The 55,419-nt window shown below is 66.8% G+C and carries 52 protein-coding genes (2 of these 52 running past the window's edge); 34 read left to right on the top strand and 18 right to left on the bottom strand.

The window, feature by feature from the left end:
• The 3 genes in view from AC5P68_RS04250 to AC5P68_RS04240 are tightly spaced (at most 43 nt apart) and all read left to right on the top strand, a layout consistent with a single transcriptional unit that may run on beyond the window.
• A protein-coding gene (locus AC5P68_RS04250; RefSeq protein ID WP_495216792.1) for a DUF1629 domain-containing protein crosses the window boundary here: on the top strand, positions 1 to 346 show its 3' portion. It extends 287 nt beyond the left edge of the window; the window shows 346 of its 633 coding nt (coding positions 288-633); its start codon lies beyond the left edge, outside the window; its stop codon occupies positions 344 to 346.
• A gap of 31 nt (positions 347 to 377) precedes the next feature.
• The gene (locus AC5P68_RS04245) at positions 378 to 3,725 is read left to right on the top strand and encodes an XVIPCD domain-containing protein (RefSeq protein WP_495216791.1); all 3,348 of its coding nucleotides are present in this window, start codon (positions 378 to 380) and stop codon (positions 3,723 to 3,725) included.
• Between the two features lie 43 nt (positions 3,726 to 3,768).
• The gene (locus AC5P68_RS04240) at positions 3,769 to 4,407 is read left to right on the top strand and encodes a hypothetical protein (protein WP_184013722.1); all 639 of its coding nucleotides are present in this window, start codon (positions 3,769 to 3,771) and stop codon (positions 4,405 to 4,407) included.
• Positions 4,408 to 4,486: 79 nt separating this feature from the next.
• On the opposite strand, the gene AC5P68_RS04235 is transcribed toward AC5P68_RS04240, so the two are convergent.
• Entirely contained in the window at positions 4,487 to 5,308 is an 822-nt protein-coding gene (locus AC5P68_RS04235; RefSeq protein WP_184013723.1) for a hypothetical protein, read from the bottom strand.
• Entirely contained in the window at positions 5,274 to 6,032 is a 759-nt protein-coding gene (locus AC5P68_RS04230) for a hypothetical protein (RefSeq protein WP_260290061.1), read from the bottom strand. Before AC5P68_RS04230 ends, AC5P68_RS04235 begins: the two co-directional genes overlap by 35 nt.
• Before the next feature lie 326 nt (positions 6,033 to 6,358).
• On the opposite strand from AC5P68_RS04230, the gene AC5P68_RS04225 reads away from it, so the two are divergent.
• Together AC5P68_RS04225 and AC5P68_RS04220 are read left to right on the top strand one after the other, a co-directional pair.
• Positions 6,359 to 7,285 (top strand): XVIPCD domain-containing protein, encoded by a 927-nt coding sequence (locus AC5P68_RS04225; protein WP_184013725.1) that lies wholly within the window; start codon positions 6,359 to 6,361, stop codon positions 7,283 to 7,285.
• 166 nt (positions 7,286 to 7,451) lie between these two features.
• Positions 7,452 to 8,597, top strand: a complete 1,146-nt coding sequence (locus AC5P68_RS04220) for a YncE family protein (protein ID WP_184013726.1) — start codon at positions 7,452 to 7,454, stop codon at positions 8,595 to 8,597.
• 68 nt (positions 8,598 to 8,665) lie between these two features.
• Here the strand turns inward: AC5P68_RS04220 and AC5P68_RS04215 are convergent, their stop codons facing one another.
• Entirely contained in the window at positions 8,666 to 9,058 is a 393-nt protein-coding gene (locus AC5P68_RS04215) for an XVIPCD domain-containing protein (RefSeq protein WP_184013727.1), read from the bottom strand.
• Positions 9,059 to 9,121: 63 nt separating this feature from the next.
• Complete coding sequence (locus AC5P68_RS04210; protein ID WP_184013728.1) at positions 9,122 to 9,601, bottom strand: YybH family protein; 480 nt, start codon at positions 9,599 to 9,601, stop codon at positions 9,122 to 9,124.
• Positions 9,602 to 9,828: 227 nt separating this feature from the next.
• On the opposite strand from AC5P68_RS04210, the gene AC5P68_RS04205 reads away from it, so the two are divergent.
• Together AC5P68_RS04205 and AC5P68_RS04200 are read left to right on the top strand one after the other, a co-directional pair.
• Complete coding sequence (locus AC5P68_RS04205) at positions 9,829 to 10,641, top strand: alpha/beta fold hydrolase (RefSeq protein ID WP_414498056.1); 813 nt, start codon at positions 9,829 to 9,831, stop codon at positions 10,639 to 10,641.
• Positions 10,642 to 10,650: 9 nt separating this feature from the next.
• Positions 10,651 to 10,824, top strand: coding sequence for a hypothetical protein (locus AC5P68_RS04200; protein ID WP_005412082.1), 174 nt, complete (start codon positions 10,651 to 10,653; stop codon positions 10,822 to 10,824).
• A 91-nt stretch (positions 10,825 to 10,915) separates the two neighbouring features.
• Here AC5P68_RS04200 and AC5P68_RS04195 read toward each other — a convergent pair whose 3' ends face one another.
• Positions 10,916 to 11,596, bottom strand: coding sequence for a hypothetical protein (locus AC5P68_RS04195; RefSeq protein WP_414498057.1), 681 nt, complete (start codon positions 11,594 to 11,596; stop codon positions 10,916 to 10,918).
• A 133-nt stretch (positions 11,597 to 11,729) separates the two neighbouring features.
• Here AC5P68_RS04195 and AC5P68_RS04190 point away from each other — a divergent pair, with 133 nt between their 5' ends.
• Together AC5P68_RS04190 and AC5P68_RS04185 are read left to right on the top strand one after the other, a co-directional pair.
• Positions 11,730 to 12,389, top strand: a complete 660-nt coding sequence (locus AC5P68_RS04190) for a hypothetical protein (RefSeq protein WP_414498058.1) — start codon at positions 11,730 to 11,732, stop codon at positions 12,387 to 12,389.
• 70 nt (positions 12,390 to 12,459) lie between these two features.
• Positions 12,460 to 13,428: a polysaccharide deacetylase family protein gene (locus AC5P68_RS04185; protein WP_043033955.1), complete on the top strand. Its 969-nt coding sequence runs from the start codon at positions 12,460 to 12,462 to the stop codon at positions 13,426 to 13,428.
• Positions 13,429 to 13,431: 3 nt separating this feature from the next.
• Here the strand turns inward: AC5P68_RS04185 and AC5P68_RS04180 are convergent, their stop codons facing one another.
• From AC5P68_RS04180 to AC5P68_RS04170, 3 genes are all read right to left on the bottom strand, one after another.
• The gene (locus AC5P68_RS04180; RefSeq protein WP_414498059.1) at positions 13,432 to 14,352 is read right to left on the bottom strand and encodes a class I SAM-dependent methyltransferase; all 921 of its coding nucleotides are present in this window, start codon (positions 14,350 to 14,352) and stop codon (positions 13,432 to 13,434) included.
• Positions 14,353 to 14,460: 108 nt separating this feature from the next.
• Positions 14,461 to 15,135 (bottom strand): hypothetical protein, encoded by a 675-nt coding sequence (locus tag AC5P68_RS04175; protein WP_134731146.1) that lies wholly within the window; start codon positions 15,133 to 15,135, stop codon positions 14,461 to 14,463.
• A 127-nt stretch (positions 15,136 to 15,262) separates the two neighbouring features.
• Positions 15,263 to 15,679, bottom strand: a complete 417-nt coding sequence (locus AC5P68_RS04170; RefSeq protein ID WP_021204446.1) for a hypothetical protein — start codon at positions 15,677 to 15,679, stop codon at positions 15,263 to 15,265.
• Positions 15,680 to 15,769: 90 nt separating this feature from the next.
• Here AC5P68_RS04170 and AC5P68_RS04165 point away from each other — a divergent pair, with 90 nt between their 5' ends.
• On the top strand, positions 15,770 to 16,054 hold the full coding sequence (locus AC5P68_RS04165; protein ID WP_021204445.1) for a hypothetical protein: 285 nt from the start codon (positions 15,770 to 15,772) through the stop codon (positions 16,052 to 16,054).
• An 88-nt stretch (positions 16,055 to 16,142) separates the two neighbouring features.
• Here the strand turns inward: AC5P68_RS04165 and dmeF are convergent, their stop codons facing one another.
• Positions 16,143 to 17,117: a CDF family Co(II)/Ni(II) efflux transporter DmeF gene (dmeF, locus tag AC5P68_RS04160; protein ID WP_227844383.1), complete on the bottom strand. Its 975-nt coding sequence runs from the start codon at positions 17,115 to 17,117 to the stop codon at positions 16,143 to 16,145.
• A 48-nt stretch (positions 17,118 to 17,165) separates the two neighbouring features.
• Here dmeF and AC5P68_RS04155 point away from each other — a divergent pair, with 48 nt between their 5' ends.
• A complete protein-coding gene (locus tag AC5P68_RS04155; RefSeq protein WP_231522536.1) occupies positions 17,166 to 17,450 on the top strand; it encodes a metal/formaldehyde-sensitive transcriptional repressor in 285 nt (94 codons plus the stop codon).
• Positions 17,451 to 17,527: 77 nt separating this feature from the next.
• On the opposite strand, the gene AC5P68_RS04150 is transcribed toward AC5P68_RS04155, so the two are convergent.
• Positions 17,528 to 17,899 carry a MerC domain-containing protein gene (locus tag AC5P68_RS04150; protein ID WP_049433468.1) on the bottom strand — a complete coding sequence of 124 codons (372 nt, stop codon included), beginning with the start codon at positions 17,897 to 17,899 and terminating at the stop codon, positions 17,528 to 17,530.
• A gap of 69 nt (positions 17,900 to 17,968) precedes the next feature.
• On the opposite strand from AC5P68_RS04150, the gene AC5P68_RS04145 reads away from it, so the two are divergent.
• Positions 17,969 to 19,294, top strand: coding sequence for a GTP-binding protein (locus tag AC5P68_RS04145; RefSeq protein WP_049433469.1), 1,326 nt, complete (start codon positions 17,969 to 17,971; stop codon positions 19,292 to 19,294).
• Positions 19,295 to 19,372: 78 nt separating this feature from the next.
• On the opposite strand, the gene AC5P68_RS04140 is transcribed toward AC5P68_RS04145, so the two are convergent.
• Together AC5P68_RS04140 and AC5P68_RS04135 are read right to left on the bottom strand one after the other, a co-directional pair.
• Complete coding sequence (locus AC5P68_RS04140; protein WP_049433470.1) at positions 19,373 to 20,980, bottom strand: ATP-binding cassette domain-containing protein; 1,608 nt, start codon at positions 20,978 to 20,980, stop codon at positions 19,373 to 19,375.
• A 225-nt stretch (positions 20,981 to 21,205) separates the two neighbouring features.
• Positions 21,206 to 22,105: a LysR family transcriptional regulator gene (locus tag AC5P68_RS04135; RefSeq protein WP_005407877.1), complete on the bottom strand. Its 900-nt coding sequence runs from the start codon at positions 22,103 to 22,105 to the stop codon at positions 21,206 to 21,208.
• 228 nt (positions 22,106 to 22,333) lie between these two features.
• Here AC5P68_RS04135 and AC5P68_RS04130 point away from each other — a divergent pair, with 228 nt between their 5' ends.
• Positions 22,334 to 23,512 carry a serine hydrolase domain-containing protein gene (locus AC5P68_RS04130; RefSeq protein WP_049433471.1) on the top strand — a complete coding sequence of 393 codons (1,179 nt, stop codon included), beginning with the start codon at positions 22,334 to 22,336 and terminating at the stop codon, positions 23,510 to 23,512.
• On the top strand, positions 23,509 to 24,693 hold the full coding sequence (locus tag AC5P68_RS04125) for an MFS transporter (RefSeq protein WP_288417396.1): 1,185 nt from the start codon (positions 23,509 to 23,511) through the stop codon (positions 24,691 to 24,693). The genes AC5P68_RS04130 and AC5P68_RS04125 overlap by 4 nt, the downstream gene beginning before the upstream one ends.
• A 321-nt stretch (positions 24,694 to 25,014) precedes the next feature.
• Here AC5P68_RS04125 and AC5P68_RS04120 read toward each other — a convergent pair whose 3' ends face one another.
• The gene (locus tag AC5P68_RS04120) at positions 25,015 to 26,631 is read right to left on the bottom strand and encodes an EAL domain-containing protein (RefSeq protein ID WP_005412097.1); all 1,617 of its coding nucleotides are present in this window, start codon (positions 26,629 to 26,631) and stop codon (positions 25,015 to 25,017) included.
• A 230-nt stretch (positions 26,632 to 26,861) separates the two neighbouring features.
• Here AC5P68_RS04120 and cycA point away from each other — a divergent pair, with 230 nt between their 5' ends.
• The gene (cycA, locus tag AC5P68_RS04115) at positions 26,862 to 28,235 is read left to right on the top strand and encodes a D-serine/D-alanine/glycine transporter (protein ID WP_049433473.1); all 1,374 of its coding nucleotides are present in this window, start codon (positions 26,862 to 26,864) and stop codon (positions 28,233 to 28,235) included.
• Between the two features lie 225 nt (positions 28,236 to 28,460).
• Complete coding sequence (locus AC5P68_RS04110; RefSeq protein WP_049433474.1) at positions 28,461 to 29,237, top strand: lytic transglycosylase domain-containing protein; 777 nt, start codon at positions 28,461 to 28,463, stop codon at positions 29,235 to 29,237.
• A 48-nt stretch (positions 29,238 to 29,285) separates the two neighbouring features.
• On the opposite strand, the gene AC5P68_RS04105 is transcribed toward AC5P68_RS04110, so the two are convergent.
• Positions 29,286 to 30,806, bottom strand: a complete 1,521-nt coding sequence (locus AC5P68_RS04105; RefSeq protein ID WP_414498177.1) for a tetratricopeptide repeat protein — start codon at positions 30,804 to 30,806, stop codon at positions 29,286 to 29,288.
• A gap of 165 nt (positions 30,807 to 30,971) precedes the next feature.
• On the opposite strand from AC5P68_RS04105, the gene AC5P68_RS04100 reads away from it, so the two are divergent.
• Positions 30,972 to 33,053, top strand: a complete 2,082-nt coding sequence (locus AC5P68_RS04100; protein WP_414498178.1) for an NHL repeat-containing protein — start codon at positions 30,972 to 30,974, stop codon at positions 33,051 to 33,053.
• Here AC5P68_RS04100 and AC5P68_RS04095 read toward each other — a convergent pair.
• Complete coding sequence (locus AC5P68_RS04095) at positions 33,031 to 33,444, bottom strand: YciI family protein (protein WP_049403440.1); 414 nt, start codon at positions 33,442 to 33,444, stop codon at positions 33,031 to 33,033. The genes AC5P68_RS04100 and AC5P68_RS04095 overlap by 23 nt on opposite strands.
• Before the next feature lie 726 nt (positions 33,445 to 34,170).
• Between AC5P68_RS04095 and AC5P68_RS04090 the strand changes: the two genes are divergently transcribed.
• The 13 genes from AC5P68_RS04090 to AC5P68_RS04030 all read left to right on the top strand — a co-directional run bounded on the left by AC5P68_RS04090 (position 34,171) and on the right by AC5P68_RS04030 (position 46,643).
• Complete coding sequence (locus tag AC5P68_RS04090) at positions 34,171 to 34,584, top strand: YciI family protein (RefSeq protein ID WP_414498067.1); 414 nt, start codon at positions 34,171 to 34,173, stop codon at positions 34,582 to 34,584.
• A 67-nt stretch (positions 34,585 to 34,651) separates the two neighbouring features.
• On the top strand, positions 34,652 to 35,074 hold the full coding sequence (locus tag AC5P68_RS04085; RefSeq protein ID WP_065184047.1) for a VOC family protein: 423 nt from the start codon (positions 34,652 to 34,654) through the stop codon (positions 35,072 to 35,074).
• A 34-nt stretch (positions 35,075 to 35,108) separates the two neighbouring features.
• On the top strand, positions 35,109 to 35,519 hold the full coding sequence (locus AC5P68_RS04080) for a VOC family protein (protein ID WP_049395630.1): 411 nt from the start codon (positions 35,109 to 35,111) through the stop codon (positions 35,517 to 35,519).
• A gap of 24 nt (positions 35,520 to 35,543) precedes the next feature.
• A complete protein-coding gene (locus tag AC5P68_RS04075) occupies positions 35,544 to 35,900 on the top strand; it encodes a DUF1428 domain-containing protein (RefSeq protein WP_005407889.1) in 357 nt (118 codons plus the stop codon).
• Between the two features lie 45 nt (positions 35,901 to 35,945).
• A complete protein-coding gene (locus AC5P68_RS04070) occupies positions 35,946 to 37,208 on the top strand; it encodes an RNA polymerase sigma factor (protein WP_414498068.1) in 1,263 nt (420 codons plus the stop codon).
• A gap of 107 nt (positions 37,209 to 37,315) precedes the next feature.
• Entirely contained in the window at positions 37,316 to 38,512 is a 1,197-nt protein-coding gene (locus tag AC5P68_RS04065; protein WP_033833696.1) for a hypothetical protein, read from the top strand.
• Positions 38,503 to 39,603: a hypothetical protein gene (locus AC5P68_RS04060; protein WP_005407892.1), complete on the top strand. Its 1,101-nt coding sequence runs from the start codon at positions 38,503 to 38,505 to the stop codon at positions 39,601 to 39,603. Before AC5P68_RS04065 ends, AC5P68_RS04060 begins: the two co-directional genes overlap by 10 nt.
• A gap of 97 nt (positions 39,604 to 39,700) precedes the next feature.
• Complete coding sequence (locus tag AC5P68_RS04055) at positions 39,701 to 40,378, top strand: hypothetical protein (protein WP_005407893.1); 678 nt, start codon at positions 39,701 to 39,703, stop codon at positions 40,376 to 40,378.
• 16 nt (positions 40,379 to 40,394) lie between these two features.
• Positions 40,395 to 42,041 (top strand): CsgG/HfaB family protein, encoded by a 1,647-nt coding sequence (locus AC5P68_RS04050; RefSeq protein ID WP_033833697.1) that lies wholly within the window; start codon positions 40,395 to 40,397, stop codon positions 42,039 to 42,041.
• 341 nt (positions 42,042 to 42,382) lie between these two features.
• Positions 42,383 to 44,032: a M28 family metallopeptidase gene (locus AC5P68_RS04045; protein WP_033833698.1), complete on the top strand. Its 1,650-nt coding sequence runs from the start codon at positions 42,383 to 42,385 to the stop codon at positions 44,030 to 44,032.
• Positions 44,033 to 44,244: 212 nt separating this feature from the next.
• Entirely contained in the window at positions 44,245 to 45,504 is a 1,260-nt protein-coding gene (locus AC5P68_RS04040; RefSeq protein WP_049402667.1) for a sensor histidine kinase, read from the top strand.
• Complete coding sequence (locus AC5P68_RS04035) at positions 45,494 to 46,264, top strand: LytR/AlgR family response regulator transcription factor (protein WP_005407897.1); 771 nt, start codon at positions 45,494 to 45,496, stop codon at positions 46,262 to 46,264. Before AC5P68_RS04040 ends, AC5P68_RS04035 begins: the two co-directional genes overlap by 11 nt.
• A gap of 34 nt (positions 46,265 to 46,298) precedes the next feature.
• Positions 46,299 to 46,643, top strand: a complete 345-nt coding sequence (locus AC5P68_RS04030) for a hypothetical protein (protein ID WP_049402668.1) — start codon at positions 46,299 to 46,301, stop codon at positions 46,641 to 46,643.
• Positions 46,644 to 46,682: 39 nt separating this feature from the next.
• Here the strand turns inward: AC5P68_RS04030 and AC5P68_RS04025 are convergent, their stop codons facing one another.
• Positions 46,683 to 47,297 (bottom strand): hypothetical protein, encoded by a 615-nt coding sequence (locus AC5P68_RS04025; RefSeq protein ID WP_005407899.1) that lies wholly within the window; start codon positions 47,295 to 47,297, stop codon positions 46,683 to 46,685.
• A 309-nt stretch (positions 47,298 to 47,606) separates the two neighbouring features.
• Here AC5P68_RS04025 and AC5P68_RS04020 point away from each other — a divergent pair, with 309 nt between their 5' ends.
• Complete coding sequence (locus AC5P68_RS04020) at positions 47,607 to 48,536, top strand: oxygenase MpaB family protein (protein ID WP_495216786.1); 930 nt, start codon at positions 47,607 to 47,609, stop codon at positions 48,534 to 48,536.
• Positions 48,537 to 48,799: 263 nt separating this feature from the next.
• On the opposite strand, the gene AC5P68_RS04015 is transcribed toward AC5P68_RS04020, so the two are convergent.
• Positions 48,800 to 49,387 (bottom strand): TetR/AcrR family transcriptional regulator, encoded by a 588-nt coding sequence (locus AC5P68_RS04015; protein ID WP_033833700.1) that lies wholly within the window; start codon positions 49,385 to 49,387, stop codon positions 48,800 to 48,802.
• A gap of 133 nt (positions 49,388 to 49,520) precedes the next feature.
• Here AC5P68_RS04015 and AC5P68_RS04010 point away from each other — a divergent pair, with 133 nt between their 5' ends.
• Complete coding sequence (locus AC5P68_RS04010) at positions 49,521 to 50,732, top strand: MFS transporter (protein ID WP_049402671.1); 1,212 nt, start codon at positions 49,521 to 49,523, stop codon at positions 50,730 to 50,732.
• Positions 50,729 to 51,901, top strand: a complete 1,173-nt coding sequence (locus AC5P68_RS04005; RefSeq protein WP_049402672.1) for an MFS transporter — start codon at positions 50,729 to 50,731, stop codon at positions 51,899 to 51,901. The genes AC5P68_RS04010 and AC5P68_RS04005 overlap by 4 nt, the downstream gene beginning before the upstream one ends.
• Before the next feature lie 150 nt (positions 51,902 to 52,051).
• On the opposite strand, the gene AC5P68_RS04000 is transcribed toward AC5P68_RS04005, so the two are convergent.
• Positions 52,052 to 54,163: a M13 family metallopeptidase gene (locus tag AC5P68_RS04000; protein ID WP_033833703.1), complete on the bottom strand. Its 2,112-nt coding sequence runs from the start codon at positions 54,161 to 54,163 to the stop codon at positions 52,052 to 52,054.
• 176 nt (positions 54,164 to 54,339) lie between these two features.
• On the opposite strand from AC5P68_RS04000, the gene AC5P68_RS03995 reads away from it, so the two are divergent.
• A protein-coding gene (locus AC5P68_RS03995; RefSeq protein WP_414498069.1) for a bifunctional diguanylate cyclase/phosphodiesterase crosses the window boundary here: on the top strand, positions 54,340 to 55,419 show its start. The gene runs 1,983 nt beyond the window's last position; 1,080 of the gene's 3,063 nt are visible here — the first part of the coding sequence; it begins with the start codon at positions 54,340 to 54,342; its stop codon lies beyond the right edge, outside the window.

Genomic DNA, 55,419 nt, shown 5'->3' with positions numbered 1-55,419 from the left:
AGCTTTTGCGTTCAGGGAGACTGACTATCGACTCGCTGATGGAGCAATGGGTGGCCCTTATTTCCTTTGCGATGTCATCAGAACCATTGATGCCTTGGATGAGGCAGCATCCCAGCTGAAGATCATCGTGAGTGACGACTATGAAGAGGGGAAATACTACGATCTGACTGGCGACGTCCGCTTGGCGTTCAAGCGGGAGGTCATCGGCGATGCTCACGTATTCCGGCTCCCTTACTACGAAGGTGTCTTCTGCGACCGCACTTTCAAGGAGGCGGTCGAAGCCGCGGGACTGATCGCCAGCGGTACGTCCAACGGTCTGTGGTTCTATGACGCGGTGAACTGCTGAGACCAGGCGATGCTTGAGTCTAGGAGGATTTGTGGCTGGACATTCCACTCATTTGCAGGACCATCACGCGATTGAGCAGCAGACGCTGAGGCACAGCCCGTTGCTCGCAAAGCTGCAGGAGGCCGGGCGATTCAATATTCACGCACAAGAGAACCGGCTGTTCCTCCCCGCAAACCCTGCCTATGCAGATGCGATGGCCATTACGCCGCACAGTGGCGGACCGTTGGGTGAATACCAGAACGGAATGATTCGGCGCTTGAACGAGATTCAGAGAACGCGGGACGGTAAGGCCGCGCTACTGAATGACTCTGACGCCCTCGATAGAGTGATGGCACGTGTAGAAGCATTGCGAGACACGGTCAAGGTCGGGTTGATCAACGGCGATCTCAACACGAATACTCCGCTGGGAAGCACGCCTGCGATCACGAACAAACGAATCCGGGATTTTTTTGACGGCGTTCCTGAGTACCACCAAACGCATATCGCTCAGATCCAAGCCTTGAGAGGTTTCACCGGGGTCGACCTTGGCTGGGTGGCTGTCACTCATTCCGAAAGTGGTATCGTGACTACGCTCAATAGAATCGAGTATGACGCCAAGCCACTGACTCGCGGTGGAAACATTGAGTTGCAGCGAAGCGGCCTGTCGCTTGCCATTTCCAATGCCCACCACGGTGGCCGAGTTGTTCTGACAGAGCCGGGTATCCAGACGGTCGAGCGCGTGCTCGGCGAGGAAGCCGGGCATCGCATTCGCAGCCCGCGCTCGCAGCAAGGCGGTGCAACATTGGACCACCTAATCGGCGAAGCCTCCACCAGCCAACTTATCCGCTCCGGCGGCCTGCTCGCCTCCGGCGCCGACGCTGTCATTACCGCCCGCCGTACTTCGCAGCTGCTGGAGGAAGGCAACGGCACCGCCGCTCAGTCCGAGCTCACCCACGCCCTGGCGCGCAACGGCGGTGGCTGGGTCGGTGGCATGGCCACGGCATCGGTGATCGGCACCTCCAGTTTCGTCCCAGCCGCCATCGTCGCAGGCGATGCGCTGCTGATGAGCAAGGCGTTCGACAAGGGCGCCGATCTGCTCGACAACCGCGCCATCTACCAGCAGACCGACAAGGCCGATGTCACATGGCAGTTCGATGGCCGCAACTGGCAGCGTCAGGCGGTCATGGACAGCGCGGGCGACGGCCTGGGCAATCCGGCTGAGCGTAGTGTGGGCGCCAGTTACGAGAAGGCCCGCGAGCTGGGCGCATATGCCCATGTAAAAGCGGTAGAGCTGGCGCTGGGCAAGGCGCCGCCGCCGCAGGATCCATTCAGCATCCCGGCGAAGGACGGCGAGGGCCGTCTGGACAATCCCAACTGGCACCGCAATGCGCAGACCGAACAGTGGACGCGGCAGGTCAAGATCGGCGTGTCCGGTGCCAACGACCGGGGTGTGTATGAGACGCAGACCGCCAGCCCCGAACGCGCCAACGAGTTGAATCGTGAGGCGGTGCAACGCATCGAGAACAACATCGCCAACGGCAAGGCCGCGATTGCCGCCAGTTACCTGGAGACCTACGCCGCTACCCGCGCCAGCGACTTCGTGCCGCTGGTGCCGGAAGCAGTGGAGCAGGCCCGTGCCAAGCCCGACGCCGTCCAGGGCTCGGACAACCAGCTCTACCAGCGCGATGAAGCAGGGCAATGGCATCATGCTGGCCAGATCGCGCAGGGGAACATGGCGCTGGAGCTGGAACTGACCCGCACCATCCAGCAGCCGTCGCTCGATCAGTTCAACCAGACCATTGCCGCATTGGACGCGCGGCCATTGCCGTCTGCGGCGGAAGTGAACCAGAACGAGCTGCGCCACAGCTACTACGCTGCGGGCGTTGCGCTGACCCCAGCGTGGGAGCAGGCCATTGCCCTGGCCACGGCGCGCACGCGCGAGCAGTACGGCATTACGGGTCCCACGCTGCAGGAACTGGGGCCTGTAGCCGAGGGCAACGCGGGCGCGTCCCGGCCCATCACCCATTACCAGGTGGGTCAGGATGGCGTGGCGCGCGCCGTCGCGACCACCAGCACGCCGGAGCTGCAGGCCGCATGGAATGAGGTGCGCGCGCGTGCCAATGAGCAGGCGCCGTTGCCCGACTCGCCCGAGCTACGCATTGCAGCGCTGTCGGCGGGTGAGCAGGAGGTGTACCGGCAGGCACTGCAGGAGGCAAATCGGCTCGGTGCTGCGCAGGTAGATGCAGGACAGGTTGCACGAGCAGCCGCGCAGCTGGCACATGGCGACAAGCCATCCGAGCAGGATGGGAACATGGAAGTGCGGCCTGAAGAGCCGGCGACTGCGCAACCCATCGCGCCTGCGACGGTTGCGGCAGCGCCGCCAGCGGTAGCGGTCACGTCACCGCCTACGCCCGCGCCGCAGGATAAGCCCGAGCCACAGCGGTACGCCGAGCAGCGCGATCCGCCGCGGCGTGAGGCGGAGCCCCAACCCCAGCCCCATCCAAACAGCGAGGCGCCCACCGAAAACCGTACCGCCTCACAGACGCCGGAGCCCGCTGGGCCGATGCAGGCGCACCCGGTCGAATCCGAGCGTGCGACGCCACACGCTGCCGCGCCTCTGGCAGCGGCAACGCAGACGGTGCCCACGCAGCGCACAGAGCAGGCAGCGGAACCGGAGAAGATGGCCCCGATGCCTGCGGTTGCGCCCACTCCAAAGCAGGACATGGCAGGGCAGGAGGTCGAGCCGGTGCCGTTCAAGGAGCCGCTGCCTGCTGAGCCTGCGCGCGATCCATGGCCTTTGGAGCAGGAAGCGGCACAACACGTGCCAGAGCCCGAACCGGCTCCATCGGATGACTTCCGGCCCGTCACTGCGGCTGTCACGGTTCCTGCCGCGCCCACGATAGTGCCAAGCCCCGAGCCAGCCGCGCCCGCACCGGATGAGGCATCGGGCTCGAACCGGGCGCTCCAGGACCCCACGCAGCCCGGCCACCCCGATCACGCGCTGTATCAGCAGATCCGCGAGGGCGTGGAAGCGCTGGACGCCAAGCACGGCCGCAGCTTCGACGAAGTCAGCGAACGCATGACGGCCAGCCTTCTGGTACTGGCCAAGGACAACGACCTGGAACGGGTGGACCATGTGCTGGTGAGCAACGCTACGAGTGAACATCCGGCCGGGCACACGCTGTTCGTGGTGCAGGGCGAACCGAGCAATCCGGCGCATCAGCGCGCTGCGATGCCGACCGAGCTGGCGGCGCAGACATCGGTGGAGGAATCACTGCAGCAGTTCGATGCGGTCAGCCGCGAGGCAAACCAACGTGCCATTGCCAACCAGATGGAGCAGCAGCTGGAGGACCAGCGCGTACAACATGAGATCCAGATTCGTGCGGCCAGCGGAGGATGATCAACGTGTGAGCCGCACTGGGCGACCTGCGAAAGGACCGAAGATGAAGCCACAAGGAAAGCGCCGGATCTGCATGCTGGCTGGACTGCTCGTTCTTCTGGCTACGGGGTGCCGACCCGAGGCGGCTCGCGACGCAGGCTCGATAGCAGAGGCCCATCGTCCGGATCTGGTGCCGCTTGTGCGAGCCATGCCGACTACCTCAATGGATGCACCATTGACGGTCGAGTTCGATGTGGCCGCTCCCAGCAAAAATTCCTCTCCAACGCTCATGATCGGCATTCGCGTTGACCGCACGGATAACACCGCGGCGTTTGGGGCACTGGCCGATGTTCGGGCATCCGGGTTCCAGGCGAAGGTTTCCATGCAGCGCCTGGAATCGAGCGGATGGAAGGACGTGCCCTTGCACCGGCTGGAATGGGTCATTGGGGAACCTGCCAGAACAATTCCCATCCCCGCCGATGGTCGAGTGACAAATGCGTGGCTGGACGATGTTGACGTGCTGGCGCTGCAGAATGCTGGGCTGGAACGACCCGATGATAACTATGCACAGCTGGCCTTCGCATGGGCAAGCAATCCGTCGCCGGGCCGATACCGGGTTGAAGTGCAACTGCACTCCCCTCTGCCACAGCTTGAGCCGTACCAGCCGGAACTCCTGGTTGCTTACTTGCGCAGGCCCAAGTAAGGCAGCCTCGCCACCGCCGGTACGCTGAGTGTCACGGGTAAGTCAGCTCGGCATTCTGCCAATAGAGGGGGGATCGTATTCATCTGTCTCCCCATCCGAACTGGACCGCGTAGACGCAGGTTCTCGCTGTATCACCTTTATCGGAACGATAGGTCAACAGGCTGGTATCCATACCCTGGTTACCACCGGTGATGGGGCGCCGGTACTGCCTGATGCCCCCTCTCTGAAATGGCACTTCTGCTCCGGTTCTGTATCCGAGGGCTTCGAGCGCTCGTCCGGCACTTTCGGCTTCCCAGTAGCACACGCCATTCGGAGCATCTGTCACTGGCTGCTTGCCCAGCTGATAGAAGATCACCTCTTGGTTGGGGAACTCACGTGCCGACTCAACCGATAGAGAAGTAACCCCATAGTTATAGCCGTCCGTTGTTGTCAGGTCCTTCGCGATGTGCCTGATGCTGACCTTTTCGTCTGGCACGAGTGACACACCGATCGCCGTGCCAAACTTGTCCGGACTGATGTCCGCTCTTGACCTGAGCGAATCCGCGTAGGCGAGAATGCGTTTTTGCAGCTCGGCCATGGAGATGCGGGCAGGCTGCGTATCTGCGGCAGCGGCACGTTCATTGACGGCAGACGTATCCGTCGATCGGGCACATGCAGATGTTAGCGTGAGCAAGGCCGACAGTCCGGAAATTGCCCCAATGTGAGCTGCGCGCGGCATAGCTCGACGTAGCTGCGGCCGAAGCAATCTGGTCATGATGGCGGAGAGCAAAGCCGAAGCCTCTTTCGTTGTGATGCCCATCGGTGAGTCCCTGACGGTGTTGAAGGTACTGTGCGACCCGAATGAAGAGCGCCCGGACCTCCATCGTTCACGGCTGAACGCGATATCGTTCCAGAAGATCATGAACGCTGGTTTCCAGGCGCTGCCAGTCGCTCAGCATGACGCGTGCATAGTTCATCTCGATGGCGATGCTGTCGCCCACGTCCACGATGGAATGGCGGCACATTGCGATCTGGCCTTCGCCAGCGCGTTCAAGTGTCTTTCCCTGAACTACAAGTCCGTCAGGAATGCGGTCTGCCGGGTCGCAGCTGATGAACGTTGTCAGTTGGCCCTCCGCCGAGCGGGCCACATACCAGTCTGGTTCCATTCCTGGGTTGTGCACGTAAGGCCTGCCCAGAGCAGCCTCCGAGTCCTTTGCATAGGCTGCCATCAACGATGGGTCGATCGCATACGGCGTCAGACCCCAGCGTTCGGGTTGTGCAACGCGCAGCGCGAGGTTCTCTACCGGGTCCCTTCGCTCCAGTGATCCCGGCGCGCTGCTGGCTTCACTGCTGGACCGACGTGCCAGATAGTTCTGGATGGGAACGCGATCGATGTACCTAAGCTCGACCAGCACCTGCCGCCGGCTGTCCTGCGAGCTGCGAACCGGGCGATCACCGGGAGGCGCTGCATCGAAATCCGGCCAGAACACCGTGAGCATGACGCCCCCATCGGCCAGGGGGCCCGTCTGGTTGTAGTAGAGGTTGGCCGGGAACATGAAGCGGCGCGGGCCCACTCGTGCCTCTACGGGCTCCGTTGTATAGGTATGTCCACCCACCGTACGGGGGCTGGTTGCGGCTTCGGACATGGGGGGGTCGTTCGGGCCCGTTTCCGTAGATGGGGCTTTCGCGCAGGCGGTGGTGCTCAGCACCGCCACCAGGGCGAAGGAGGCAAGCCGGCAAGCCGGCGCTCTGCTCATGGGCGATTCCCTTGCATGACCGGAACGACTATAGAACGGTGGAATGGCAAGCTCCAGTCGTTGCCGGGACCTTGCTCACGCCCGGGTCCAGTACTGCACGCTGGCTCACATATTCAGCAAGTCGCGATCGGCGTCCTCTCTTCTTGCACCTGCCCCCCATCCCACCTATGCCATCATCCGCCCAGGACCGCAGTACCCATCAAGGCTGAACAGGCATGGAGCAGGCAACACGCTACACCGCAACCCTTTATCTGGCCGCGCCCGGCACCCCGCTGAAAAGTGGGGGCATCTCGCCGCGCGGCCACATGTACCTGCAGGTCGCTGCGGGCGACGAGGCCCACAGCTACGGCTTCGCGCCACCGCGCCACGCGCCGGGTGAAACCCGCACCGGCGTGCAGTACGCACAGGTGCGCCACGACGATGCTGACGAGCATCTGGACCCTTACTACAGCCGCACCCTGGAAATCACCGAGGAGCACTACGGCTGCCTGCGTGATTTCGCCGAGGAACCGGCCGAGTTCGAATTCGATGTGGACCGCCCGGCCACCATCAACCGCTGCAGCGATTTCGTCTGGGCGGCGCTGCACTACGCTGGCCTGCATCCACTGCCGGCGACGCTGGATGGCGGCAGCAACCTGGGCGAGTTCGCGGTGCTGTTCAACCTGCCGGAGATCCAGTGCATTGCCGCGCCGTTCCCGGGCAGCGATCTGAATGCCGAGACCCATCATGCGATGCCCGAGCGCGAGGCCGAGCATCATCGCCAGGGCGACCGCGCCAGCGATGAGCCGCCACCGACGCCGATTGAAGTGGCCGGCACGCTGCTGGACCCTTCGCATCCCGACCATCGCCTGTTCTCGCAGCTGATCCAGAAAGTGGCCGAACTGGATGCCGCGCATGGCCGCCCGTTCGATGCGGCCAGCCAGCGCATCAGCGCCAGCCTGCTGGTGCTGGCCAAGCAGAACAATCTCTCGCGGGTGGACCACGTGCTGCTCAGCCAGCCGACCAAGAGCAGCCATGCGGCGGAGAGCATCTTCATCGTGCAGGGCGACCGCAATGACCCGGGGCACCGCCGCGCCAGCATTGCCACCGAGGTGGCGGCCAAGACCGACGTGGCCGATTCGCTGCGCTTGAAGGAGCAGTAATCCGCGCGCCTGCCATACGCGCGCCGGCGCACGCCACGCCCCCCACCTGCTACCATTCCCCCGCAACCCCAGCCAGCCCACCCCGCGCAGACAGATGCAGGTCGGGCCGTCGTAGAACGGCCCAGCGAGCCAGGACACCCTCCCGTGCCCATTCAAGGACGCTCGCATGTTCCGTAATCCTCTCTTCCGCTCGGCCGCCCTGGCCGTGGCCGTTTCGCTCAGCCTCGGCGCGCCCTCCGCATTCGCCGACAACGCACCCGCCGCCAGCGCCACCACTGCCGTGCAGCGCCAGGCCGTGGCCAAGGGCCTGTACGAGCTGGCCTACAGCCCGAAGCAGAACGCCGTGTTCGTAGCCTCGTCCGGTGGCTTCGGCGATGACGCCGGCCCGGCCCAGGTGCTGCGCCTGAACCCGGCCACGCTGGCCGTGGAAACCCGCATTCCGCTGGAGCGCAAAGCCTTCGGCGTGGTGCTGGATGACGCCCACAACCGCCTGTACGTGGGCAACACCGTCGACCTGTCGGTGACCGTGGTCGACACCGCGCAGAACAAGGCCGTCGGCACCATCCAGCTGATGGAGAAGAAGACCGGCAAGGACGGCAAGGCCGTCTACACCCACGACCTGCGCGAACTGGTGGTCGACAGCGCGGCCAACCGCCTGTACGTGACCGGCCACAGCAGCCAGCCGGACGTGAGCAGCGTGCTGTTCGTGATCGATACCACCACGCTGAAGGTGATCAACACCATCGATGGCCTGGGCAATGCCAAGGCACCGGGCCTGGCGCTGGATGCGGCCAACAAGCGCGTCTACACCAGCAACCTGCTGGCCGACCTGGTGGTGGTGGGCACCGATTCGAACAAGGTGGTGGCGCAGCACAGGATCGCCGCCGAGCAGCCGATGAATATCGCGCTGGACCCGGCCGGCAAGCGCCTGTTCGTGACCGACCAGGGCTCGGAATTCCTGCGTGGCTACCAGGCCAAGAGCAGCGGCCTGGTCAGCAAGCATCCGGGCCAGCGCGTGCTGGTGCTGGACCGCAGCACCGGCAAGGAACTGGCCAGCATCCCGACCGATGCCGGCCCGCTGGGCATCCTGCTGGATGCACCGCGCAAGCGCCTGTACGTGACCAACCGCGAAGCCGGTACGGTGACGGCGTACAACAGTGACAGCTACCAGAAGGTGGCCACCTACACCGTGCCGACCCACCCGAACAGCCTGGCGCTGGATGCGAAGAACAACGTGTTGTTCGTGAGCATCAAGAACGGTGAGAAGGATGACAAGGGCGCTGACGAGAGCGTGGCGCGGATTCAGCTGTAACTGCGGTGCCCAGGCTGTAAACGCGGGGGCAGGGCGCAATGCGCTGCCCCCTTTTCAAGCTGCAGCGTTTACCCCAGCCGCGGCGCGGGATTCTGCATTTCCTGCGCTTGGGTTTCGACCTGCTGCTGCACACCCAGCCCCAGCTTCTGCATCGACTGCTCCACCGGCGTCTGCGCAGCCACTGCGGTCGGCATCATCGCCCGCAGGTGCGCCGGATTGGCCGGGTCGCCCTGTACCACGAAGATGTTGTGTCCCGCCGGCTGGTTGGCCGTGGCGTTGCTGACCAGCACGTGGTCGACCTGTTGCAGGCCCTGCTCGCGGGCCAGCACGGTCAGGCTGGCGGTCAGGCGTTCGCTGGTCTGGTCGAACGCGCGGCCGTGCTGGGCATCCAGTGCGGCCACGCCCTGGCGGATCTGCTGGTTGAGGCCATAGTCGGGGTGGTTGGGGGTGATCTCTGCCATGGCGATCGAACGGTGGCGGTGGGTCGTGGATGAACCCCCCAAGTATAGATCCGGCTCGTGAAGTCAGTCTGCCGGCCGATGGTCATAGCTGATCACCCGCTCGGCCAACCAGCGCCCGTCCACGCGACGCCAGACCTGGATGAAGCGGGCCTGGCCCACCCAGCGCTCCACGCCGTCCTTGCCGCGTTCGTGGAAGCGGTGGTCGCCGATCTCCAGTGCGCGCTCGTCATGCAGCGGGAACACCTGCAGCGAAGACTCAACCCGCTCGCGGCGCAGGCTCCAGCCGCCCTTGCGCCCATTGCTGCACATGTTGGCCACGCTGCGACGGAAGTCCTCGCGATTGCTGGCCGACTTGCCATCCTTGTCATGGAAGAACTCCATGTCCTGGGTGGTCATCGCGGCGGCCTTGTCAGCATCGCAGGCCTCGAAGGCGGCGGCGAACAGCTGGGTGTCGGCCTGGCGGATCTGCTCGCGCAGGTCATCGGAGGGCGCGGGTGCGGCGGCGAGGCCGGCGGCCAGCAGGGGCAGGGTGAGCAGCAGCATGGCGAAGCTCCAAGGAGGGTTCACGCAGGCTCGCATGGCGTTCGGGGCGCTGCAGCCGGCGTCCGACGAAACGGCCGTTCCATGGAGTGAATGCCCGCATTGGCGGCTCGGCTCCAGCGTCGGGGCCGTGGTCTGTGCAGGGGATGTCATGGCGACCGGCGATTCCATCACGGCCGCGATAGGGGCCGGCCCATAGGCTGAAATCCTCCCCTTCCACAGGAGGTTCCATGCCTGCTTCCCGCGTCCGCCTGCACGTTGAAGACACCGGTGGCGACGGCCGCCCGGTCATTCTGATTCACGGTTGGCCGCTGTCCGCCGACGCATGGAAGACGCAGGTGTCGATCCTCCGCGACGCCCAACACCGGGTGATCAGCTACGACCGGCGCGGCTTCGGCAGTTCCGACAAGCCCGCCGAGGGCTACGACTACGACACGCTGGCGGCGGATCTGGCCGGGGTGATCGAGGAACGTGACCTGCGCGACGTCACCTTGGTCGGCTTCTCGATGGGCGGCGGTGAGGTGGCGCGGTATGTGGTCAATCACGGGCAGGAGCGCCTGCACAGCGTGGTGTTTGCAGCAGCCGTGCCGCCGTATCTGCTGCGCGGCGAGGACAACCCGGAAGGTCCGCTCACACAGGACAAGGCCGACGAAATGCGTAGCGGTCTGGAGAAGGATCGCGAGGCGTTCTTCGATGGCTTCACCCGCGATTTCTTCAGTGCCAATGGCAAGCTGATGGTGACCGAGGATGAGCGCCAGGCCGCAATCGCGCTTTGCCATCAATCCGACCAGACGGCGGCGCTGGGTTGCATGCAGGCGTTTGCCACTACCGACTTCCGCGACGATCTGAAGAAGATCACGGTGCCAACCCTGATCCTGCACGGTGACAGCGATGCCATCGTGCCGTTTGAAGGCTCGGGTCAGCGCACGCACCGGGCCATTCCGGGCAGCGAAGTGGTGATCCTGGAAGGCGCACCACATGGGTGCAATACCAGCCATGCGGACCGCTTCAATCTGGCGCTGCTGAACTTCCTGAAGCGGTAAGCTGCGGCCATGCGCCAGACCAAGACACCCCCGTGGAAGAAGCCCAATCCCAAGGGCCAGACCTCGCAGCCGCTGTCGCCTGCACAGAAAGAGGCGGCGCGGCAGCGGGCGGAAGAGAATGGCCGGCGTTATCCGAATCTGGTGGACAACATGTGGGCCGCGAAGCTGCCGCGCGGGTCCTGATCTGTAGAGTCGAGCCGTGCTCGACCCCGCACGGTGCCCATCCACGCATGGCGTGGATCTACTGCAACAGCGGCCTGGCCTGGCCCGGCATCTACATGCCGTCCAGCGGCGTCCAGCCGGGTTCCAGCCATGGTGAGATCTCGCTCTGGCGGACGGTGATTGCCTCCGTCGGCAGCCCCGCCAAGCGCGCAAGCTCTGCACGCAGCAGCTCGGAATCCACCGGCGCGGCCGTAGCCACCTGCAGCCGATCACTCTGATGCCTCACCTGTACCGGTAGCGTGGCGTGCGCGTCATGCTGGCCGCCGGTGCGCCCGATCGGGTAGCGCATTGTTACCGGCCGTGACAGCTGCGCCAGTGCGGGCTGCCACGCCTGCAGCACGAGGGGCTGCCCGGCAGCGGGAACATGTACTTCAGCAATCGTGGCCGGGTAGCCCGTAAGGCTCTCGACCAGCACCTGGAAGCGCGCGCCATCCGGCATGACCAGCACGGCGGCAATCAACGCAGAGAACGAAACGAACACCGCCGCGAGGTTCCAGCTGCGCGGCGCGGTGGCCGGGCGCGTTGCGGTGCGCAGGCCCGGTCTGCGCCGCAGCTTGCGCGCGTAGATGCGCCGGTCCTTCCTGCGCGGGCTGCTGCTGTGCTCGGGCAGATGCAGGGGCACCCGTGGAAGGCGCGCCACACGGGCCTTGATCAGGCGCGACAGCAGCATCCACGCGATCACGAACGCCAGCAGCGGAAGCAGCGTTCGCACCCACAGATACAGCGTGACCATCCACAACACCTCTACATGCGACCATCCATGCTCATCCACATCCTACCGGGGCCACGCGGCGGTTGTCGTATCCGCCAGCCGACAAGCACAGGGCGCTTGGTTAGGATGGTCCTTTGTTGTCACGGATGAACCGATGGTCTCTGCTGCTGCCCGCTTCTGTCGTATCTGTGGTCCTGGCCCGATTCTGCTGGCACTGCAGGTGGTGGCGCTGCTGGCGGTAGCCCTTGCAGCCGGCTTCTTCCACTACCGCGTGGGATTGCTGCTGGAGCCGGTGGATGACGCATGCGGTGGGCCTGATCCTGTCGCGCGCATGCAGGTTGCAGAACAGCTGCTGGCGCGGTCCGCTGCGCTTGCACCATGGCAACCGTTGCAGTGGATTCCGATGGCGGGGGTGGTACTGGCGTTGCTGGGCGCGATGTCGATCAGCGTCTACCGCCTGGGTCGCCTGTCCGAACGCCTGCGACGCGCCAACTGGGGGGTGATGGCCCTGCACGCCGCGATCCTGGGGCTGGCGCTCAGGGCATTGCATCTGTACGACATGGCATGGACCAGCGTGGCCAAGCTGTCTCCGGCCGCATGCTTGGTTGAACTGGGCGAGCAGGGCCGGCTGCCGCTGGCACAGGCGCAGCAGGTGGTGTTCGAGATCCTCACCCATGAGCATGCGCCGCTGTTGCGCAATCCCGATGACCTTGCCCTGGTGCTGGTCGCGTTGATGCTGGTGGCAATGGCTGCAGGATTCATGCTGTGGCGGGCGATCGTGCGCGAACGTCAGGTGCAGTCGCCCAGCCCCTGAGGGGTGTGTGACCGACCACGCGCCCGCAATCGCGCTACAGTCTGCGCTTCGCTCCTGCAAGGATGTGCTGATGCGTTGGTTGCTGCGTGCTGTACCGCTACTGCTCTGTTCGCTGGCGGTACACGCCGCCGAGGTGGACCGCCGGATTGCGGTGACCATCGACGACCTGCCCTGGGCGCGGGTGGACGAGATCGTTCCGCCGGACCTGCAGTCGCGGCACGAAGCGCTGATGGCGCAGCTGCACCAGGCGGGTGTGCCGGTAGTTGGCTTCGTCAACGAGAACAAGCTAGAGATCGATGGGCAGGTGCAGCCGGCGCGGGCGCAGATGCTGCGCGACTGGCTGGACGCCGGTTATGTGCTGGGCAACCACACCTACTCGCACATGGACCTGAATGCCAAGGGCGTGCCTGCGTTCCAGCAGGATTTCCTGCGTGGCGAGACGGTGCTGCGGCCGTTGCTGGCCGAGCGTGGGCTGAAGCCGCAGTGGATGCGTCACCCCTATCTGCGTGCCGGGCGCACGCCGGAAGAACGCGCGGAGATGGACGCGTTTTTCAAGCAGCATGGCTACCGCGTGGCACCGGTGACGGTCGACAACGGCGAGTGGGTGTGGGCGTTCGCCTACGCCAACGTGATGAACGAGCAGCCGGATTCACCGGCGCGCGAGGCGACGCTGGCACAGCTGCGCAAGGGCTACGTGCCGTACATGCTGAACAAGCTGGACTACTACGAGAAGCAGTCGCAGGCACTGCTGGGCTACGCGCTGCCACAGGTCTGGCTGATGCACGCCAACGAACTCAATGCAGCCACGTTTGCCGAACTGGTGGCGGCGACGAAGCGCCGCGGCTATCGCTTCATCTCACTGGATGAAGCGATGCGTGACCCGGCCTATGCACGTGGTGCCGAAGGCTACAGTGGCCGTTACGGCCCGAGCTGGTTGCACCGCTGGGCGATGGCGGAGAAGAAACCGAAGGAGTTCTACGCCGGTGAACCCGAGGTGCCGGCGTGGGTGATGAAGCTGGCGAAGGTGGACTCGGAATGAGGCTCAGCGCTTGACGGCCAGCACACCGTCAAGCGCCAGCTCGGCCTTGAAGCCGGCCTTTTCCAGACGTTTGGCCACTTCACGTGGCACGTCGCGGCCGCTGGTCAGCTTGTTCGGCGCGCCGGTGTAGTGAAACAGGCGCCCGCCCTTTCGGATGACGCGGGCGAGGTGGTCGTAGAACACCTGCGAGTACAGTTCGCCGGCGATGCCGAAGCGCGGCGGGTCGTGCAGGATCGCGTCGACGCTGCTGCTGGCCACCTGTTCGATCTGCTGCGAGACATCGCCGTGGCTGAACTGCAGGCGGCCACCGGCCGCAGCCGATTCCGGGTCCGGCGACCACGGGTTGAGCGTGCGCAGCCACATCACGTCGGCGTTCTTCTCGAACGAGCGGATCTGGCCGACGCCGGCCTCCAGCGCGCAGGCGGCGAAGTAGCCCAGGCCACCGCAGGTATCGAGGATGACCTTGCCGGCCGGGGCGACCAGCTCGACCTTGCGGCGCGCGTCCTCGAACGGTGACAGCTTGGAGGTCGGCAGCATCTTGATGCCGTCGATCTCGAAGGTCGGTGCGCCCCATTCGGTCGGCACCAGCTTGATCAGCGAACCGCTGTAGCGCGAAATCGGTGCGAAGTCCTCGCCGTCCCAGTAGTACAGCGTGCGGTCCTTCAGCTTGCCCGGCCACGGGTAGGGCTGGCCACGGAAGTGGAAGCCGTCGGCATCCAGCGCCACGCTGCCCTCGCTGCGGCCGAGGTCGAGCGAGCCCTGCCAGTCGGCAGCGCCCTTGTCATGGGCACGGCGCAGGCTGTCGGCGCTGTCGCGGGTCAGCAGGGGGCCGGTGTAATGGGACACGGCGGGTACCGGGGCGGTTCGGGGGAGGGCATGGTACCGCAGGGCGCATGATGGGTTGAAAGAGTGATTTATGACCATGGTCGTTGAAAACAACGGTCTATGGGGCATGTGCAACTAATCTCAGTATGACGGGATGCCGCGACGCGGCCTTCAGTGAAAGGCTGAAGGCCGCCTAAGATCAGTTGCCTACTGAGCGAACTGAGTTCCGCGATTGGATGCGCATTGCCTTGGTATGCACACGTCCAGCGAGGTGCTCACGAATCGTGACTCCATTATGGTGCAGACGACGCCAATTCCCTCGCTGAGATAGAAGGGGGATGAATAATGACGTGTATCGCTAAAATAGCATCTGCCGTTGTCAATACCAATCTTAGCTGTTCGGGCTCCGGCAACGGAGCTCTCTGCATTCATCTGGCCTGTTGAATAATAGGACACGCCCACAGGAACACGTCCATTCGGCGCAGTTGCCGTAACCCAGTCAATACTCTTCGAACTCCATTTTGAGGTTGGATTCCCTGGGGTGTTTTCACGAGTGCATGCCCAGCCTGCTGCCGGCCCTTCAATCGTCCCCTCCCCTTGAGATGGTTCCATATCCATGGAAGCGCAGAAAGCTTGGTGGTAGAGCTTAGTCGCCTCCGACTGGTCGCTGTATCGATAGATCAGTCGTCCAAATCCATCAGGCTTCAGATGCTGATCAACTTGAATCTGCCCTCCATCGAAGTCTGGCCAAGTTGTACGGCGAACAATGATGATCTCTCCTTTGGCGCTGAGCTCCGTTCTGTCGACACTCAATGGTGTTTCTGCGAATGCAGGCGAGGCCGTGGCGATTGCCAGACACAGGATCAGTGTGCGATTACTCATCTGCGAGTCTCCGTTCTTCGGTTGCGGAGACACTAGGCTCAACAATGTTCAGTTTTCAGATTGTGACCCGCACCGTACTTGACCAGATTTCAAACTTTTCTTACTAGTTTGAATGTTGATCCATCGCTCAATCGCACTTCACCGCATACACCGGCCCAGCACCGATCAGCATCAACGCCATGTAGTCACTATCGCTGGCCTTGCCGTTCAACGTCGCGTCCTTGTTGAAGTGGAAGATGCCGAAGCCGCCCGCCATGCGGATCAACGCGCTGTCGATCTGCTCGGCGTCATCGCGGAAGTAGCGGCTGATCTCGCTGCGGGTGGCCTTGTGCAGGGCATTCGGCTCGCGTTGCCACTGGTCGCCGCGGCTGAAGGAGACGAAGTACTGGCCGCCTTCCCTGTCGATGCGGAAGTCGGCCGGTTTGCGCGCGCCGGTGGCGAAGCAGCCCTGCAACGGATCGGCGCTGAAAGGAAGCCCGGCATCGCCACTGCAGGCGGTGAGCAGCAGGACGGCACCGGGCAGCAGCAGGCGGAGCATGCGCATGGGATGTCCCTACAGGGCAGGTGCGGCTAGTGTAGGCGGCACTCGGGCGTCGCCCGTACAGAAATTCGGCAAGAACAAAGGGGTTTTCGGATGGCGCAGGGCAAGGCACCGTGGTGCGGCATGGCCAGTTGGCTGGGGATCGCTGTGGGTTGGGGGGCCGGCACATTGGCGGCGCAGGCGGCGGCAGCCGCAGGCGGCAATGGCATGGCTGCGGGATTGGGCGTGGGCGTGCTGGGCGCGGCGCTGGTGGGTGGCGGCCTGGCGGTGGCTTCGCGCGTGCGCGGTGAGCGTTGGCCGTGGATCGGCATCGGTGGTGCGGTGCTGAGTGCGCTGCCGCTGCTGATGTACCTGCTGCGGATGATGCTGAAGCTCTAGCGGTAGTGCCGGCCGCTGGCCGGCACCTGCAGGTCGCATGCGGCGTTCATGGAGTTGCCGGCCAGCGGCCGGTACTACCGGATGCAGGTCAGGTGCTGCGGTGGATCTCCACGGTGACATGCACCAGCTCCTCATGGATCGCCAGCGCGTTGCGCAGGGTATCGGCATCCAGCGTGGCGTCGCTGGTGACCACGCTGGCGCTGACCGCGTACTTGCCGCGACCCACCTGCCAGACGTGCAGGTCGGCCAGGCGCGCCGGCCACGGGCCCTGTTCGATCACTTCGCGTACTTCGGCCACCACCGGAGCGTCCATCTGCGCGTCGAGCAGGATGCGGCCGCTGTCGCGCAGCAGGCCCACCGCCCACACCGTGACCAGCACGGCGCCGACCAGGCCCATCACCGGGTCCAGCCAGGTCAGGCCCAGCAGCTTGCCGCCGAGCAGGGCGATGATGGCCAGCACCGAGGTGGCGGCGTCGGCCAGCACGTGCACATAGGCCGAGCGCAGGTTGAGGTCGTGACTGTGCGCATGGCCGTGATCGTGGTGTTCGTGGTCATGCCCGTGATGATGGCCATGGTCATGCCCGTGGTGGTGATGCGCGTGGCCCGGGCTGTCGTGCAGCCACCATGCACAGAGCAGGTTCACGCCCAGGCCTACCGCAGCGATGGCGATGGCTTCGTTGTAGTGGATCGGCGCCGGTACCCACAGCCGCTCCAGCGACTGCACGGCCATCAGCGCGGCCACGCCGAGCAGGGCGATGGCGCTGGTATAGCCGGCCAGAATCTCGATCTTCCAGGTGCCGAAGGCGAAGCGCGGGTCGTGCGCGTAGCGGCGTGCGCAGCGGTACGCAAACACCGAGAGCCCAAGCGCCAGCGCATGCGAACTCATGTGCCAGCCGTCGGCGAGCACGGCCATGGAGTTGAACCACCAGCCGCCGACGATCTCCAGGACCATCATGCTGACGGTGAGCCACAGGGCGCGGCGGGTATTGCGTTCGGCCAGCGGGTTGCCGTCGTCGAAGCGGTGTTCGTGGCGACGGGCGGCGGCGAGGGCGTCCAAGTGCATGGGGGCGGGAGCTGGAGTGGATACCCCCATAGGGTATATGATCCCGCCATGGCCCATGTACACAAAAATCGTAAGCAGCTGCTGACCCGGGTGCGCCGCATCGCGGGCCAGGTGGCGGCGTTGGAGCAGGCGCTGGACCAGCCCGAGGGTGAGGCCGGGGACTGTGCGGACGTGCTGGTGCAGGTTGCCGCCGTGCGCGGTGCCGCCCACAGCCTGCTGATGGAGCTGCTGCACGAGCACCTGCAGGAACACGTGGTGGGTGCCGATGATCCGCAGCAGCGGGCGGCCGAGGCCGAGGTGCTGGTGGAGCTGTTGCGCCGCTACGGCAAATAGCAGGGGTAGTGCCGCCCGCTGGCCGGCAACTACAGATGGCGTCCGAAGCTCACGCAGTTGCCGGCCAGCGGCCGGCACTACCCGTGCCGGTGCCGCGCGTTCCAGATATGCGTGGCGGCCAGCAGCAGGCTGCCGGTGACGGTCATCGGCGTTTCCCAGTCATGTGAGGGCAAGGCCAGCGCGCCGGCCAGCAGCAGGCCGAGCCCGCCGCCGGCGGCGGCCCAGGCCAGCACGGGCAGCGGGTGACGGCGCTCGGCCCGCCACAGCGCGTAGCCGGTCAGCGGCAGGGCGATGGCCACGAACAGCAGGTGCACCCATTCCGCTTCGGCCCAGGTGCCGAACAGGGGGAGCGCGGCGGCCAGCAGGGGCAGCGCCAAGCAGTGCAGCAGGCACAGGCTGGACAGGGCGACCGCGCCGGCATCAAGCAGGGCGGCAGAAGGCGACTTCATCGGGGGAGGTTCCTTGCGCAACAATTGTTATAAGGTAACATTTTCGTTCCGCAGCCAACCCGCTCCGACATGAACACTGTTTCCCGCGCCGACCGTCGCCTTCCGGTCACCGTACTGTCCGGCTTCCTGGGGGCCGGCAAGACCACCCTGCTCAACCAGATCCTGCGCAACCGCGAAGGCCTGCGTGTGGCGGTCATCGTCAACGACATGAGCGAGGTCAACATCGATGCGCAGCTGGTGCGCCAAGGTGGCGCCGAGCTGCGCCGCACCGAAGAGACGCTGGTGGAATTCAGCAACGGCTGCATCTGCTGCACGCTGCGCGACGACCTGCTGCAGGAAGTGCGGCGCCTGGCCGATGCCGGTCGCTATGACTATCTGCTGATCGAATCCACGGGCATCGGTGAACCGATGCCGGTGGCGGCCACCTTCGCGGTGCGCGACGAGCATGGCTTCAGCCTGAGCGATATCGCGCGGCTGGACACGATGGTGACGGTGGTCGACGGAAGCGCGTTCCTCGCCGACTTCGGCTCGACGTCGCGACTGGCCGAGCGCGGCCAGCAGGCCGGCCCGGAGGATGATCGAGGTGTGGTCGATCTGCTGTGCGAGCAGGTCGAGTTCGCCGACGTGATCGTGGTCAGCAAGGTGGACCAGGTGGATGACGAAGCGTTGCAGGACACGCTGGCCGTGTTGCGTGGCCTGAACCGCGACGCGAAGCTGCTGCTGTCCAGCTTCGGCGATGTGCCGCTGGCCGAGCTGCTGGATACCGGTCGCTTCGACATGGAGCGTGCGCAACGTGCGCCGGGCTGGGTGAAGGAACTGCGGGGCGAGCACACACCGGAAACCGAGGAGTACGGCATCGGCAGCTTCGTCTACCGCTCGCGACGTCCGTTCCACCCGGCGCGCTTCGCCCGCGCGCTGCAGTCCGGCATGCCCGGCGTGATCCGCAGCAAAGGCTGGTTCTGGCTGGCCAACCGCATGGACTGGGTGGGTGAGCTGAACAGCGTGGGCGCTGCGACGCGCACGCAGGCGGCGGGCTTCTGGTACGCCGCACGTGACCGCGTGCGGGCCGGGCTGGAAGACACCGCGCCGTTGTTGCCGCCCACGCCGCTGCCTTACAGCGACTTGGGATGGGCGCGGCAGCAGGCCGACTGCTGGAGCGCGCCGCTGCCGGGGCCGGAAGAATTCCCGGATTCGGCCGCGCACGCGGCGATGCAACGGCTGTGGCACCCGTTGTGGGGCGACCGTCGCCAGGAACTGGTGGTGATTGGCGTGCACATGGATGAGCGCGCGGTGCGTGCGGAGCTGGATGCGTGTCTGCTCAACGACCAGGAGCTGCGTGCGGGGCCATTGCTGTGGCAGCAGTTGCCGCAGGCGTTCCCGGTGTGGAAGCGCTGAGCGGGCGCTGAGGGTTCGGGGTGCACCGGCCAGCGGCCGGCACACCCCGCCCTGCATCGATCCACGCAGGGCGGGGATCTACAAGGCGTCACGCCACTGCCAACCCCCGGTGCTCACCTGCAGCACGTGGCTTGGTCGCAATGCCTGCAGCAGGTGCCGGTCGTGGCTGACCATCAGCAGCGCGCCCGGCCACGCCGCAAGCAGTTTCTCCAACGCCTGCAATGCGCTCAGATCCAGCGCATTGCCGGGTTCGTCCAACAGCAACAGCTGGGGCGCGGGATCGGCGTACAGCACGCTGGCCAGCGCACCTTTCACGCGTTCGCCATCGCTGAGGCTGCGGGCTGCCCGCTGGATGCGCTGTGCATCCAGCCCGAGCAGGGCCAGCCGCGTGCGCAGCTCGCCTGGGTCCGCGCCCGGGTTGGCGGCCTGCACGGTGTCGAGGATGCTGCGCTCGCCGGACAACCCCAGCAGCTGCTGGTCGAGCAGGGCCAGTGGCGCATGCCGTTGCACGGTGCCGCTGCGTGCAGGCAGCTGGCCGGCCAGCACACGCAGCAGGGTCGATTTGCCGCTGCCGTTGTCACCGACCACGGCGATGCGCTGGCCGCGACGGATCTCCAGCTGCAACGGTGCACTGCAGCCATGTGGCAGCACCAGCGCCTCGGCCTGTAGCAGGCGCGTGCTGCCACGGTCACCCGCACCGGCGAACAGTGCCAGTTCCGGCGCCGCGTTCACCGCCGATGCCGCTGCGCGGAGATGCTCTGCGCTGGCCTGCAGGCGTTCGGCCTGCACCTGTTGTGCGCGGCCGTGGCTGGCCTCGGCGCGCTGCTTCTGCCGGCCGAGGAGGATCGGGGCCTGGTTGGCCTGCTTCGCATCGCGGTTGCCACGCGCCTGGCGTTGTTGTTGCCGTTCGTGCTGTTCGCGCGCGCTGCGTTGCTGCTGGCGGTGCTGGGCGCGCGCATGGTCGAGCTGGGCGGCGGCAGCTTCGCGCTCGGCCGCGCGCGCATCGGCATAGTGCTGCCACGGTCCGCCGTAACGATGCAGCCCGCGCCCATCGAGCTCGACGATCTGCTGCATGTGCGCCAGCAGCTCGCGATCATGACTGATCACCAGCAGGCCACCGCGCCACTGCTGCAACTGTTCGTACAGCTGTTGGCGATGGCGTGCATCGAGGTGGTTGCTGGGTTCGTCCAGGATCAGCCAATCGGCACCGCTGGCCCAGGCACCGGACAGCGCGACCTGCATGGCCTGGCCACCACTGAGGCGCGCGGCCGGCTGGGCGGGATCGAGATCGTCGGGCAGCCGAAGCGCCTGCCATTGCTGCTGCAGGCGTTCGCGCAGATCCCAGCGGTCGCCGACGCAGGCGAAGTCGGCCTCGTCCACGCTGCCGGCTTCGATGCGTTGCAGTGCGGCCAGTTCCGCGCCGACGCCGGCCAGTTCACCGACCGTGCCGGCGGGTGGATAGCCGGGCGTCGGCAACAGGAACACGCGGCCACTGCCGCGCACCTGGCCAGTGTCGGGCAGCAACCGTCCGGCCAGCAGGCGTGCGAGCACGCTCTTGCCGGCGCCGTTGGCACCGACCAGGCCGGTGGCGACCGGATCGAAGGAAAACGACAGGTCGGAAAACAGCGGGCGGCCGTCGGCCAGCCGATACGACACGCGATCGAGCGTGAGGGAATGCGGGGTCATGCGACCTCCATGGATGCCGGGTTCTCCCCTGCGCGCAGGGGCGGGAAGAGTCAGGCCGTCTGGTGGGAAGACGGCGGCATCAATGGCGCATTGGTCGCGAGCCTCTTGGAGGAATGAGCGGCCAGTATAGCGGGGCTGGCTGAATGGTTTGATGGCGCGACTCTACAAAGGCATCCACGCATGGCGTGGATCTAATGTGGGCCGGACATGGGGTGGATCGATCTCCTAGGGCACGGTTTCCAGGCGCGCGCTGACGAAGTCGATGAACACCCGCAGCTTCGGAAGCACGTGGCGGCCGGAGGGCCACAGCAGGTGGAAGATGCCGCAGGAATGCACATGCTCGTCCAGAACGGTGACCAGCCGGCCGTCGGCCAGTGCATCGCGCACCGAGTGCACGGGCACGAACGCCAGGCCGATATCGCGCAGTGCCAGCGCTACCCGCGCTTCGATGGTGTTGGCCACCATGTGCACCGGCAGCTCCTGCGGTGTTTCATGGTCGGGCCAGTGGATCGGCCACAGTTCCAGCTTGCCGGTACTGGGGAAGCGATAGTGCAGCAGCGTGTGCTGCATCAGATCGGCCGGTGTGCGCGGCGTGCCGCGCCGCTGCAGGTAGGCGGGTGAGGCGACGATGCGGCGTGGAAACACACCCAGGCGTCGTGCGTTCATGCGTGAGTCGCTGGGCTCGCCGACGCGCAGTACGGCATCGAAACCTTCCTCGATGACGTCGACCAGCCGATCGCTGAAATCGAGGTCGAGGCGGATATCGGGATAGGCCGCCATGAACTCGGCCATCAGCGGCAGGGTCAGGTCGCCCACCAGTGGCAGGCCGATGCGCAGCGTGCCGCGAGGCGTGGCGTGCGGCTGTGCCAGCTCGGTGCGTGCGGCATCGCGCTCGTCGAGGATGCGCCGGCAACGCGCCAGGAACAGCTGACCCTCGGCGGTGAGCGTGATGCTGCGCGTGCTGCGGTGGAACAGGCGCACGCCCAGTGCGTGCTCCAGCCGCGCCACGCACTTGCCCGCTGCCGAGGCCGAGATGCCCTGCAGGCGCCCGGTCTCGACAAAGCTGCGGGTGTCGGCGGCATGCACGAAGGTCTGCAGGTTGGCGAGGTTGTCCAGGACTGACATGGGCGTGCGGGCAATGAAAGCGGCAGGGTAGGCCGGCGCGGCTGTAGCGGGCGGCTCCGCCATCGCAACACTGTGGTGCGGGGTGGCGTGGAGACCGTTGTGGCCTTGCGGTTCCGGCCATCATGACGATTGCGGACTACACGGTCCATGATGCCCGGAGCGGCAACCGGCTTTTTGCGCGGACGCCCGCTGCCTAACGTGGCGGCCTCTCCCCCACGGATTCCCGCGATGAATGCCGCTCCTTCCTTCGAACCTGCGCCGACACTGCCTTCGGTGCAGCGGCTGCTGCAGCAGGTCCACCCGCAGCGCCTGGTCGGTGCGGTGGTGCTGGTGCGCGAGCACGGCGCGCTGCGCCATGCCAGCGCCACGGGCCTGGCGGATCGCGAGTCGGCCACGCCGATGCAGCGCGACCAGCTGTTCCGGCTGGCCTCGGTGAGCAAGCCGCTGCTGAGCACGGTGATCCTGGGCCTGGTGGCCGAGGGCGTGCTCGACCTGGATGCACCGGTGCAGCGCTGGCTGCGGGACTTCCGCCCGGCGCTGGCTGATGGCAGCACGCCAGCGATCAGCCTGCGCCAGCTGCTCAGCCACAGCAGCGGGCTGGGCTATCGCTTTCTCGAAGCCGATGCGAAGGGTCCCTACGCACGCGCTGGCGTCAGCGATGGCATGGACGCGAACCCGCTCTCTCTGGCCGACAACGTGCGCCGCATCGCGCAGGCACCCCTGCTGTTCGCGCCGGGCAGCCAGTGGCTGTACTCGCTGGGCGTGGACGTTGCCGGTGCCGTGGCTGAAGCAGCGACCGGTGAATCCCTGCAGGCACTGTACGAGCGCTTGCTGGCCGCACCGCTGGGCCTGCGCGACACCGCCTTTGCTGCGCGCAACGCGGCACGCTTGGCCACGCCCTATGTAAGCGACGCGCCGCAGCCGCATCGCCTGCAGGAAGGCGAGGTGGTCGCTCCGTTCGAGGGTACGGTCGGCATCGAATACAGCCTCGCGCGCGCCACCGATGCCAGCCGTTTCCCCTCGGCCGGGGCCGGCCTGGTCGGTACCGCCGATGACGTGATGGCGGTGCTGGAAGCCTTGCGTGATGTGCAGCGTTCAGGCCTGCTGCCGCCCGCACTGGCAGCGGAGATGGCCAGCCCGCAGGTCGGCGAGCAGGGACCGCCGGAACCAGCCGGCTGGGGCTTCGGCCTGGGCTTTGCGGTGCTGCGCGATGCGGCCGCAAGCGGTACGCCGCAGAACGCAGGTACATGGCGTTGGGGCGGTGCCTACGGGCACAGCTGGTTTGTCGATCCTGTGCGCGGGCTGAGCGTGGTGGCGCTGACCAACACCCTGTACGAAGGCATGGACGGTGCCTTCGTCGATCAACTGCGCGATGCGGTGTATGCCGATGTGGGGACCGTGCGATGAGCGGCCATGCCATCGATGCAGCCAGCCCCGCCGGTGAAGCCACGCGCCTGCCATGGGCCGGCCTGCTGGCGTTGGCCGGTGGCGGCTTCATCACTCTGCTGACCGAGACCCTGCCGGCCGGTGTCCTGCGGCCGATGGGCGAAAGCCTCGGTGTGAGTGATGCGGCGGTCGGCCAGCTGGTGAGCGTGTACGCACTGGGCTCGGTGATGGCCGCCTTGCCGATGACCGCACTGACCCAGCGCCTGCCGCGACGCCCCTTGCTGCTCGCTGCGATTGCCGGCTTCGTGCTGGTCAACACGCTGACCGCACTGAGCAGCAGCTATCCGCTGATCCTGGCCGCGCGTTTCCTGGCCGGCGTGAGCGGCGGGCTGCTGTGGTCGCTGGTGGCCGGCTACGCCGCGCGCATGGTGGTGCCGTCGCTGCAGGGCAGGGCAATCGCGGTGGCGATGGTCGGATCGCCGTTGGCGCTGTCACTGGGCGTACCGGCGGGCACCTTGCTGGGCCAGCAGATCGGCTGGCGTTGGGCGTTCGCGCTGATGAGCGTGCTGGGCGTGGGGCTGCTGGCGTATGCGCGTTGGGCACTGCCGGCCTTGCCCGCCGCCGGTGCCGGCCGGCGCATACCGCTGGGCACGGTGTGGCGCATGCCCGGCGTGCGCAGTGCATTGCTGGTGATGGTGCTGTACGTGCTGGCGCACAACGTGCTCTACACCTACATCGAACCGCTGGCGGTGGAGGCCGGCGCCGGCCCGTGGCTGGACCGCCTGCTGCTGGCCTTCGGCGTGGCCGCCATCGCCGGCATCGGCATTGCCGGCTGGGGCGTGGACCGTCATCTGCGCACGCTGGTGTGGGCGGCGGTGATCGGCTTCATCGTGCCGGTGCTGACCCTGATGTTGTGGCCGGGCGACGCGACCGCGCTGCTGCTGGCGACGATCCTGTGGGGCGTGGCCTTCGGTGCGGTGCCTACGTTGTTCCAGACCGCATTGGCACGGCGCGCGGGTGCCGCCGCGGATCTGGCGCAGTCGATGCTGGTGACCGGCTGGAACCTCGCCATCGCCGCCGGAGGCGTTGCAGGGGGTGTGCTGCTGCAGGCGGGCGGCCCGAACCAGTTGGGATGGCTGCCGTTGCTGCTGCTGGCGGTGAGCGTAGCGTGGCTGCTGGCACGGCCGAAGGCCTGGGCGTAGGCCCAGAGCAAACGTTACGGAGGTGCCGGCCAGCGGCCGGCACTACCGTGGTCCCCGCCATCCACGCATGGCGTGGATCCACCGAGCACAGCGACCCGCGTTTGCCTTTGCCTTTGCCTTCTTCCGTTGATTCCGTGGCGGGACGCCGCCGGAACCTGTCAGAGGCCGGGGCGGTCGGATTCGCGGGGGTGTCCGCGGCATGGATGCCGCGGCCAAGCCCCCATGGACGGGTTTACGGCGTCCCCCGCGAACCCGACCGTCCCGGCCAGCCCTGGGATAGCAGTACGCGACCCGCCACGAGGGGCTCCGCCGTTCGCCGTCCTACTCCACCCCCTCACGTTCGATCGGCACGCTGCGCGGATTCTGCATGTGCTCCCGCGCCGCGCCATAGCGCTGCTGCCGCTTGTGATGGAACGCCACGAACTCATCCCGTGGCAGCGGCCGCGAGAACAGCCAGCCCTGCGCGAACTCGACCTTCCGGGTATGCAGGTACGCCAGCTGTGCCTCGGTTTCCACGCCCTCGGCCACCACCCACAGGCCCAGCTCCTTGGCCATGTCGATGATGTGCGGCGTCACCGGGCTGGTCGCGCTCTCGGTGCCGATCGCATCGATGAACGACTTGTCGATCTTCAGCGCGTCAAGCGGCAGCTGCTCCAGGTACTGCAGGCTGGAGAAGCCGACGCCGAAATCATCAATGGCCACGCTGTGCCCGGCCCGACGTGCCTGTGCCAGCATCGTGCGGGCGCGGTCCAGATCGAGGAAGCCGCGCTCGGTGGCTTCCATCCAGATCTGTTGCGGCAGGATGCCGCTGCCGGCCATGTGCTTGGAGATCATCTTCAGCGCACGGCCGCTGCTGATGTCTTCGGCGGCCAGGTTGATCGCAATGTGCGCGCTGCGGTCGGCCACCAGCAGTTCGCGCATGTCGCGCACCACGTTCTCGATCACCAGATCGGTGACTGCGGCGATCATGCCGGCCTCTTCGGCCAGCGGAATGAACAGGTCCGGCCGCACCTGGGTGCCATCCGGGCGCTGCCAGCGCACCAGCGCCTCGGCGCCGACGCAGATGCCGGTATCCAGTTCGATGATGGGTTGATAGTGCAGGTACAGCTCGCGGCGGCGGATCGCCGTGGCCAGCTCGCCGCGCAGGGACAGGCGGCGACGCGACAGCCAGATCACCAGGCCGGCACCGATGGCGGCCAGCAGAACGCCGATCGGCACGAACAGCCAGGCCTGCTGGCGGAAGGTCGCGGCAAGCGCGGTACGCGGCGTGGTTGCGATCGCCAGCCACTCTTCGTTGCGCGCGGTGGCGTACAGGGTGTTGTGGTCCAGGCCCTCACCGGGCGCGCGCAGCAGGGTTTCCAGCAATGCCGGATCCATGCCGTCCTGCCTGGCCAGGAGGCGGCCGTCCGGGCTGGCCAGGGCAAGGCGCACGTTCGGGTCGGCGATGACATCGACGAAGCGGCGCGGATCGACCAGCACGTCGTAGTTGCCATACAGGATCGACAGGACCTGGCGCCGTCCGCTTGCCTCGGGGCGCACATCCACGGCGATGCCGGCGCCATCACTGGTGACGTGGTCGGACCTGGGCTGGTTGACGTCGGACAGGAACGGGCCCCACGACGTGCAGCGCAGCTTGCCACCCTCGAAGTAGCCCATCTGGTCGACCGACGGCGAGGTCATCACCAGCGTCTGCATGCGCCGGATGTGGTCCGGCCCGCACGGATCGTAGGCGCCGGCCTCGGCGGACTTCAACGCGGCCAGCGCTTCCAGGTAGGACTGGTCGGCGCGGCGCAGGGTGCGGCCGGCGATGTCGCGCAGGCGCTGCTGCTCGACACTGACCGCACGGTCCCAGGTGGCATAGGCCATCACCGCGATCGGCACGGCTGCGGCCAGCAGCGCCAGTGCGGTGCCGCCGATGATCACGCGCAGCCGGCTCATGGTTGGGGCTCCAGCGGGGCGGGCAGGGCAGGGCGCATGGTCGGGCCGATCCTTGGGCAGGTGCGGCTATCTGAGCATGGCGCCGGGCCGGGCGGAATGGGATGAATCCGGTATTCGGTCACATTGTGATGAAAGCGGCGAAGTTTGACGGGATTGGCCCATCCGGCGCTGGCGCTCCGGCCTGTGGAGGACTACCGTCGAACGCTTCGCCCGCCCTTTTGCCCGCGCCCATGACCGAGCCCGCAACGCCCCCCGAGCACCTGCGCCGCAGCCTGTCCAACCGCCACCTGCAACTGATCGCCATCGGTGGTGCCATCGGCACCGGCCTGTTCATGGGCTCAGGCAAGACCATCAGCCTGGCCGGCCCGTCCATCGTCTTCGTTTACCTGATCATCGGCGCGATGCTGTTCTTCGTGATGCGCGCGATGGGCGAGCTGCTGCTGTCCAACCTGCAGTACAAATCCTTCATCGATTTCTCCACCGATCTGCTCGGCCCCTGGGCCGGCTTCTTCTGTGGATGGACGTACTGGTTCTGCTGGATCGTCACCGCCATTGCCGATGTGATCGCCATTGCCGCCTACGCGCAGTTCTGGTTCCCCGGGCTTGACGCCTGGAAGCCGGCGCTGGCGTGCGTGATGCTGCTGCTGTCGCTGAACCTGGTGACGGTGAAGCTGTTCGGCGAAATGGAATTCTGGTTCGCGCTGATCAAGATCGTGGCGATCTGCGCGCTGATCATCACCGGCGCCGGCCTGGTGGCGTGGGGCTTCACCTCGCCCAGCGGCCACACGGCGTCGCTGTCGAACCTGTGGAACGACGGCGGCATGTTCCCGATGGGCCTGGTCGGTTTCTTCGCCGGCTTCCAGATTGCGGTGTTCGCCTTTGTCGGCATCGAGCTGGTCGGCACCACCGCCGCCGAAACCGCCGACCCCGAGCGCAACCTGCCCAAGGCGATCAACTCGATCCCGGTACGCATCATCATCTTCTACGTGCTGGCGCTGATCGCGATCATGGCCGTCACCCCGTGGCGTCAGGTGGTGCCGGACAAGAGCCCGTTCGTGCAGCTGTTCGTCCTTGCCGGCATCCCTGCCGCCGCCAGCCTGATCAATTTCGTGGTGCTGACCTCGGCAACGTCCTCGGCCAACAGCGGCATCTTCTCCACCAGCCGCATGCTGTACGGCCTGGCCGAAGAGGGCCATGCCCCGCGCGGGTTGTCGAAGTTGTCACGCGCCGCCGTGCCGGCCCGTGGCCTGCTGTTCTCGTGCCTGTGCCTGCTCGGTGGCACGCTGCTGATCTACCTGATTCCGAACCTGGTGACCGCCTTCACCCTGGTGACGACGCTGGCCACGGTGCTGTTCATCTTCGTCTGGTCGCTGATCCTGGTGGCCTACATGGCCTATCGCCGCCGCTACCCGGAACGCCACGCTGCGTCGATCTTCAAGATGCCCGGCGGTGTTGCCATGTGCTGGGCCTGCCTGGTGTTCTTCGCCGCCGTGCTGGTGCTGCTGAGCCTGCAGGCCGACACCCGCCAGGCGTTGATCGCCAGCCCGGTGTGGTTCGTGCTGCTGGGCGTGGGGTATTGGGTGCGTCGGAGGACCGCGAGATGACCGGGGATGCGGGGGCGGCAAGGCCGAAATCGGGAACGTCGGAAGCGTCGACTGTTAGTCGACTGCTCTCCCGTGGGCTTCCGGAAAACCCCGCGCTGCGCGCGATAGTCGACTGACAGTCGACTCTACCGCCGCCGGCGCCGGTGCCCGCGCGGGTGCAGGGCGCAGCCCTGCCGGCCCCCATTCACCCAACATTAGCGGGCGCGGCCGGATGATCCGGCCGCCATGTCCCGTCACCCGCTCCTGCTTGCGCTGTTGCTGCTGCCCAGCCTGTGGCCCGGGCTGGCCGCCGCGCGCACCGTCTACCGCTGCGTGCAGGGCAACACCGTCAGCCTGGCCACCGCGCCGGAACCCGGTTCACGCTGCACCCCGAAGGAAATCGACGACAACGCCATCCAGACCCCGAACCTGTGGGGCAACATGGGCGTGTTCAGCGGCGTGCTGTACGAGCGCGAGCAGGATGGCGCGCTGGTCTACTCCACCCGCAACCTGCCCGGCTCGCGGGTGTTCCTGAAGTTCACAGTGGCCACGCCGCCGGGCGAACCTGCCCACGAAGGCCTGGGCAAGGTCGGCAAGCCGCAGTTGGCGCAGCACGCCAAGCAGTTCAAGGCCGCGGCCAAGGCCACCGGTGTCGATGACGCATGGCTGCGCGCGATTGCCCATGCCGAAAGCAACTTCGATGCGCTGGCGGTCTCGACCAAGGGCGCACAGGGCGTGATGCAGTTGATGCCGGAGACCGCACAGGAATATGGCGTGCGCGATCCGTTCTCGCCGCAGCAGTCGATCGAGGGCGGCGCGCGCTACATGCGCGCGCTGCTGCGCCGCTACAACGGCGATCGCCCGTTGGCGGCGGCCGCCTATAACGCGGGCATCGGTGCAGTCACCCGCTACAAGGGCGTGCCGCCCTACGCCGAAACCCTGGCCTATGTGGACAAGGTGATGGCCCTGTACGCACGCTACCGCGAAGCGATGGGCATCCGTACCGAGGTGCCAGCCCGCTAGGCGGAAGGTGTAGTGCCGAGCCCACGCTCGGCGCCACAGAAAATCGGCTCAGCGCGAAGTGGAAGCGCTGACCAGGTCGTAGCGCTCAATGCGGCCGACGCGTGCCACCTCGGCCTGCACGTCGGCGCGCTGCTTCAGCGCACGCCAGGCCGCATCGATCTTCACGTCACCGGGCAGCGAGGGGTAGGTGCGCATGTCCTGCAGGGAGGCCAGCGCCTCGCCACGGTCGGTGGGGGAGCGCAGCTGTTCGATCAGCACGGCAGCGGCGCCGTCCAGGTTGCCTTCGTCCAGCAGCATCTCGCGATGGAACAGGCGTGCGTCGTCGCGCTGGGCAAGGATCACCGAGCGGGCGGCTTCCACTGCCTGGGCATCGCCGCGTTCGCGGGCGGCAGCGAACTGCAGCAGTGCCTGGGCCGCCTTGCCGTAACCGGCCAGGCCTGGCATGTCATTCACTGCGGCAGCAGCGTCCTGCATGCGGCCCAGCGAACTGAGCACGAAGCCGACGTTGAACTGGTGCTCGGCACCATCCGGGCCCAGCGCACCGATGCGTGCGGCCAGCCTGGCTGTGGCCAGCGCATCGTCGGTACGGCCCAACCGGCGCAGCGCCGTAAGCCGGCTGTTGAGCAGCCATGCCACCCATTCGGCTTCCGCCGCCGAGGGCGACTCACCTTCGGCCGCCGCACCGGCCATGCCATCGGTCAGTGCCAGCACTTCCTCGTTGCGGTCCAGCATCAGCAGCGTACTGCTGAACTCGGCCATGCGTGCGTCCAGCGCCCGGTCGAGCAGGCCGGAGACCCGCAGTTCGTCGAGGTGTTTCTGTGCAGCCTGCACCGGATCGAAGCGGGCATCGGCGCGGTCGACATAGCGATCAAACCGCTTGTCACTTCGCAGGCGGATGATCTCGGCGGGGCCGGCGATGCGCGCCAGCGTGGCGGGAATCCTGTCGCCACGGCCGTTGTCGGCCTGCAGCGTGGCCAGCGCCAGCCACAGCCCGGTGGGTTCCAGGCCGCCGCTCTTCCAGCCGTTGTCGAACAGCGCCTGCAGCAGTTCCATGCGCTGCTGGGGCTGGTCCCGCAGGCGGAACTGCAGGTAGTTGATCGCGTGGTGGTCCACCGGCAACGGCGCGTCGGCATGCTTCAGCGCCTGCACCAGGTGCTTCGTGGCAGGTGCCGGTTGGTTCTCGGACAGTTCCACCGAGACCAGGGTCAGCAGTATCTGCGCGTCGTCCGGCAGTGCTTCCTGTGCGCGCTGCAGGTAGCGGCGCGCCTGGTCCGGCTTCTTCTGCACCATTGCGGTCCAGCCGGCCACCTGCGCGGCGCGGCCGCGGTGTTCGGCATCGAAGTCATCCAGCATCGGATCTTCCATCAGCCGTTCCATCGCGATCAGCGCGCCCAGCGTGTTGCCACTGCGCGACTGCTGGATGGCTTCATCCCATCGCGTGGCATAGGCCTGGTGCATCGCATCGGCGGTGACGGACGGCTTCTGCGGTACCACCGTGATCGAAGCAGTGGCGGATGTGCTGGCCAATGCGGCAATCAGCAGGGCGGCGACGGGGAGGATGCGGGGCATGGAGGATTTCCATCCGTGGGAACCGCATTGAACCCGCTGCAGCCAGCGAGAACAAGCGCGGTGGATGGAACTCTGGCGTTTGACCGCACGATTGACCATGGCGGATCGTGCGTTCAGCGACTATTGTCGGTGCCTCTTCGGACAGCAGGCAGGCAGCGCAGCACGATGGCACGGTGGCAATGGATGGCGGCAGGCGTAGCATTGGCGACGGTAGTGGCATTGGCCGCAACCTGGTGGGAGACACCGCTGCATACGCTGGCTGAACCGGCGGGTCCGGTTCCAACGCCGCTGGCGTGGACCGCGCAGATCGAACCGCTGGCCGGCGATGGCCACCCGGGTGACCGCGATGGCGCGTCCGCGCAGGCACGCTTCGCCGATCCCTATGCGTTGCTGCGCAGTGCCGATGGCAGTGTCTATTTCACTGATGCCGGTGATAACAACCGGATCCGTCGCCGCCTGCCCGATGGCCGCGTCGAAACGGTGGCCGGGCAGGGCGAGGGGCGCGTTGATGGCCCGGCACTGCAGGCCAGTTTCAACACGCCTTCGGGCATTGCCGCCGACGCGCAGGGCAACCTGTATGTGGCCGACACCGGCAACCATGCCATCCGCCGCATCGGCACCGACGGCCAGGTGACCACGCTGGCCGGTGGTGAACAGGGCCACGTTGATGGACCTGCCGCGCAGGCGCGCTTCGATGCGCCGATGGGCATCGCAGTGGATGCGCAGGGCCAGGTCTACGTGGCCGATACCTTCAATGACCGCATCCGGGTGATCGGTACCGATGGCAACGTGCGCACACTGGCCGGTGGCGATCGGCCGGGCCTGGCCGATGGCACGGGCGCCGCTGCGCGCTTCGATACGCCGGTGGCACTGGCCTTCGACGCGCAGGGCGCGTTGCTGGTGGCCGACCTGTTCAACAACGCGGTGCGCCGCGTCGGTGCCGATGGCACGGTAAGCACCGTGGTCGCCGCCGGTGGCGTGATCAATGGGCCGATGTCGCTGGCCACCACCCACGATGGCGTGCTGTACGTGGGCGATCTTGATGGCCGCATCGTGCAGGTGACGCCGCAGGGCCACCAGATCGCGCTGGTCGGCAATGGCCGACTGCCGCGCCTGGCCCGCCCAAGCGGGCTGGCGATGGATGCCGATGGCAGCGTGCTGGTGGCCGACGCCGCCAGCTACCGCCTGCATCGCCTGCGCCCGCTGCCGGTGGGCGAACTGCCGGCACCGGCACTGGTCGGCCCGGCTGCCGATGCGGCGTTGCCGGAGACGGGCGGCCGCTGGCCGCTGGCACCGCAGGACGGCTGGCATGAAGTGGTCGGTACGTTGGGTGAGGTGCGCGGCAACTTCACCGGCGAGAGCCGCCACCACCTGCATGGCGGTTTCGACGTGCGCGGTGATGTGGGCCAGACCGTACTGGCGATTGCCGAGGGCAAGATCAGCAGCCCGGTGGCCGCCTGGAACCTGGGTGAGCAGGCCGAGGGCCTGGCGGTGGACCGCCTCAAGTACATCCACATGCGCGTCGGCCGCACCCCGCGCGATGAGCCCTACGATGCGCGCTGGCAGGCGTTGTATGACGAGCAGGGCAAGCTGGAGCGGATGCGCGTGCGGCGCGGCATGCGCATTCACGTCGGCGATCGCCTGGGTAGCATCAACAACCAGGCGCATGTGCACCTGGCCGTCGGCACCGGTGGTTTCGAGACCAACGCCGTGGCACTGGGCTTCCAGAACTACGCCGACCACTTCGCACCGCGCATCACCGATGTGGCGTTGCTGGACGACAACGACCAGCCGATGGCCGCAGGCAGCGATGGCGTGGTGATGGTGGCGCGCCAGGGACGCGGTGTGCAGATCGTGGTCGAAGCCTGGGACCAGGTCGACAACAACCTGCCGCGGCGGCGCCTGGGCATGTACCAGGTGGGTTACCAGATTCTCGATGCGGGCGGCCAACCGCTGCAGGGCTACGAGCAGCCACGCTGGAACATCGTGTTCAACCGCATGCCGCCGCAGCGGGAAGCGGTGCGCGTGGCCTACGCACCGGACAGCGGCATCACCGTGCATGGCAGCGCGGTGACCCGCTTCCGCTACCTGGCCACCAACACCGTGCGCGATGGCCTGATGGAAACCGGACGCTGGCAGCCGGCGGCGCTGCCGCCGGGCGAGTACATCGTGCGCGCCAGCGTGCGCGACTACAGCGGCAATGAAGGCATCGGCCCGCGCGAGATCAGGGTACGGCTGCTGCCGTAGCCGCAGCCGCAGCCGGCGCGCCGCAGCGTTCGCGCTCGGCGTCCATGTCTTCCAGCGGCCGCACTTCGATGCTGCCGAAGCGTGCCCAAGGGAAGTCGCGGGCGATGCGCATGGCTTCGTCGCGGTCGCGGGCGACGATCAGGTTGAAGCCGGCCAGCAGTTCGCGGGTTTCGGCGAAGGGGCCATCCAGTACGCGGCTGTGGCCATCACGCACGCGCAGGGTCTGCGCGGTGTCGACCGGCTGCAGCTTCTGCGCGGCCAGCAGCGTGCCTTCGGCCTGCAGCTTGTCGGCATGGGCCAGGCAGTCGCGCATCAGCGCATTGAATTCTTCGATGGGCAGGGCCTGCAGCAGGGCAGGCTCGATGTAGATCAGAAGAAGATACTGCTGCATGGCACGGTCCTGGCGGGGGCGGGGTGTCCATGATCGCGCAGGATTGCGCGTGGGCATGTTGCAGCGCGGGAGGCGGCGCCTTCGGCGGGGATCGGCGAACGGCGGAGCCCCTCCGTGGTGGGGTTGGGTTGGTCGCTGAAAGCTGGTTCCTGGCGGTTGGCCGGGCGGGTAGGCGGGTCGGGGGACGCCGTAAACCCGTCCATGGGGGCTTGGCCGCGGCATCCATGCCGCGGACACCCCCGCCCCGCCTACCCACCCGGCCTTGGACAGATCTCTGCAGCTGATCCACCACGGAAAATCACAAACAAGAGCAAAAGCGGATCGCTTCGCTCGCAAAGCCGAGGCCGCCAGCCAATCGCCGTTGTTTTTGCTTTTGCTTTTGCCTTTTTTCTTGATCTTCCCGTGGTGCGTGCCGGAGGCAGGAAACTGTCCAAGGTCGGGTGGGGAGGCAGGGCAGGGGCGTGAGCCGCATGGATGCGGCGACCGAGCTTACATGGACGTACTTGCAGCGTCCCCTGCCCTGCCTCCTCACCCGGCCAAACCCATGAACCCGAGCTTTCAGCGACCAACCCACCCCACCACGGAGGGGCTCCGCCGTTCGCCGACCCTCGCCGAAGGCGCGCCTTCCACGGAAGAAAAAATTTCCAACAGACGTGTCGATTCCCAGCCCCTTGCTTCGTTGTACCCAGTGAAGGGCACGCACCACGCGTCCCACGGGAGACAGCAATGAAAGTGATGGTGATCGTGAAGGCCAACGCCGAATCCGAAGCCGGCCGCATGCCCAGCGAACAGGAATTGTCCGAAATGGGCGCCTTCAACGAACAGCTCGTGGCCGCCGGCATCATGCTGGCCGGTGAAGGCCTGCACGCCACCCAGCGCGGTCGCCGCATTCACTTCGGCAGCGGCGCACCCAGGGTCGAGGCCGGTCCGTTCGGCCCCGCCGGCGACCAGATCGCCGGCTTCTGGCTGTGGGACGTGCGCTCGCTGGACGAGGCCGTTGAATGGGCCAGCCGCGCGCCGTTCAACAGTGGCGGCACGCTGGAGCTGCGCCCGCTGATTTCCGCCGAAGACTTCGGTGAAGCCTTCACCCCCGACTTACAGCAGCAGGAACAGCGTCTGCGTGCACAGCTGGAAGGTTGACCCGATTCATCTCCCTGCCGGGCACGACCCGGCACTACTGCCCTGAACCGCACAACGGAGTATTGCCATGAAACTGATTCCCTTCCTCGGCTTCAGTGGCCAGGCCCATGAGGCGATGGCGTTCTACGCCAAGGCACTCGGTGGCCAGGTCACTTCGGAAATGAAATACCGCGACATGCCGCCCTCCGATGGCTCACCGGGCTGCAACGAGATGCCGCTGGAAACCCTGGACCACGTCGCGCACAGCCAGCTGGAGATCGGCAGCGCCATCGTGATGGCGGCCGACGGTCCCGGCGGCGGCGAGGGTGGCTCGACCACCATCAATGTCGACGTCGACAGCATCGAAGAAGCCGAACGCGTGTTCGCTGCACTGGCCGAGGGTGGCCAGGTGCAGATGCCGATTGCCGAAACGTTCTGGGCCCACCGCTGGGGCATGCTGATCGACCGCTACGGCAAGCCGTGGATGGTCAACTGCATGAAGCAGCCCTGATCCCCCTTTTTGTCATCCACAAGGAGCTTCACCGATGAGTGCACCGCAACCGCAGATGATCTTCGTCAACCTGCCTGTGCAGGATCTCAACGCATCCAAGGCCTTCTTCGCCGCGCTGGGCTACAGCTTCAACCCGACCTTCACCAATGACGATGCGGCCTGCATGGTCATCAGCGAGAGCATCTTCGTGATGCTGCTGACCCAGCCGTTCTTCAAGCAGTTCACCAACAAGGCGATTGCCGATGCGCACAGCCACACCGAGGTGATCACCTGCCTGTCGGCCGACAGCCGCAAGGCGGTGGACGTGATGGTGGACAAGGCGCTTGCGGCGGGCGCCAGCGAACCGCAGCCGGCGCGCGACTACGGCTTCATGTACCAGCGCGGCTTCCAGGACCTGGATGGCCATCTCTGGGAAATCGCACACATGGACGGCGAGCCGGGCTGACGGCCGCCGCAAGGGAGAACCCTCATGGCTTACGTGGATGCTTACGTGCTGCCGTGCCCACAGGACAAGGTGGCGGCCTACCGCCGCCTTGCCCGCAAGGCCGGTGCGGTGTGGAAGGACCATGGCGCGCTGCAGTACATGGAATGCGTGGCTGACGATGTGGAACCGGGCAAGAGCACCTCGTTCCCGCGTGCGGTCAAGGCAAAGCCCGGCGAAACGGTGATCGTCGCCTTCGTGGTGTTCCGTTCGCGCGCGGCGCGCGACCGCATCAACGCCAGGGTAATGGCCGACCCGCGGCTGGCGTCGCTGGGCCCGAAGGACATGCCGTTCGATACCAGGCGCATGTTCTGGGGTGGCTTCAAGCCGATTGTTGAAGCGTGAGCTGTGGCGCTTGTGCGGGCCGGGCCTGCGTGCTGTGATCGGCGCATGCCCGATCCCGCACTGACGCAGCGTCTGGAAACCCTCTGGCGGATGGAGTCGCCGGTGTTGATCGCGCGCCTGGCGCGGCTGCTCGGGGGCGATGTCGGCCGTGCCGAGGAGCTGGCCCAGGACACCTGGCTGGCCGCGCTGGAGCGCTGGCCGGAACAGGGCATCCCGGACAACCCCGGAGCCTGGCTGATGACCACTGCGCGCAACCGTGCCATCGATGTGCTGCGCCAACACCAGCGGGTGGCGCAGCAGCATGCGCAGTGGGGCGAGGAACTGCACCCAGCGGCGCTGCCGGCACCGGATGACAGCCAGGCGCTGGAGGATGACCTGGGTGACGATCTGCTGCGGTTGATGTTCGTGGCCTGCCATCCGGTGCTGCCGGCCGATGCGCGGGTGGCACTGACCCTGCGCCTGCTCGGTGGCCTGACCACCGTCGAGATCGCACGTGCGTTCCTGCAGCCCGAGCCGACCATCGCCCAGCGCATCGTGCGCGCCAAGCGCACCTTGGCGCAGAAGCAGGTGCCCTATGAGGTGCCGCGCGCGGACGCGATGCCCGAGCGGCTGGCTTCGGTGCTGGAGGCGATCTACCTGGTCTTCAATGAAGGTTACGCGGCCAGCGCCGGCGATGACTGGATGCGTCCGGCGCTGTGCGAGGAAGCACTGCGGCTCGCACGCATCCTGGCGCACCGGCTGCCGGTGCCGCCGGTGCTGGGCCTGCTGGCACTGATGGAACTGCAGGCATCGCGTGCTGCGGCACGGACCGACGCGCAGGGCGCGCCGGTGCTGCTGGACCAGCAGAACCGCGCGCGCTGGGACTGGCTGCAGATCGAACGCGGGCAGCAGGTGCTGGCCCGCGCGCTGGCCGCCGGTGGTGCTGATGATCCCTATGTGCTGCAGGCGCGCATCGCCGCCTGCCATGTGGCTGCGCGTCGGGCTGAAGCCACCGACTGGCCACGTATCGCTTCGCTCTATACCCAGTTGCTGCAGGTGATGCCTTCGCCGGTTGTCGCTTTGAATCGGGTCGTGGCGGTGCTGCGCAGCGAGGGCGCGTTCGCTGCGTGGGCACAACTGCAGCCGCTGCTGGTGGATGCACGTCTGCGCGACTATGCCCCTCTGGAGGTCGTCCGCGCGGAGATACTACAGGCGCTGGGGCGCGACCTCGACGCACGTCACGCTTTTGCCGAAGCCGCCAGACTCAGCCAGAACCAGGCGGAGCGGGGCCTGCTGCGCCAACGGGCCGGACTGCCGCCCCAGGAGTGACTGCGACGAACGCAGCACTTGTCGGCAGGCGCCTGAGCGGCTATGTTTCGCGCCCAGCGGACGCATCAGCGTCCGCATTCCGTGCGTATTGACCGAGGAGCGGTTGGATGTATTCAAGGACGAAGAGCGCATCGCGCGCTTTTGCGCGCCTGCTTGCCTGTGCCCTGTGCCTGGCCGTGTGGCCGATGGCCGCGCAGGCGGCTGACAAATCGCAGCAGGCCTACTGGGCCGGTTTTGCCTATACCGCGGATGCCGCTGCCGTGCAGGCGACCACGCCGCATGCGCATGCCGTGCTGGAAAAGCGCGGCCTGATCCCGCTGAACCAGACCCTGGCGCAGGCGCTCAAGCGCCGGCCGCCGGCGAACCTGGAGCTGATCGACCAGCCGGTGGCGATGCTCGACGGCACCACCAGCGCGACGGTGCTGGCCGCCGCACTGGACCGCGAACTGGTCTCGGTCGAGCCGATCGGCAACCAGTACAAAGTGCTGGTGGAAGTGGCCCTGCAGGCACTGTTCTTCGATTTCCGCGAGCGCCAGGTGATCGCGTCCTATCCGCTGACCCTGCAGCGCATCGACGTGCAGGATTACCGGCCGGACAACGACGATATCGACGCGATCGTCGCCGATCTGCTGTACGGCAGCGCCGATACCAGCCTGTCGCAGGTGCTGGCCGCCAGTCTCGCCCAGGCCAAGCTGCCCGATGCCGCCGTGCGTCGCCTGCAGGTCGGTGGCGTAACCCTGTCCGACGCGGTCCGCGCCAAGCTGCCCGACCCGAAGTGGGAAACCCCGCTGCGCGCCACGCTGGCCCATGAACTGTCCAAGACGCTGTCGTCCAATACCGGCGTCGGCCTGCTGCCGCCGGCCTCGGGCCAGGCGATCGGTGGTGCGATGGCCGCCCGCTTTGCCGACGGCAAGGTCTACCAGCTGAAGATCCCCGAGCCGGACTACGTCATCACTGTGCAGGTCGATGCGCTGAAGAACGGCGTCATCAATGAAACCCCGGCGATGAAGACGATGCTGTTCGGCGCGTTCTTCACCGCCAAAGTGACCGAGCCCTTCTCCGGCAAGGTCTATTTCGAACAGCCGCTGCGCAAGGGCGCCACCAAGGTGGTGCCGGTGACGCAGTGGCAGGTCGACCAGTGGTCGGCCAGCTACGAAACCCTGCTGGCCGGCTTCGATGCCTTCGCCGGCGCCGCCGCCAAGCGTGCTGATTCGCGCGCATGGCTGGACGAACAGAAGCCGGGCGGCCGCCCGTTGCAGCAGCAGACCCAAGCCCTCCAGGAGTTGATCAAGTCATGTCGTTGATGCGTACCATACTGCTCATCCTCATCGCGCTGGTGGTGGCCTCGCCGGTCGCCGCGCAGACCGCGAGTTCGCGCGGTACCGGTTCGGCCAGCTACGGCCTGCGCCTGAGCGCCGACACCCGCGCCCAGGCCCTGAACAAGGCCAAGGTCAATGCACTGGAGGCGTACATCGCTGAAACCGGTGCGGCCAAGCTGCGCCTGTTCGAAGCCCGCCGCGCCGAGTTCATCGGCGAGATCGACCGTTATGTGCTCAGTGCCGTACCGCTGTCGGACACCGAAGACAAGAAGGCCAAGACCTACACCGTCACTGTCCGCGCCGAGATCAACACCACGCTGCTGCAGACCAAGCTGGACGCAGGTTCGGCCGTGGCCGGTGCCACCGCCGCGCAGCGTTCGCTGCTGACCTTCCTGTTCATGGCACGCTCGCAGGACACCGTGCAGTCGTTCCAGGACAAGGAATACCGTCGCGTCGACGCCAGCAGCAGCTACAGCGAGAACACCCGTGAAGGCGACAGCTTCCGTGGCAACTCGGTCAGCACCAACGGCAGCATCAACCAGAACGGTTCGGTGTCGGTCACCAGCGGTGGCAGCACCACCCAGCGCAGCGACAACATCAGCTGGAAGGTGGCCAACGCCGCTGAAGTGAACACCGCGATGACCGGTGCCTTCAGCGCCGCCGGCTACGAAGTGGTTGAAGCCGAGTACGTGGAAGGCGAATCGCGCGGCCTGCTGAGCATCGAGCGCATCCGCAAGGACTTCAGCACCGGCAACGACCTGTCTGCCGCCACCCTGCGCGATACCGCCAACGGCATCCGAGCGGCCAACATCCCCTACATCGCCGTCGGTACCCTCGACGTCGGCATGCGCGACCGCGATCCGGCCAGCGGCAACACCCGCGTGTTCGTCACGGTCACCGGCAAGGTGCTGGACGTGACCGGTCGTTTCCCGCGCACCGTGTCGTCGGTGGGCCCGGTGCAGTTCTCCGGCACCGGCCCGAATGAAACCGTGGCCCGTACCAATGCCCTGCAGCTGGCTGCCGAGAAGGCCGCCCAGCAGATGATCAACGAACTGAACGTCAAGGCAGTCCGCTGATACGCCACCCGGTGGGTGCCGAGCTCGCTCGGCATCGCGCTGGGGTTACCGATTCCCACGTGCCGCTTCGCGGCCGTCTCTCCCAAAGGACACTCATATGATCCGCAATACCGCTCTTGTCGTGGCCATCGCTGCCGCCACCCTGTCGATGCCGGCCCACGCGGGCCTGGGCAAGCTGAAGGACCTGGCCGGTGCCGCCACCGGCACCTCCAGCAGCAGCGCCTCCAACGCCGCCGCTCCGGACGAAGCCGCGCAGGAAGCGCTGGTGCGTCGTTTCGTCAGCTCGCAGTCGCACTCGCTGCAGGCCCAGACTTCGTTCGCCCGCGCCTTCGGCCTGGCCGAGCAGGTGCAGCTGCTGGAAGCCGAGCGCCAGGCGCTGTCGTCGGGTTCGGTCAGCGTCGATGCGATGAAGAAGTCGGTGTCGGTCAGCGAAGCTGCGCAGGCCGCGATCAACGAGCGCCAGGCCGCTCAGCCGGAACTGAACGCTGAATCCAAGCAGCACTACGCCGAAGGCCTGGTCTCGCTGCTGGCGTCGGCAGCCGAAGCACAGAAGCTGGGCGGCGAAGCCAGCAGCTTCACCGCCGGCATGAAGAACCTGGGCGCGACCCAGCTGGCCACCGTTGGCCGCAAGCTGGCAGCGGGCGCATGGGTGGCCAAGGAATCGCCGGGCTTCATCCAGGGCTTGTACGGTTCGACCAAGTCGGCCGTGACCTTCGCCAGGAAGAGCAAGGTGAAGGTGCCGTCCAACGCCGACTCGATGCTCGACTCGATCTGATCCGAGGCGAATCTCCATGCGTATGACAACCCGTTTGATCGGCCTGGGCCTGGCCGCCGCGCTGCTTGCAGCCTGCGGCAAGCAGGACACCCCGGCCGCCGCGCCCGCCAAGGACAAGGCAACCAGTGCACTGGCCAGCAATGCGCCAGTGGAAGCAGCGCCCCTGCGTGGCACGCCGGATTTCGGCGGCACCACCCAGGTCGCGCGCGAAGCCGACGGCATCGGCAGCACCCCGGAACTGGCGGTGCTGGCGGCGCTGCAGTCGGCCGTGGCGCAGGTCAACGGCGTACGCGTGGCCAGCCAGATGCAGGGCCTGCGCGCAGGCCTGCATGTGGATGTGGATGGCGAACACGTCGGCGATATCCGCGCCGACGCGTTCACCCAGCAGATGATCGCCGGCTCGCAGGGCGCGGTGCTGGGCTATGAAATCCTGTCGCAGGATGAAGTGCGGCAGCTGGACGAGGAAACCATCGCCCGCGTGCGCGCCAGCGATGAAGGCTGGAGCTTCAAGGGCTCGGCGTCGGCCACTGCGTCCGGCGAAGCCTCGGCCAAGAGCGGTTCGGCCTCGGCCAGCGTCAGGGAAAGCTACGACGAGAAGGTCAGCGTCGATGCCAAGCGTGGTGCAAGCTCGTTCGATTCCGACGTGACCCACCGCAGCATGCGCAGCTACTGGAAGGTGCGCGTGCGTGCACAGATCGCCCAGTACCGCGCACCGGACGAACAGGGCAAGCCGAAGATCGTGGTTGCACTGCCGCGCACCAAGGCCGGCAGCTACGCCGTAGGCGATGGCCGCGTGGATGCCGATGAAGTGGCCGACGCGATCCGTGCGCGCCTGTCCGACACGCTGACCCAGACCCAGCGCTTCATCGTGCTGGACCGCGAGTTCGGCGACGAACTGCAGGCCGAGATCGACCACATCAACAGCGGCAACGTGCGCCTGCAGGACACCGCGCGCGTGGGCCAGCAGCTGGCGACCGATCTGATCCTGATACCGACCATCGAACGCTTCGAGTACCCGCGCAGCGTGCGCAACCTGCGCATGTCCGACCGCCAGGTGACCTCGTACTCCGGTGGCGGCCGCATCACCCTGCGCCTGATCAACGCCACCACCGGCCAGGTGGTGATGTCCGACAGCTTCGACCACCAGCTGGCCTCGACCGGCCCCAGCACCCTGCCGCGCGTGGTCAACGGCCGCAACATGGCCGCGGCGATGATGGAATCGCTGTCGGGCCAGATCGGCACCAGCATCGTCACCACGCTGTTTCCGGTGTCGGTGGTCTCGGTGGACGGTGACCAGGTGGTGCTGAGTCAGGGCGGTGACACCGTGCAGGCCGGCCAGCGCTGGCAGGCCGTGCGCCTGGGCGAAGAACTGAAGGACCCGCAGACCGGCCGCTCGCTGGGCCGCAGCGAACACCCGTGCTGCACCATCCGCATCGACCGCGTCGCTGCACAGACCTCGTACGGCACCATCGAAGACGGCGTCGACGCGATGCGCGGCGGTTTCCGTCCGGGCCAGATCGAACTGCGCCAGAAGCTGGGCAGCAAGCCGGCCGCCGCCGCCGCAGGTGCGACTGCCTCGGCCGCTCCCGCAGCTGCCGCACGCCCGGCCGCCAAGCCGAAGCCCAAGCCCGCTGCCACGCCGGCCGAAGACCCGAACTGGTAACAGGCTCAAGCAACACACCGATGGGGTCAGATCCCTTTCCCGCCGGGAAAGGGATCTGACCCCTTCTTGTTTCAGTCCGTGTCGACCAAGGTCGACACCCACCAACAGCAGCGGGAAGCTGTCGAAGGCGGGATGGGGCCGATTGCGGGGGTGTCCGCGGCATGGATGCCGCGGCCAAGCCCCCAAGGACGGGTTTGCGGCGTCCCCCGCAACCGGACCCACCCCGCCATCCCACCGAATGCCTGCTTCTGCTGTTGCTGTTGCCCTGGCATCGGCAGGTGCAGGGCGCAGCCCTGCCGAATCCCATTACACTCCAGAAGGATTTCCTGCTGGAGAGAGCAATGAAACGAGTAGTACTGGGCGTGCTGGCTCTGTCGGTGTCGAGCGCACTGATGGCGGCGACCCCGAAATTCGATGGCGCGCGGATCTCCGCCGACGTCAAGGAACTGGCCTCCGACGCCTACGAAGGCCGCTCCCCGGCCACCGCCGGCGAAGAAAAGACCATCGCCTTCCTCAGCAAGCAGTTCGCCGACGCCGGCCTGCAGCCGGGCGGTGACCTCAAGGACGGCAAGCGCCTGTGGACCCAGGCCGTGCCGCTGCGCAAGGGGGACATCGTCGGCGCGCCGCAGTTGGCATTGCACCAGGGCGGCAAGACCCTGCCGCTGGAACAGGGCAAGCAGATTGCCGTGCGCGCCGCCATGAACGGGGCCAGCAACGTCGACATCAGCAAGGCCCCGCTGGTGTTCCTCGGCTACGGCGTGAAGGCCCCGGAGCGCAACTGGGACGACTTCAAGGGCGTGGACCTGAAGGGCAAGATCGCCGTCGTGCTGATCAACGACCCGGACTTCGAGACCGGCCAGGGTGACTTCGACGGCAAGGGCATGACCTACTACGGCCGTTGGACCTACAAGTACGAAGAAGGCGCCCGCCAGGGCGCGCTGGGCGTGCTGATCGTGCACGAGACCGCACCGGCGTCGTATGGCTGGGCGACCGTGGCCGGCTCCAACACCAACACCATGTTCGATGTGGTGCGCGACAACCCGGCCGACAGCCACCCGCTGCTGGAAGGCTGGATCCAGCGCGACCTGGCCGTTGAGCTGTTCCGCTCGGCCGGGCAGGATTTCGAGGCGCTGAAGAAGAAGGCGCAGCAGCGCGACTTCACCCCGGTGCCGCTGACCGGCGCCAGCTTGGACGCGAAGTACGCGGTGAAGACCGAAGTGATCACCTCGCACAACGTGGCCGCGCGCCTGGAAGGCAGCCGCCACCCGGACGAGACCATCGTCTACAGCGCGCATTGGGACCACATCGGCGTGGGCGAGCCCGACGCACGTGGCGACCGCATCTTCAATGGCGCACTGGACAACGCCAGTGGCACCGCCTCGCTGATCGAACTGGCCCGTGGCTTCGCCAAGGCCAAGCGTCCGGAGAGGTCAGTGCTGTTCCTGGCGGTCACCGCCGAGGAAAAGGGCCTGCTGGGTTCGGAGTACTACGCCACCCATCCGCTGTATCCGCTGGAGAAGACCGTGGCGGTGATCAACATGGACGGCATGGCGCCGTTCGGGCCGTCACGTGACTTCGGCATCTACGGTGCCGCGCGTTTCGAGCTGCTGGACCAGCTGAAGGACGTGGCCAAGGGCTGGGATATCCGCTACACCCCGGACCCGAAGCCGGAAGCCGGCCTGTTCTTCCGCTCCGATCACTTCCCGTTCGCCAAGCGTGGCGTGCCGGCGCTGTCGTGGTCGGCCGGCCAGGACTGGGTGGACGGTGGGGTGGCCGCAGGCAAGAAGGCCTCCGAGGACTACACCGCCAAGCGCTACCACCAGCAGGGCGACGAATGGCAGCCGGACTGGGTGTTCGCCGGTGCCGCCCGCGACCTGGAAGTGCTGTACACGCTCGGCAACCAGCTGGCCAACACGCGCAGCTGGCCGAACTGGAGCAAGGACGAATCGTTCCGCGCCGTGCGTGATGCCAGCGCCGACCAGCGCAAGTAAGGGCATGCGCCGGGTTCGCCCGGCGCCTCCCGGGTAGTGCCGGCCGCTGGCCGGCATCCCTGTGATGCATGCGGAGATAGTGGGGAGCCGGCCAGCGGCCGGCACTACCAGATGGCTTTCCATCCCCGCTTTTCCGGCCTTCGTCGCAGCCCGCTTGTTTGCCCGGCGGGCCGCTCTATGCTCGGCTCACCCCCTTCCTCCAAGGCGCCGCCGTGTTCGCCAGCCTCTCTCTCCTGATCCGCCACCTGCTGGCCTGGGCCGCCGCGCTGGTTGTCGCCGGCATGGCCTGGAGCGGCATCTTCAGCGGCATGAACGATGGCCCGGGCTGGGTGTTCGGCCTGCTGGCGATGTTCCTGATGATCTCCGCGCTGGGCAGCGCGATCACCCATGTGCGCCGGGTGTGGCTGGTGGCCGGCCGATTGGATTCGACCACGTTGTCCGGGCGCCAGCGCCGCCAGGTGGAACTGCCGATGGATGCCGGCCAGGCCTATGCCGTGGTGGAAGCGGCGATTGCCGAACTTCCGCGCGTGGAAGATGTGGAAAGCTCGGCCGGCAGCCTGCAGGTGCGCGCCTACGTGCGCCGGGTCGACCTCTGGAATGGCCGCCAGCCGTCGCGCTGGAACCTGCCGGCGCGGTTGGCGATCAAGCGCAACAGCGTGCTGGCGACGGTCACGCCGGGGCAGGGCACCAGTACCGTCACTCTGCTGTTCGAACCGGATGCTGGCTGGTGGGCCGATCTGCTGGCGCTGGATGAGGGCAGCAACTTCGAGAACGCCGAAGCGGTCACCCGCGCGATCAGCCGCCGCGTGGCCGACCAGCGCCGCGATGAGCAGGCCGCCGCCGAACAGACCCAGGTGGAAAAGGAACTGTCGGTCGCGCGCTTGAACCTGCTGCATGCGCAGGTGGAGCCGCACTTCCTGTACAACACGCTGGCCAACGCGCAGGTGCTGACCCGCACCGACCCGGCACGTGCCGAGCAGATGCTGGGCCACCTGATCCAGTACCTGCGCAGCTCGTTGCCGCAGGTGGACGAGTCGGTGTCGACGCTGGGCGTGGAGCTGGAACGCACGCGCGCCTACCTGGAGATCCTGCGTATCCGCATGGGCGCACGGTTGGCGGTGGAAGTGCAGGTACCGAATGAGCTGCATGGCGTGCACCTGCCGGCGATGGCACTGCAGACGTTGGTGGAGAACGCGATCAAGCACGGCCTGGAACCCAAGCCCGGCGGTGGCACGATCTGGATCCTGGCGCGTGGGTTTGATGACCATGTGACCGTGACCGTCGCCGACGACGGGCTCGGCTTCGGCCAAGGCACCAGCGGCACCGGCATCGGCCTGAAGAACCTGCGCGAACGCCTGCGCCTGACCTGTGGCGAGCAGGCCGGCGTGGCGATCGTTGCCAACTTCCCCAGCGGTGTGGCCGCGACCATGACCTTGCCGCAGACACACAAGGAGCGCAGCCATGCCGCTTGAAGCCCTCATTGCCGAAGACGAGGAACTGCTGCGGCAGTCACTGGTGGAACAGCTGCGCCGGTTGTGGCCGGAGCTGAAGCTGGTGGCCGAGTGCGAGGACGGCGCCAGTGCGCTGGAGCAGCTGGCCGAGACGCAGCCGGACATTGCGTTCCTCGACATCCGCATGCCCGGCATCAGTGGCATCGAAGTTGCGCGCTCGCTGTCCGAGCTGAGCCCGCGTACCCAGGTGGTGTTCGTCACCGCCTATGACCAGTACGCCATCGACGCGTTCGAGCAGGGCGCGATGGATTACCTTCTGAAGCCGGTCAGTGACGAACGCCTGCTGGCGACGCGTGAGCGCATCCTGTCGCGGCTGCCATCGACGCGCCAGGATGACGCCGTGCTTGAACGCCTGCTGCAGCGGCTGGGGCCATCGCAGGGTGCTGCCGAGCGCCCGCCGCTGGCCTGGATCACCGCCAGCAACGGCCGCGAGACGCAGCTGATCATGCTGGAAGATGTCGCCTACTTCCGTGCCGACAACAAGTACACCACCGTGGTCACCGCTGCCGGCGAGAGCCTGTTGCGCACACCATTGCGCGAACTGCTGGAAGTACTCGACCCGCAGCACTTCCGCCAGATCCACCGCTCCACCATTGTCAACATGAAGGCGGTGGCGGCGGTCAGCCGCGACGATACCGGGCGCGGTGTGCTGCGGCTGCGGGGCCGGACGGAAACACTGGTGGTCAGCCAACCATTCATGAGCCTGTTCCGCGGCATGTAGCCGCACCGCTCCTTTCCGCTACCAGGAGCATTGCATGCGTCTTTTCCTGCTTGCAGCCCTCGCTGCACTGGCGCTTGCCGGTTGCCAGAAGTCCACCGAAACCGCGATCACCCGCACCACTGCCAATGGCGTGGACACGCTGTACAGCAAGCGCACGGTAGTGGACGGCGTGGCGCGTTTTGAGTGCATGGCCAGCCGCAGCGGTCAGTGCCATTACCTGTTGCTGGACCCGGCCTGTCGTCCTGACGCGGCGTGTGCGAAAGCGCCGATACGGTCGTTCGCGTTGGCGGTCGGCACCACCCAGGAGTTCAGGGACCTGCCGAAAGGCTTCGCCCAGTGCGTCAGCGAGGATCGGAAAGAACAATGCCACCGTGAGTGATCACGGTGGCATTGTGGGTCCCCCCGCTTCCCTGAAGGGTCAGTAGGCAGGCTGCAGTGTCAGGTCGTGGTGGTGCTCGTTCTCGCCCACGTGGTTGAGGCGGCCGACCAGTTCGGAGTGCTGCTTCATGCGCCCGATCTCGGTCATGATGCGGATGTCCTCGTGGCGCAGCTCGCGCTTGGCGGTGACCGCCTGCTTGTAATCGAGCACTTCCGGGTAATGCTCGGCCAGTTCCAGGGCCTCGGCCACGTGCTCGACGCTGTCGGCCTTGGAGCTGATGCGTGCGCGACTGTTGAACGCCTTCATCCAGCGCTCGAAACCGGCCTGCTGATCGAACATGTTGGCCATGAACCAGATCACGAACAGGATCGAGACCCACGAGCCGAACACGACTACCACGCGGGTGAACGTGATATGGAAGTCGTCACGCCACAGGTAGTTGGCGATCAGGCCAAGAATCAGCAGCGAGGCTGCCTGCCAGCCGACGATCGAGGCGATCAGCCATTGGCACTTGGCCTGCGCCAGCACGGCTACTTCATCGCGGATCTGCTGCTCGCTGAGATTGCGCCAATGCGCAACCTGTTTATCGAACGGGCTGCTGTAGAGCTCGTTGTCGCGAAGCAGAATTCCCAAACCCTTGAACAAAGCAATCATGGCTGGCTCCTTGTGGAACGTGCGTCGATCAGCATTGGACGGTGTGGCGGGTCCAGTTCTAGCACTTCCAGCGAGCCGTGCAATGGGCGCCATGCCAAGCCGCGTAAGGGCCTTCTCTGAATCGGTGAATGTTGCTGCATCGCAGCATCGAGGCCGGAGCCTGCGACAGGATGTCGCAGGGTGAAATGTGCTGCGGGCGCACATGAAACCGTGGCTGAGTGCGAAGACTCGCCGCCGGCGTCGTGATCGCCCAGAATCGGGGCCGACCGCGCAACTCGCGGCCACCCTTTCGCTTTTCCTGGACCTGTGATGCCGGCTCTGCTGCAGCGACTCTCCCGCCCCGTCACCGCGCCGATCCGGCGCTGGGTACTGGAGGCCTTCCCGCGTGGTCAGAGCGGCATCGATTACGACCAGCCGCTGGGTGACCCGGGCTGGTTTGGACCTGACAGCGTGACCTGGCGCCTGCACGCGGAGTTCCCCTCGATGCTGGCCGGGGGCCTGTGTGCGCTGATGCTGCAGACCATGCATCCGCGCGCGCTGGCCGGGGTCTACGACCACTCCAATTTCCGTCAGGACCTGGTGGGTCGCCTGCGTCGCACCACCGCGTTTGTCGCCGGTACCAGCTATGCACCCAGCGGGGAGGTAGAGGCGCTGGTGGCCAAGGTGCGCCGCATCCATGCACAGATCCGCGGCCAGACCGCGCAGGGCGAGCCCTACGCGGCGGACGATCCACAACTGCTGACATGGGTGCACGTGACTGAGGCGTTTGGTTTCCTGCAGGGCTTTCGTCGCTACGGGCGCGAGGTGCCGGCGCACATCGCCGACCGCTACTACGACGAGTACCGCCGCGTGGCCGAAGCACTGGGTGCGGTGGATGTGCCGCGCAGTGAAGCCGAGGTGGCAGCGTACTTCTGCGCGCGGCAACCGGAGCTGCGTGTGGACGAGCGCTCGCGTGAAGTGCTGGAGGTGTTGTCCGGCGTGCGCCTGCCGGTACCGGTGCCGGGGCTGTCGCGCGAGGTGTTCCTTGGCGCCGGTGCGGCACTGCTGCCGGACTGGGCCGAAGGCATGCTTGAACGCAGCGGCCGCCAGCGTGCGCAGGCGGCCGCTTCAGCGAAGCTGATGCAGGGCATGGCGCCGCTGTTCCGCCGTGCGCTGCCCGATGGCCTCGCCAGCCGCGCCTGTGCGCGCATGGGCGTGCCAGTGGAAGCCCTGCGCGAGTGGCCCACCGTTCCCCGGTAGGTGCCAACCTTGGTTGGCACGCGCTGCGCGATAAAGCTTCATCCACGCATGGCGTGGATCTACTGACGCCATGGTTCTGGTAGGTGCCAACCTTGGTTGGCACGCGCTGCGCGATAGAGCTTCATCCACGCATGGCGTGGATCTACTGATGCCATGGTTTTGGTTGGCACACGCGTTGCGCGCGGTGCCGCAGAAGGGCCAACCAAGGTTGGCCTCTACCAGAGCGGATGCGGCAGTATATCCACGCCATGCGTGGATGGGCCTCACCCGGCCGACTTCAACCCACGCAACAGCATCTCCAGCGCCACCGTCGCTTGCCGCAGGCGCGTGTCGCCATCCTCGCCCTCGGCGATCCAGAACGCGGCCTCGGCCAGGCTGCCGTAGATCAGCGATGCCAGCGCCTGCGCATCCACCGGCATCGCTACGCCCTGCGCGATCAACTGTTCGATCAGGCGCTGCATCGAGTGCACGCAGTGGCGCTGCGATTCCGGTGAGGCGCCACCCAGCACCGCGCGCGCGTCACGCAGCACGATGCGCTGGATCTCCGGCTCCAGCGCCATCTCCAGATAGGCACGGCAGCGCTGCACGAAACCGTCCCAGGCATCATCCGCGCCATCGCTGATCGCCTGCAGGCGCAGGTCGGTCTCGGCATCGAGCTGGGCGACCACTGCGGCCAGCAGTCCCTTCTTGTCGCCGAAGTGGTGGTAGAGCGCACCCCGCGTCAGGCCGGCCTGGGCGGTCAGGTCATCCATCGAGGTGGCGGCATAGCCATGCTCGCTGAACACGCGGCGGGCGGTGGCCAGCAGGCTGGCACGGGTTTCTTCCATCTCGGCGCGGGTGCGACGGACCATCCGGAACTCCTTACATACGCAGTGCATGATTATTTACATACGTCGCGTATGAATGTAGGCTCTTATTCATACGCTCTGTATGTATTGTCGTGGCGCCGGGAGCGCCAGGCAAGCCGCTGCCCTGGAGATCCCGATGGCCACCCCCTACCGCGACCTGTTCGCCGCCCCCGGCACCGCCCGCCTTGCCTTGGCCGGCCTGCTGGCCCGCCTGCCGCTGCCGATGACCGGCATCGGCATCATCACCCTGCTGTCGCAGCTGCGCGGCAGCTATGCCTTGGCCGGTGCGGTGTCTGCCACCTTCGTGCTGACCTATGCGCTGCTGTCACCGCAGGTATCGCGCTGGGTCGACCGGCGCGGGCAGGGCAGGGTGCTGCCATGGGCTACTGCGGCCAGTGCGGCAGGGTTGTTGCTGCTGCTCGCGTGCACGCTGCTGGCTGCGCCAGACTGGGCGCTTTTCGTCGCCGCCATGCTGGCTGGGTGCATGCCCAGCGTGTCCGCAATGGTGCGCGCACGCTGGACTGCGATCCATCGCGGTCGCCCGCAGCTGCAGACCGCGTATTCGCTGGAGACCGTGTTCGATGAGGTGACCTTCATCGTCGGTCCACCGTTGTCAGTGGGGCTGTCGGTGGCGGTATGGCCACAGGCCGGCGTACTGGCGGCCGCCCTGCTGCTGGTGGTCGGCGTCGCCGCATTGGTGCTGCAGCGGGGCACCGAGCCGCCGCTGCAGCAGCACGAAGGTGCAACTCCCTCGGGCTCGCTGCTGCGGCACACGGAGATCCGCCTGCTGGCGTTGCTGATGCTGGCGATGGGCGTGATTGTCGGTACGGTCGACATCACCAGCGTGGCCTTCGCCGAACAGCGGGGGCAGCCGCTTGCCGCCAGCGTGGTGCTGTCGGCCTATGCGCTGGGCAGCTGCGCGGCGGGCCTGCTGTTCGGGGCACTGAAGCTGCAGGCGCCGTTGCGGCGCCTGTTGCTGCTCGGTGCAGCAGCTACCTCGATGACCACCCTGCCGCTGCCGTGGGTCGGCAGCCTGCCCGGGCTGGCCGTGGCGGTGCTGCTGGCCGGGGTGTTCTTCGCACCGACGATGATCGTGGCGATGTCGCTGGTCGAACAACGCGTGCCCGAATCGCGCCTGACCGAGGGCATGACCTGGCTGCTGGCCGGATTGAACATCGGCGTGGCGCTGGGCGCGGCGCTGTCCGGGCAGAGCGTCGATGCGGGGGGCGTGCGTAGCGGCTTTGTCGTTGCACTGGTGGCAGGCGGGGGCGTGCTGCTGTTGGCCGTTCTCGCGCGACGTGCCTTGCGCCCGGCTGCCGCATCCACCCCTGAAGGAATTATCCCGTGAGCGCTTCGTCGCCTGCGCATGCCGCGCCTGTGCATCGCCATCCGTGGTGGGCGGTTTCTGCGGTTGGCCTCGCCACCTTCTCGGTGGTCACCACCGAAATGCTGCCGGTGGGCCTGCTGACCCCTGTCGCCGAAGATCTCGGCGCGTCCACCGGCACCGTCGGCCTGATGATCTCGCTGCCGGCCCTGCTGGCGGCAGTGTTCGCACCGCTGGTGGTGATCGCAGCCGGCGGCATCGATCGTCGTCGCATCCTGTGTGTGCTGCTGGGGCTGCTGCTGGTCGCCAACGTTGCTTCGGCGCTGGCACCCGGCATCGGCTGGCTGCTGGCCGCGCGCGTACTGGTGGGGTTCTGCATGGGCGGGATCTGGGCCATCGCTGGTGGGCTGGCAGCCCGCCTGGTACCGGCGCATCGCATCGGCCTGGCCACCTCGATCATCTTCGGGGGCGTGGCCGCAGCATCGGTTCTGGGGGTGCCGCTGGGTGCACTGATCGGCGACGCCCTGGGCTGGCGCTTCGCGTTCGCAGCGATGGCGCTGTTCAGTGCGGCGGTGATGCTGCTGCATCTGTGGGTGGTTCCCGCGTTGCCGGTGGTGGCGTCGGTGCGCCCGGCGCAGTTCGTGCAGCTGCTCGGCCACCGTGGCCTGCAGCGCGGCCTATGCCTGACGCTGCTGCTGGTAGCGGGTCACTTCATTGCGTTCACTTATGTACGCCCGTTGCTGACCCTGCGATCGGGCGCGGATGCCGCTTGGATCGGCGCGCTGCTGTTCGCCTATGGCATGGCGGGCATCGCGGGCAACTTCATCGCCGGGCCACTGGCCGCTCGTCACCCGCGCGGCATGCTGCTGGCGATCTCTTGCGGCCTGCTGCTGACGCCGTTGTTGTTCCTGTGGCTGGGCGGCACACCCACCGGCGGCATTGTGGTGCTGCTGCTGTGGGGCCTGGCCTATGGCGGCGTGTCGGTCGGCCTGATGAGCTGGATGATGAAGGCAGTGCCGCATGCGGTGGAGATCGCCACCGCGCTGTATGTCGGTGTGTTCAACATCGGCATCGCAATGGGCGCGTGGGGCGGTGGATGGCTGCTGGATGGCGTGGGCCTGCATGCGAATCTGTGGGCCGCGGCCGGGCTTGCCATGGTCGCCACGCTGGTGATTGCCACAACGCGCCGGTAGATCCACGCCATGCATGGATGGCTTGTAGTCCTGTAGACCTGTAGATATGCCGACTAACGTCGGCATCCACCCGAGCGGGGCATTTGCCAACCAAGGTTGGCAGCTACCAGGAAATGAAACGGGCGCCTCGCGGCGCCCGTTCCGGTTACATCACCACACCTTGACCCGCTTGTCCGGGGCCAGGTACAGCTTCTGGCCTTCCTTTACTTCGAACGCCGGATACCAGGCGTCGATGTTGCGCACGGTGAGTGCGCGGAACTGGCCTGGCGCATGCACATCGGTCAGCAGCGAGTTGCGCAGCGCCTGCTCGCGGCTCTTGCTGCGCCACGCCTGGGCGAAGCCCAGGAAGAAGCGCTGGTCCGGCGTGAAGCCTTCCAGGGTCTGGCCCGGCTTGCCCTGCAGCGACAGCTGGTAGGCATCGTAGGCAGTGCCCAGGCCGGCCACGTCGGCGATGTTCTCGCCCAGGGTCAGCTTGCCGTTCACATGCACGCCCGGGAACGGCTCGTAGCTGCTGAACTGCGCGGCCAGCGCATCACCGGCGGCGTTGAACTGCTTCAGGTCCTCGGCGGTCCACCAGTTGTGCAGCTTGCCGGTCTCGTCGAACAGCGCGCCGGCGTTATCGAAGCCATGGCTGATCTCATGGCCGATCACCGCGCCGATCGCACCATAGTTCACTGCGTCGTCGGCGGCACCGTCGAAGAACGGCGGCTGCAGGATCGCGGCCGGGAACACCAGGCGGTTTTCCAGTGGCACGTTCATCGCATTGATGGTCTGCGGCAGCATCGCCCACTCGCTGTGGTCGACTGCCTTGCCCAGCTTGGCGATGTTGCGCTGGTACTCGAACAGTTCGGCGCGCTGCGCATTGCCCAGCGCGTCATCACGGCGGATCTCCAGGCCGGTGTAATCACGCCACTTTTCCGGGTAGCCCATGCCCACGGTCAGGCCGGCCACCTTGGCCTTGGCGCTGGCCTTGGTCTGCGGCGACATCCACGCGAGCGCATCGATGCGCTTGGCGAAGGCGGCGATGATGTTCTTCGCCATCTCGTCCGCGCGTTCCTTGGTCCTGGCGTCGAAGTGCTTCTCGACGTAACGCTTGCCGATCGCTTCGCCGACGGCATGGTTGGCGTCGTCCACCGCACGCTTCCAGCGGTCGCTCTGCTGCGGCGTGCCGCTCAGCGCGGTGCCGTGGAAGGCGAAGCGGGCATCGGCGAACTTCTTCGGCAGGTAGGCAGCGGCGCGGTCCAGCGCGTGGAAGGCCAGGTAGTCCTTCCAGGCATCCAGCGGCTCGGTGGCGACCAGCCTGGACAGGCCGGCCACGGCCTTGGGCTGCCAGACGATGAAGTCCTGCTGCTTGCCCAGTGCGGCCGCGTCGAGGAAGGCGCTCCAGTCCATGCCCGGCGCCTTCGCATTGAAGTCGGCCTGGGTCCACGGATTGGCACCCTTGGTCACGTCATTGGTTTCTTCCTGGGTGGCGTGCGCCTGCGCGATCTTCGTTTCCAGCGCGAGAATGCGCTGTGCCTTGCCCGCCGGATCGGCGACGCCGGCCAGCTGCAGCATCTGTGCGATGTAGGCCTGGTACTGCTTGCGCAGCTCGGCCATGCGGCCACCGCCCAGGTAGAAGTCGCGGTCGGGCATGCCCAGGCCGCCCTGCACCAGGTACGGCGCGGTGCGGTCCGGCTGCAGCAGGTCCACCGACACCCACAGGCCGAACAGGCGGTCGGTGTAGAAGTTGGTGGCATTGAGCAGGTCGACGTCGGCGCGCATCTCGCCGCCGAGGGCACGTGCCAGGCCAGCCTTGTCGGCGATCGCATCGATGGCCTTCAGCTGCGGCTGCACCGGGGCGATGCCGTGCTGCTCGATGCCGGCTTCGTCCATGTAGGCGGCGTAGTAGTCGCCGATCAGCTTGTCGTCACCGCTGGCCTGCGCATTGCCGGCCGCACCCTCGAGGATGGCGCGGGTGTCGGCCAGGGTCTTTTCAGCGATGACGTTGAAGCTGCCGAAGCGCGAACGGTCGGCCGGAATCTCGGTGTTCTTCACCCAGGTGCCGTTGGCGAAGCCGAAGAAGTCATCGCCGGCCGCGATGCTGCGGTCCATGCCGCTGGCATCGAAGCCGAAGCTGCCCAGCATCGGCTTGGCGGCAGCGGGTGCAGCCTCGGCGGGCTTGGCGGTGCCAGCGGCCGGATCGGCCGGACGGTCGCAGGCAGCCAGGGACAGGCTGGCAACGATGGCCAGTGCCAGGGTGGGACGGCGCAGCTTGGACATGGACTTCTCTTGCAGCGGAAAACCCCAAGTCTAATCCGCCGCAGCCCGGCTGGCCGTCCCTGTGGCTGGCCGGTCCTGTGCAGGATCTGGCTGAACGCGCCGAAGCGATCTTCACGCCGTCACCGGGGTGGTGCATGCTGGGCCCTGGAGCCCTGCGCGGACACGGGGAGGTGGCCATGCAGGACGGGGTCAGGCGTCAAGAATGGCGTCCGCCGGCCGTTGAGGTCGGGGACGTGGAGGATTCGTTCGCGCATGAAGCCAGCCGACTGCACAAGGAAGACCAACCGATGCCCGCGCTGAAACGGGCGTTGGCCCGGCCGCTGCGCGCCATTACCTGGGGCGGGGTGTTGCTGGGCGTGCTGCTGGTAACCGGCCTGACCCTCATGCTGGTCAATGACTACCACCGCCGCCTGGAAGCGGCACAGCGGCAGAGCCGGGCGCTGGCGGTGGGCAGCGAGCGCCTGCTGGCGCTGGAACTGCGCAACCTGGAGCGGGCCATGTCCGGCATCGCCGCCGACGCCGCCGAGCTGTTCCGCAGCGTGCCGGCGCAGGCGCCGGCCTTGATGGATGCCTCCATCGGCGGGGTGCTGGGCCGGCATGCCGAACTGCACAGCATCGCCGTGCTCGACCGCCATGGCCGACCGTTGACGGCCGGCGAGGGCGACCTGCAGCTGCCGCTGTGGACCGACCCGCAGCGTCGTGGCCAGGGCAGCGCCCTGTACATCGGCCCGCCGCAGCGGGCCAGCGATGGCGGCTGGGTGGTCCCGCTGGCGCTGCCGATGGCCGATGAACGCTGGCTGCTAGCGCGGCTGCGCTGTGGCGAACTGCAACGCATCGTCGGCGGCCTCGATGTCGGCCCCAACGGACTGGTCTCGATCAGCGATGCCGAGGGCTACATGCTGGCCCGCGTACCCGATCCGCATGGCACGGTGGGCCGTCGCTACGATCTCCCGCGCCGCGACCTGCTCGGCAAGCAGGCGGTGGTCGAACTGGGCAGCATGCCGGGCGTCGTCGACGGCGTGCCGCGCATCATCACCATCAGCACGCTGGAACGCAGCCCGCTGGCGGTGCAGGTCGGCCTGGCCGACGAGGACGTGCTCGCGCCCTGGTGGCCGTACCTGCAGGCGTCGGTGGCGATCGTACTGGCTTACATCGCGGTGTTGCTGGTGCTGCTGTACGCCGTGCGGCGCAGCACCCGCAGCCAGCAGGCGATGGCCGAGGAGCTGAAAACAGGCCACGCCGAGCTGCGTCTTGCG

The organism is Stenotrophomonas sp. YJH_SMC_58, assembly GCF_059369635.1.
This window is presented reverse-complemented; position numbering and strand designations above follow the sequence as displayed.

Bases quoted from the DNA above. Each gene is read 5' to 3' on its own strand.
- AC5P68_RS04225 (WP_184013725.1), top strand. From the start codon at position 6,359: ATGGAGCAGGCAACACGCTACACCGCAACCCTTTATCTGGCCGCGCCC.
- AC5P68_RS04095 (WP_049403440.1), bottom strand. From the start codon at position 33,444: ATGCAGCAGTATCTTCTTCTGATCTACATCGAGCCTGCCCTGCTGCAG.
- AC5P68_RS04235 (WP_184013723.1), bottom strand. From the start codon at position 5,308: ATGATCTTCTGGAACGATATCGCGTTCAGCCGTGAACGATGGAGGTCC.
- AC5P68_RS04135 (WP_005407877.1), bottom strand. From the start codon at position 22,105: ATGTCAGTCCTGGACAACCTCGCCAACCTGCAGACCTTCGTGCATGCC.
- AC5P68_RS04210 (WP_184013728.1), bottom strand. From the start codon at position 9,601: ATGCTGCTGCTCACCCTGCCCCTGCTGGCCGCCGGCCTCGCCGCCGCA.
- AC5P68_RS04070 (WP_414498068.1), top strand. From the start codon at position 35,946: ATGCCCGATCCCGCACTGACGCAGCGTCTGGAAACCCTCTGGCGGATG.
- AC5P68_RS04120 (WP_005412097.1), bottom strand. From the start codon at position 26,631: ATGAGCCGGCTGCGCGTGATCATCGGCGGCACCGCACTGGCGCTGCTG.
- AC5P68_RS04000 (WP_033833703.1), bottom strand. From the start codon at position 54,163: ATGTCCAAGCTGCGCCGTCCCACCCTGGCACTGGCCATCGTTGCCAGC.
- AC5P68_RS04110 (WP_049433474.1), top strand. From the start codon at position 28,461: ATGTCCCGTCACCCGCTCCTGCTTGCGCTGTTGCTGCTGCCCAGCCTG.
- AC5P68_RS04075 (WP_005407889.1), top strand. From the start codon at position 35,544: ATGGCTTACGTGGATGCTTACGTGCTGCCGTGCCCACAGGACAAGGTG.
- AC5P68_RS04080 (WP_049395630.1), top strand. From the start codon at position 35,109: ATGAGTGCACCGCAACCGCAGATGATCTTCGTCAACCTGCCTGTGCAG.
- AC5P68_RS04060 (WP_005407892.1), top strand. From the start codon at position 38,503: ATGTCGTTGATGCGTACCATACTGCTCATCCTCATCGCGCTGGTGGTG.
- AC5P68_RS04050 (WP_033833697.1), top strand. From the start codon at position 40,395: ATGCGTATGACAACCCGTTTGATCGGCCTGGGCCTGGCCGCCGCGCTG.
- AC5P68_RS04195 (WP_414498057.1), bottom strand. From the start codon at position 11,596: ATGGTCACGCTGTATCTGTGGGTGCGAACGCTGCTTCCGCTGCTGGCG.
- AC5P68_RS04140 (WP_049433470.1), bottom strand. From the start codon at position 20,980: ATGACCCCGCATTCCCTCACGCTCGATCGCGTGTCGTATCGGCTGGCC.
- AC5P68_RS04200 (WP_005412082.1), top strand. From the start codon at position 10,651: ATGCGCCAGACCAAGACACCCCCGTGGAAGAAGCCCAATCCCAAGGGC.
- AC5P68_RS04230 (WP_260290061.1), bottom strand. From the start codon at position 6,032: ATGTCCGAAGCCGCAACCAGCCCCCGTACGGTGGGTGGACATACCTAT.
- AC5P68_RS04190 (WP_414498058.1), top strand. From the start codon at position 11,730: ATGGTCTCTGCTGCTGCCCGCTTCTGTCGTATCTGTGGTCCTGGCCCG.
- AC5P68_RS04090 (WP_414498067.1), top strand. From the start codon at position 34,171: ATGAAAGTGATGGTGATCGTGAAGGCCAACGCCGAATCCGAAGCCGGC.
- AC5P68_RS04020 (WP_495216786.1), top strand. From the start codon at position 47,607: ATGCCGGCTCTGCTGCAGCGACTCTCCCGCCCCGTCACCGCGCCGATC.
- AC5P68_RS04175 (WP_134731146.1), bottom strand. From the start codon at position 15,135: ATGAGTAATCGCACACTGATCCTGTGTCTGGCAATCGCCACGGCCTCG.
- AC5P68_RS04010 (WP_049402671.1), top strand. From the start codon at position 49,521: ATGGCCACCCCCTACCGCGACCTGTTCGCCGCCCCCGGCACCGCCCGC.
- AC5P68_RS04125 (WP_288417396.1), top strand. From the start codon at position 23,509: ATGAGCGGCCATGCCATCGATGCAGCCAGCCCCGCCGGTGAAGCCACG.
- AC5P68_RS04240 (WP_184013722.1), top strand. From the start codon at position 3,769: ATGAAGCCACAAGGAAAGCGCCGGATCTGCATGCTGGCTGGACTGCTC.
- cycA (WP_049433473.1), top strand. From the start codon at position 26,862: ATGACCGAGCCCGCAACGCCCCCCGAGCACCTGCGCCGCAGCCTGTCC.
- AC5P68_RS04205 (WP_414498056.1), top strand. From the start codon at position 9,829: ATGCCTGCTTCCCGCGTCCGCCTGCACGTTGAAGACACCGGTGGCGAC.
- AC5P68_RS04030 (WP_049402668.1), top strand. From the start codon at position 46,299: ATGCGTCTTTTCCTGCTTGCAGCCCTCGCTGCACTGGCGCTTGCCGGT.
- AC5P68_RS04025 (WP_005407899.1), bottom strand. From the start codon at position 47,297: ATGATTGCTTTGTTCAAGGGTTTGGGAATTCTGCTTCGCGACAACGAG.
- AC5P68_RS04145 (WP_049433469.1), top strand. From the start codon at position 17,969: ATGAACACTGTTTCCCGCGCCGACCGTCGCCTTCCGGTCACCGTACTG.
- AC5P68_RS04155 (WP_231522536.1), top strand. From the start codon at position 17,166: ATGGCCCATGTACACAAAAATCGTAAGCAGCTGCTGACCCGGGTGCGC.
- dmeF (WP_227844383.1), bottom strand. From the start codon at position 17,117: ATGCACTTGGACGCCCTCGCCGCCGCCCGTCGCCACGAACACCGCTTC.
- AC5P68_RS04220 (WP_184013726.1), top strand. From the start codon at position 7,452: ATGTTCCGTAATCCTCTCTTCCGCTCGGCCGCCCTGGCCGTGGCCGTT.
- AC5P68_RS04185 (WP_043033955.1), top strand. From the start codon at position 12,460: ATGCGTTGGTTGCTGCGTGCTGTACCGCTACTGCTCTGTTCGCTGGCG.
- AC5P68_RS04055 (WP_005407893.1), top strand. From the start codon at position 39,701: ATGATCCGCAATACCGCTCTTGTCGTGGCCATCGCTGCCGCCACCCTG.
- AC5P68_RS04215 (WP_184013727.1), bottom strand. From the start codon at position 9,058: ATGGCAGAGATCACCCCCAACCACCCCGACTATGGCCTCAACCAGCAG.
- AC5P68_RS04035 (WP_005407897.1), top strand. From the start codon at position 45,494: ATGCCGCTTGAAGCCCTCATTGCCGAAGACGAGGAACTGCTGCGGCAG.
- AC5P68_RS04150 (WP_049433468.1), bottom strand. From the start codon at position 17,899: ATGAAGTCGCCTTCTGCCGCCCTGCTTGATGCCGGCGCGGTCGCCCTG.
- AC5P68_RS04085 (WP_065184047.1), top strand. From the start codon at position 34,652: ATGAAACTGATTCCCTTCCTCGGCTTCAGTGGCCAGGCCCATGAGGCG.
- AC5P68_RS04165 (WP_021204445.1), top strand. From the start codon at position 15,770: ATGGCGCAGGGCAAGGCACCGTGGTGCGGCATGGCCAGTTGGCTGGGG.
- AC5P68_RS04065 (WP_033833696.1), top strand. From the start codon at position 37,316: ATGTATTCAAGGACGAAGAGCGCATCGCGCGCTTTTGCGCGCCTGCTT.
- AC5P68_RS04015 (WP_033833700.1), bottom strand. From the start codon at position 49,387: ATGGTCCGTCGCACCCGCGCCGAGATGGAAGAAACCCGTGCCAGCCTG.
- AC5P68_RS04130 (WP_049433471.1), top strand. From the start codon at position 22,334: ATGAATGCCGCTCCTTCCTTCGAACCTGCGCCGACACTGCCTTCGGTG.
- AC5P68_RS04045 (WP_033833698.1), top strand. From the start codon at position 42,383: ATGAAACGAGTAGTACTGGGCGTGCTGGCTCTGTCGGTGTCGAGCGCA.
- AC5P68_RS04100 (WP_414498178.1), top strand. From the start codon at position 30,972: ATGGCACGGTGGCAATGGATGGCGGCAGGCGTAGCATTGGCGACGGTA.
- AC5P68_RS04105 (WP_414498177.1), bottom strand. From the start codon at position 30,806: ATGCCCCGCATCCTCCCCGTCGCCGCCCTGCTGATTGCCGCATTGGCC.
- AC5P68_RS04180 (WP_414498059.1), bottom strand. From the start codon at position 14,352: ATGGTCATAAATCACTCTTTCAACCCATCATGCGCCCTGCGGTACCAT.
- AC5P68_RS04170 (WP_021204446.1), bottom strand. From the start codon at position 15,679: ATGCGCATGCTCCGCCTGCTGCTGCCCGGTGCCGTCCTGCTGCTCACC.